Below are 57671 nucleotides of genomic sequence, written 5' to 3' on the forward strand. Positions count from 1 at the left end.
GTCATTGATTTTCCAGAATCGAACGCCAAAGCGCTTAAGGAATATGGATTCGCCATGACCGATATCCACAATGTGTTCATTACGCATCTACATGAAGATCATATTAATGGTGTACAGATGCTCGGATACTACTCACAGATTGTCGGCGATCGCAAACCCCGTCTGTTCATCCACGAACAATTGGTAGATCCGCTCTGGAACATTCTATCCCCCGGCATGCGCTACACAACGGATGGTGAACGTACCATGAGCGATTACTACGATGTCGTTCCTCTGCCAGATGGAGGCACATTTGAACTGGGCGGCGTGACGTTTGAGACGTTTCGGACACAGCATGTTCCCGGTATGGTCAGCAATGGATTGCTCGCCAAGCCTTACTTCTATTACAGTGCAGACAGTACACTCGACCAGGAACGGGTGGAGCAGATCGCCGCTGATGTGCAGCTGATTTTCCATGAATGTCATATGCATGATCTGGTGATCAAGTCCCACACCTCTTTGAAGGATCTGGAGCAGTTACCCGCTGAAGTGAGACAGAAAACCGTACTGATGCATTATCATGATGAGTACGCGGATGCAGACAGACGGAAACAGTTCAACCGCGAGCATGATCTGCGGATGGTTGGCACGCTGGAATCATTTGAACTGGAGTGAGTTCAATCGAATGTGGGATACGATGCATCAGTATTTTGAAAGGTAATAACCTTATCATTTCAATAGATGAACCGGCAGCGTCTACTGAAATTCCTCATACGGAACAGGTATGCGCTGCTTTTTCCTATTTTTCTATCTCCCATGACTTCATATACTCATTCGTCCTTGGAGACGGCTCGGCCTGAATATAAAAATAATCTTCCGTTCGCTGATCATTGGGGCCATATGAAATTTTGATATACATATCTGTATAACGCTGGAGGATATTGCTGTCGATCTCCGCCTTGGGCTTTAAGACGTAACTTCTGCTCAAACTCAATCCAAGCGGTTCCTTGTCTGGCCCTAAACTAATCTCGTGTGTATTGCTCACATTGGAATGAAATAACTCTCCGGCATCTATTCGATTTATCATGTTGGGATCGAGGGTAAAAGACTGAAGGACATTATCCATGGGCACCCGAGCCTCATTTACCAAAATCTCATAAGAAATTCGGTCAACTCCGGATTCATGACTCACATCCACCGTTGCAGTCAAAATATAATCATCAGGCGTATCCTTCTGGAAGGACTCAGGTCTCTTTGTAACCCACTCATTTAAATCTCTTCGCTCCGAATTTAACGTATACTCATCGGTCCGCTTTGGTTCCCCCGCTGGCCCCTGGTTTGGTCCCAAACTGCAAGCCCCCAGACACACGGCTATTACAAATAGATACATGACCAACGGGAAGAAACGATTCATCTTTCTTTTGGGACTCATACCATCCCTCCTTTTCTCCAATCCTCTGCAAAAAATATCGATTATTACATTGTCTCATTTGATTTTCGAACGCTCCATATTTGGATTATTGTACCATACAGTAAGATATGCAACCCAACGGTTTCTTTTTCACTTCATGTTTTTACTTCACGTTCATATTTGCAACAGTGATTCGTTTGCCTATGGTGAGCGTTAATCCAAATCAAGCTAACGAATCTGAGAGGCCTTATTCGGCTGAAATCCGAGTTTTTAATATTCTAACGAATCTCAGACGCGCTAATCTGCTGATGTTGCTCCAATTGGCGCTATTTCAATCGTTTTTGGGAGTCATAAGGTTACTGAGATTCGTTAGAATTCCCATAACGCCAATTCAGTGGAAATAAGGTGTGCTAGGTTCGTTAGGATTGAGTTTAGTTTTACATAGAAATGCAAAAAACCACCTGAACACAGGCCTGCTAGCTCTCCTGTTCAGGTGGTTTAACGATCTATCTGTATATTTTCGATCGGTATATCTTTTCTTATACCGCTAGCACTATGCCATTACTCAGCGTCAGCGCAGTCCTCATCCTGCTCCGGAAGAGCCCATACGGAGACGCCTCCACCGCATACATGGAAGGTAGCCCAGCCGTCTTCCTCAATGGTAATCTGGTCCTCACAGCTGTGCGTCAGATCTACCCAGACTTCACCAGCACGATGCTCGCCGATGAACATTCTCTTCTCACCGTCATCCCCGTTGGAGATAACCACCGCACAACCGGAACCTTCGATTTCCTCTACGCCGCGACGCACCCAGCCAATGGTATTCGCGTGATCGAAGTAATCTTCCTGCTCTCCATAGGCCTTGTTGCAACGGGCAGACAGCAGAATGTCCAGAATTTCTTTTTTGCCATCCACAGGTTCAGGTCCACCAATGCCATAATAATCGCCGTAAAATACAACCGGATAGCCATCGCGACGTAATAGCGTCAACGCATAGGCGCTGGGTTTAAACCAGTCTCCAACCCATGATTCTAATGCTTCATGGGGTTGTGAGTCATGGTTATCTACAAAGGTTACCGCATGGGTAGGATGAGTCTGAACCAAGGTGTCATCAAAAATTTTGGAGAGATCAAAATCTCTGCCGGCAAGAGAAGCCTCATGCAACTTGTAGTGAAGAGACACATCGAACAGATCGATCTGGTAGTCTACCGTATCAAGGAACTCACGACATGCATCCAGGTTCGAGTTCCAGAACTCACCTACGATGTAGAAATCCTGACCGCGTTTGCGGATCATCTCTGCTGCGAATTCTTTAATGAATTCATGGTTGATATGCTTGATCGCATCCAGCCGGAAACCACCGCATTGGAGTGTGTCGATCAGCCATTTCCCCCACTCGACCATCTCGTGCCGAACATCCGGGTGGTTATAATCTATATTAGCGAACATCAGATAATCGTAGTTACCAAACTCATCATCGACATTCTGATTCCAGTTCTTGTTCTCACCTGCGATGCGGAATACACCACTCCGTTCTCCCTTGGCATCAAAATCCGTGCCATTGAAATGTTCGGAGTTCCACTTAAAGGAGGAGTATTGATCCCCACGCCCTGGGAATGTAAATTTGGTCCAACCCTCAATTTCGAACGGTTCGGAGATTTCCTTCGTTCGATCATTGGGATCAACCTCAATCACTTTGAACACTTCCGTCTCATCTGCTCCAGCCTTGTGATTCATGACCAGATCCACATAGACCGCGATTCCGTTCTTCTGACACTCGGCAATGGCCTCCACCAGTTCTTGCTTGGTGCCATATTTGGTGCGCACGGTACCCTTTTGATCAAATTCGCCCAGATCGTACAGATCATATACACCATAACCTGTATCTTCTGCGGACACTGCCTTGGTTACGGGAGGTACCCATACCGAGTCAATGCCTTTGGCTTTCAGTTCCGGGGCCATTTCAGCCAGTCGCTTCCAATGATCTCCGTCTGCAGCCAGGTGCCATTCAAAAAACTGCATCATGGTATGATTTCTCTTCATTATAACCGACCTCCTTGATTGCTTTCGAAGCGGACCGCGGAACGGATAGGGTATTCGCCGTTGTTCGTTCGTTGCTAACCAAGTTATAACCCTTTCACCCTACCCTTCAATCATGTAACCGAAAGAAAATCGAAAAATAAATGCTACATGCATCATTTCATCCGTAGTTCATTCATTAAATTCGCTTATAATCATGCCACTCCTCGGGCAGTAGCGAACGATACGGTTCCTGTGTAAAACGATCATCGACCAGCACCAGTACACCCTTGTCTTCTTCCGTCCGAATCAGCCGTCCACCCGCCTGCAGCACCTTGTTCATACCCGGGAAAATATAGGCATAATTGAATCCGTTACGCCCTGTCCGATCATAATACTCACGAAGCACGTTGTTCTCCAGACCAATCTGCGGCAACCCCGCACCTACTACAACGACGCCATTCAAGCGATCTCCCGGCAGATCGACACCCTCCGAGAATACGCCACCCATGACGGCAAACACCAATCGTGTTCGTTCAGGATTTGGTTGGAATCCATCCAAAAACTGCTCTCGTTCCAGCTCGTTCATGCCCTGCTTCTGTATGACCGTATCCGCTTCATTCGGAAGCTGTGCATAGGTTTCATAGATTTCTCGCATATAAGGATAAGAAGGGAAGAACACCATCAGATTGCTGCGCGGCCATTCACTTACCAGCTGTTGCAGCATCTCCGCAATGGGGCGCCGGGACTGCTCCCTGTCCTTATAACGCACAGATAAGGGCAGGAGCCTTACATCCAGTTGTTCACGCTGAAATGGCGATGGAATCTGCAACGTATAATCCTCTTCCTCTGCACCCAGCATATCCCGATAATAGCGAAGGGGTGACAATGTGGCCGAGAAATGAATGAGGGAGCGGAATCCTTTGGCCGTCTGACGAAGCAGCACGGAAGGATCAAGGCAGAACAACTTCACTCTTACTTCGCTTCGTACGCACTCTGCATACGTAATAAAACGCTCATCATACAGCTTGGCAATACGCAGAAAATTCTGTGCCGTGAAGTAGGCATCCAGCAGTAGCTGATCCGTCTCAGCATTCCCCGACCCACCTTCCACAAGACATTGCTCCGCAACCATGACAAAAGGCTCCAGCCGTTCAATCAGTTCCTCCGGTGCCTCCTGCTGTATGATCTTTCCTTCCTCCCCACCATTTTTGCGAAGGGCAATCAGATACTTATCAATGGCTCCCGTGTAGTCAACAATGGCTTTCGCAGCTGGCACACTGCTGCCAAGCGTCTGGAACTCCCTTTTCACATCCAGAAACACCGCCTTCTCCAACTCAGCGGAAAACATCGTTCGGCCACGATCGACTAGATTATGTGCCTCGTCCACCAGTAACACCGTCTTGCGTTTCTGCTCCTCCAACATTCTTTTCAAAGAGATCCTCGGATCGAAAATATAGTTATAATCGCAGATCACCGCATCTGCTGCATACGCCGCATCCAGTGAAAACTCAAACGGACACACCCGATGTTTGCGCGCATACTGCTCGATGACCGGACGTGTCATTAATGTCTCATGTTCCAGCATATCCAGCACAGCCCCGTTAATACGGTCATAATATCCTTCACACATGCCGCACTGCCCCGTATCACAAGCCTCCTCTTCCTTAAAACAAATCTTGTCCTTCGCGGTCAGACTGATCACATGCATCTTCAATCCTTCCGATTGCATCCGGGCAAAAGCTTCTTCTGCCGCCACCCGTGTCGTCGTCCTCGCAGTCAGATAGAACAATCGGTTGGCTTCGCCTTCACCAATCGCTTTGACCGTGGGGAACAGCACGGACATCGTTTTACCAATGCCTGTTGGTGCTTTGGCCATCAATCCCTGACCCTCACGAATCGTCTTGTATACGGCACCTGCCAGCTTCCGCTGTCCCTCCCGATATTTGCGAAAAGGAAACGGTAGTTCTTTCACACTGATATCACGCTTTTCTTCATATGCAGCAATCATCTCTGCATACGGCGCATAACCGGCAATCACTTCTGCCGCAAACTGCTCCAGTTCCTCTCGTTCTGCCATTCGGCGGAACCGTCTTTCTTCATGGGTTACCGAATGCACATACGTCAACTGAACTTGCATACGTGGTTCGTCTTGCTGAACGGCGTACATGTAGGCATACATCATGGCCTGCGCCCAGTGTACGGGAAGCCCCTCTCCCAGATCATCCAGATTGCCCGCAGTTGATTTGATCTCATCTACCGTTAACTGACCCTCCAACCGGATCAAACCGTCACATCGCCCTTCCACCACATAAGTCAGATCCCCATGTTGAATCTCAGCTTCGAGCACAATCTCTTTCAGATCCTCTTCGGTGTACTCCTTCTGTACGCGTTGATGGATTCGAGTCCCCTCCTGCATCGAGGCATTGGTCCGGAACCCTGGACGTATGCTGCCACTGCGGTACACATACTCCACCAAAGGTCTTACCGATATCCGAATTGTTGTTGTCATACGATCACCCGTTCTGTTTGTAGTGACTATACTTTATCATGAAAAGACGTAATCAAACCAGTTGATGCACCGATTGGACTCGCTGATTTCCATATGCTATGTTGAGGTAGAATGTATTTATATAAGGAGGCAGCTTCTATGTATATCTATTTGGTTCCTTCACCGATTCCGGATGCACTTGCTGCATACCCGCATCTAACTTTGCGAAGCGAAGAACAGGTGCGCCTGGCTATTGAATCCGCAGAACGTCTGATGAATATTGAGTCTGATGATAAAGTAGCCGCATATGAAGCTTTCGATGCCGCAGGCTCCTGGACTGGCGGAGGTTTTGCTGTTTTGAACAATATCCCTGTCACAGCGGATGGTCGTAACGACTTCGAAGAACGGTTCAAGAACCGCGCCCGCAAGGTAGAAGACGAGCCTGGCTTTGTCGGTATTCGTGTGCTTCGTCCCCTCAAGGACGACACGTATGTTGTACTTACACTCTGGCAGTCCGAGGAACATTTCAAAGGCTGGCAGGAATCCCAAGCATATAGTCACGCTCACCGTAACCGCAGTACAAGCGAAGGCCTGACCGCACAGAAGCCATCCATGTTCCCCAGACCTTCTTACGTCACAACGTACACTATAGAATAACGAATCGGGTACGAACTAGCTTTCCTTGTAGAAACCGCACCCGCCACACCTCTTCCAGCATGGGAGAGGTGTTTTGTTGTCGATTTATGGCGGCTTTCATTTTTTGACACGGACATGCTCAGATAGGATAATACTTGTTAAATGAAACTTCGGAAGGGAAGGCGGTACCTTGGCACGCAGTTCACTCACCCGGTTTCTAAGCGGACCGTTTATATTCTTCACCATTATCATGATAGTCAAAAGCTCACTGGCCTGGATTGTTATCTTCGATGACATTCCTGTTTGGAAGCCATTGCTGACCGAATTGCCGCTCATCTGGATCGGCTTCTGTCTAATTGAGTGGTTTGCTGCCAAACGGCGGATGTGGATATACCTTGCCGTGAATCTGCTGCTTTCGGGTATTTTCTTTGCAGCCATCATGTACTACAAATACTACGGCGTAATCGTTAACTATCACGCGCTGGCACAGGTCAATCAAGTGACCTCGGTCAAGAGCAGCATGTTCTCTTTGCTTGACCCCTATTATTTGTTTATTTTTGCAGACGTTCTGATCATTGGAGGGGTACTCGTTCGTCGTCGGATCAAGCTCGGGAGTACAGAACGCCCGAACCGCATTCCGCTTGAACGACGTGCCAGAAGACGGGTTGCCTCGGTCATTCTGATCTTGTCCATGATCCTGTGCATGCTTAACATCTATCCCAATCGGGCGAGCATGAGTGAGCTTACACAAGCAGAACAGATGGGTATCCTCGGTTACGAGGCATATACCATCCTGGATCGACCTGATAAACCTGTGCCCATCGCTCACATTGATCAGACTGACATCGACCAACTGAAACAAACGACCGAACTTCCTGCGATTGTGGAGCAGGGTGCCGCGAGCGGACGCAATGTGATTATGCTCCAGTTGGAGTCGTTTCAGAACTTCCTCATTGGATTAACGGTAGATGGACAGGAGATCACGCCTAATCTGAATCAATTGGCTAGAGAAAGCCTGTATTTTCCGAACTTCTATCAGCAAGTGGGACAAGGGAATACATCGGATGCAGAATTTGTTGTGAATACATCGTTCTACACCCCGCCGAACGGGGCAGCAACGACTGTATATGCAGATAAAGCTCTGCCAAGTCTACCTAAGCTGATGTCAGCAAACGGGTATCAAACAGCCACATTCCATACGAATGATGTTCATTTCTGGAATCGGGATCAGTTATACAAGGCACTTGGGTTCGACCAGTATTATGATATCAATTATTTCGGCACACAGGACTCTATCGCCTTTTCGGCCTCGGATGAGGTTCTGTATTCCAAAACACTGGATAAGCTGGAATCCATGCAGTCTTCGGGTGATCCCTTCTATGCCCATATCATCTCCATGTCAGCCCACCACCCGTACACGCTGCCTGAAAACAAGGTGAAGCTGACGCTGCCTGAGCGTTACAAGGATACGTTGCCCGGTGATTATCTGATATCCCAGCATTATGCCGATCAGGCTGTTGGACAGTTAATTACGGGATTGAAAGAACGGGGATTATGGGAAAATAGCCTGCTCGTCTTTTACGGGGATCACCTGGGACTTCCCATCTATTCACTGGATCGGGATGACAAGGTCCTCATGAAAGAGTTATATGGTCGGGAATATACATCAGCAGATATGATTAATATTCCACTCATTATCTCGGCCCCGGGCGTTACTCCGGGTGTACAGCTGGAGCAGATCGGAGGCCAAGTAGACATACTGCCAACGATTGCGGGATTAACTGGAATATCACTGGAGGATCAATTGCACTTTGGTCAAGATTTGCTGCATGAAGGCGGAAATCTGCTACCCGAACGCTACTACCTCCCTTCCGGGTCGGTGCTTAACGATGCTTCTCTCTTCATTCCGGCGAAAGGATACGGGGATGGAACGCATTATTCTCTAGCTGATGCGGGCAGGAAGAATGCCGGCCAACAGAAGACAGGTGCTCCTTCAGAAGAGACCCCGAAAATTTCGGGAGAAAAGGGATCTCCAACAGTAACCACACCCAATAACAGTGGGCCATCTTCTTCACGGTTTATAACGAAGGAACAATATGATCGGGCATTGGATCTTGCACACTTGTCCAACAGTTATTTGAGCCAGCTACCAGATCGAAATGACGCGAACTGATTTAATTTTTTTATATATTCTAAAAGAGCTTCATAGCGAATCACCAAGTACTGATATTTCTTCAAAATTACACACCTATAACGCACATGATCTATCTTCTTAGGATGAACATGTGCGTTATTTGAATTACACGCAATCGGCATTCAACCCTTTTCCGCCTCAGAAGGCTACAAGAGCTGATCGATCAATATTCTTTAAAATATTTCAGTAGTTCCGATTGGAAACTTTCAGCCGTAAAGCTACGCTCTCGATTTTTATGAACAATCAGACCATGCGTAAAGCTTATTTTAGAAGTAAAAGGAAGAATTTTTAATCTGCCCATCTTTAGTTCGTTTTTGATCGCTATTTTAGGGACCAAGGCAAAACCTTTTCCACAGCATACAAGTTCCTTGATCATCTCAAGACTTGAAAGCTCTAACGCATCCTTAACCACAATCCCTTCATTCTTTAGAACATCTACAGCAGTCGTATGATACAAACAAGATGTGCCGTTACTGATAAACACCTCGTCATTTAGGATCTGCGCCCCTACACTTTCCACTTTCCAAACCAAATCCTCAGATGCAACAAAAACAATAGTCTCTTCCATAATCGGATAAAAAAGAATGTCATGTCGCTCAGGGTTCTGAGGAACAATGCCAAAATCCAGGGCATAATCCAGCACACCTTTCAAAATATCTTGATGCGCCCCTTGTTCAACACGTAAATTTACGCTTGGAAAGTTTCTCGTATACTCCTGTACAAATGGAAGCATGCGTGTAAGAAAAAAAGATTCCTGTAATCTAATATTTATTGTTCCGCACGGCTGATCCATATCATTCATACTTTCTTTAAGGGATTCACTTAATTGGACATACTGATAAGCATATTTGGAAAATACTTTTCCTGCTTCCGTAGGTTCCACCCCTCGTGGAAATCGATGAAACAACTTCTGTCCGCAGATCTTCTCCAGCTGTTGAATATGAGTTGTTACTGTGGACTGGACATAACCTAAGCGCTCCCCAGCTCGGCTGAAACTCTTCTCTTCAAGCAAAGCAATAAATGCCTGAAAAAAACGACCCTCTAAGGAATTGATCACATCTTTCACCCTTTTGTATTTTGATTTGAAATAGCTAGCATTCAATCTATTCGTTATTCAAATGAATAGTTTAATTATACAATAAAAACATGTCATCACCAGTTGTACAAGTAAGAGAAATAATAGTGGACTTCTTAATGAATCCAAAGGAGATGTAAAAAATGAAGATTAGTTATCAGCAACAGAAGGTTGGAGATGTCGACGTTTTTTACCGTGAAGCCGGGCCTAAGGATGGCCAAGTTATTTTACTATTACACGGGTTTCCATCCTCTAGTCATATGTTTCGCGATCTTATTCCCAAACTGGCAGAACAATACCGTGTCATTGCCCCTGATCTTGCTGGGTTCGGTCGCACAACAACTCCACCGCGTAGTCAGTTTGACTTCACATTTGACAGCCTGTTTCGAGTTATTGAAGGTTTCACTGAAGCATTAGCTCTTAAGAAATATGTAATGTATGTGTTCGATTATGGGGCACCTGTTGGTTATCGCTTGGCAGTAGCTCACCCGGAACAAGTTCAAGCCATCATTAGTCAGAATGGTAACGCATATATCGAAGGGTTTAGTGACGCATGGGGACCTTGGGAGATGTATTGGCACTCTCCAACACCTGAAAATCGTGAAGCATGTCGTGATTCCTTAACCCCCGAAACTATCCGTAACTTTCAGTATCTTCATGGAACTGATGCTAGCCTTGTTTCACCAGACGGATATTCACTGGATATTGCCTACATGTCACGCCCGGAAGCTGAGGAAATCCAACTGGATTTAATCCTCGATTATAGAACAAACGTGGATCTTTATCCTGAATTTCAGGCTTATTTCCGCAATTATCAACCTCATCTTCTAGCTGTATGGGGTAAAAATGATCCTGCCTTTCTTCCAGCTGGAGCTTTAGCTTATAAGCGTGATATCCCATCTGCAGAAGTACATTTACTTGATACTGGGCATTTTGCTCTCGAAACACATGTGACAGAGATCCATGAGCTCATTCACCACTTCTTAAAGAAAATATTTTAAAACCAAATTACATTGGCTCAATCTCAACCTCGAACTAAATAGAAAAGCCCGTAGAACGCAGGTCCAATAATGGCCTGTTCTACGGGCTTGTTGCATAACTGTGATCATTCTTCAAGGTACTTGCAACGCCGCTATGATCTAATGTTCCATCCCGCTCCCGTTTACAACGGCAGTAGCGCAACCGACTTGCGAGTAGTCAATTGCTCTACCATGGCAAGCCATTCCTGCGGTTTATTAGGAAGCACTGCATAATATCGATTCAGGAAATCAGCCACTAGGCTGGCTGGCAGTTCACCAAGCGACTCATCGCCTGGCATGAAGCACAGATCCAAGCCGCCAACCGCTTCGCCGTCACCTTGCCAGGATGGATGAACATACGGGAAGTCCAGACGCTGATATCCCAGATGGGACAATACTTCGCGACGTACATACGGATCCATCGGCTTGATGCCTCCAAACTCATGATCCTGACTCAGATAAGGGTTATAGATTTCGGCAAACATGCCGAACAATTCTTTCCCGTTTGCTGTAGCCAGCTTTTGCAGATCACGCTTGCGGTGATTCGCCAGGAAACTGCCGATCCCCAGTCCTTCGCGCCCAATAATCGTAAAGTCCGTCATGGCCACGTTCCAGTCCTCGTAATAACGGTACTCTGTCGCTCCAACGACCTGTCCCTCATGCACAGCCACGAACACCCGAATACCCGGATCTTCCAGTGGTTCTTCCCACAGGGGGAAGTCCAGCACTTCTTCCCGCGGGAAAATCTCCTGCATCAACTTGTGCATTTGGGCGAACAATGGATCTTTAATGGATGTAATACGCGTGAATTCCATGAATAAATACCCCCTCGATTGATGATGTATTTCGTTTAACATTTCTTTATCTGAACGGATTCTGCCACTCCATCAGGGCTGCATAGTTGCAGGATTCCTCATCGTCCAGATAGTCCGCTGTCACACCAACTGGCATGCGCCCACAACGAAGCAGAAACGATATCACCGGATCACGTCTTTCTCCCGCTGCCACCTGGTTCAGATATTCCTGCGCAGACAGTTGGTCTGCAACCAGATGATAACCTGGCATTCTACCAGCACCTAGTAACCGATCTATATCCTGTGCAATCACAAGGTGGTACATCGCCTGCATCATAAGCTGAGCCAATCCCCACTTGCGGTACTTTGGACGAACACAGAGATCGACAATATACAGCGTGTTGCCATCCGGCTGGTGGTTACGAATATAGCCGTCATCCGTTACTTCCGCCCACGTATGATTCGCCGGATGTGCAGGATCCCACTGCATACGCAGCGAAGTCATCGATCCGGCCAATTCTCCATCTACTTCAATACAGATGGCGCCCTCTGGATAATGCTGTACATGGCTGGTGAGCTGCTCGTGACTCCAGAGCAGCTCTTCCGGATATGGAGGAGGGAAACTCTCCGCCTGAATGCGAATGAGTTCCTCAAAGTCGGATGCAACATAATTGCGAACGACTGCCTTTACCCTTTTGCCACTTCGCTCCGGGTCGGTGATCAGCATTTCTTTTGTATACATCGTGCCGGATCGCCCCTTTCCACTGACAAATGAATTCCTGCTCTGTTCCGTTCGACTATAAAAGTTGCTGTTTACTTCCAATCGGTATACAGATCGGTACGACGGTCACGCCAGGTCGTTACCGATCCACGTTCACGCACCTCATACAACAAGTCCAGATCCAGATCGGCGGTCACGATCATATCGTTGTTAATCTCACCCTCGGCCAGAATGCCACGTGGCGGGAATGGGATATCATTTGGCGTAATAATTGCAGCCTGTCCGTAGTTGGCACGCATGAAGTCAACAGTCGGCAAGTTACCCACTGTTCCGGTTAACACAACATACACCTGGTTCTCTACTGCGCGGGCATGACTCGTATAACGCACACGGTAGAATCCGTGACGATCGTCCGTGCAGGAAGGACAGAAGATTACATCAGCGCCTTTGGCTTTGGCCATCCGCACAATTTCAGGGAACTCAATATCGTAACAGGTCAGCATCGCAATACGGCCTTTATCCGTGTCGAACACCTCAAGTCCATCCCCAGGAGCCATGTTCCATTCCTGTACTTCGGTTGGTGTAATGTGAATCTTGTCCTGACGCGCGATGCGACCATCCGGGTAGAACATGTGGGCTGTATTATACAACTTTCCCTCACGTCGAATGACGTGGGTTCCCCCGATAACATGCATACCGTACTTGGCAGCAAGTGACGTGAACAGTTTTTCATATTGCTCCGTAAAGTTCGGCAGATCTTCAATTGTCAGTGCATTGCCTTGTTCGTCCCCAATGGACATTAATTGCGTTGTGAAAAATTCCGGGAACAGCACAAATTCGGTTCCGTATTCGCTCGCTGTCCGTATGTAATGCTCAGCCTGAGCGGCAAACTGCTCAAACGAGCTGATTGTGTGCAATTGGTATTGTATAGCGGATACCCGCAGTTTCATGTTCGTACACCTCCACCATTATTATGCTTCCATTGTAACAACGATCCGGGGTCAACAAAAGAGTATTTACACTAGGCAATACAATGAAAGAACAATCTTCGAATGGCTTTCTTACTCACCCAGCATCGACTGTGTGAAGCTAATCCACTCTCTCGTGGCAAATGAAAGATAGCGGTCCTTCCGCCAGATCATACCGAGCTGCCATGGAATCACCGGTTCCACTACGGGTATAATGCGCACCCTCATATGGTCCACCTCACGACAGATTGTCTCCGGCAGTAAGGCTACCCCCAGATTGGCGGCAACCATGGCGCTGAGCAGATCCCACTGGGAGCTCTCATATACCACCCGGGGTTGGAACCCCGCATGCTGGCAGGCCACAATAATCCGGTCATGTAACGCAAAATCTTCCCTGAACAGCACGAATGAGTCATTTTCCAGTTCATGCAGCGCAACCGACTCTTTTTCCGCAAGCGGGTGCGAAGGGTGTACGAGCAGGTTGAGCTTCTCTTTGACAAACACAAAATGGTCCAACAGCTCATCCACGGTTGGCAGTACGGCAACGCCAATATCCAGTGCACCGCTGATCACATCGGCCTCCACTTTTTTGGCGCCATCCTCAAACAGCTGAATGGTCACCTGCGGGTAGGCTTTGTGAAATTCGCCAATGATCATGGGGAAAAAGCTGGACCCTACCATCGGCGGAAGGCCAATCCGCAGATGGCCTTTCTTCAAGTTCATCAGATCGTCCAATTCAGACGACAGATTGCGGAACGATTTTTCAATCTCCAGTGCCTGTCGAAAAAACACATGGCCCGCGTCGGTTAGTTCAACTTTCTTCCCATAACGGTCCAATAACGTGATACCCAATTCCTCTTCAAGACTCTTGACCGTCTTGCTGATGGTGGGCTGGGTGATATATAGAACTTCAGCGGCTTTTGTGAAGCTCTGCTGCCTGGCGACTTCCAGAAAATATTGCAAATGGCGGATATCCATCGCTTGGTCCTCATCTCTCATAGATAAATGGAATAGTAAACATTCTTAATATGCATTTTACTCATGAAAGAATGCCATGTAAAATTTGTGATATCAAATGAATCATTTTCATTTTCATAATAACTTAAACGATTACGTTGATTATACAAGGAGGGATTGAAGTGAAAAAATGGGGCCTTGGTATTGCACAGGTTGCACTCTTAATGGTTTTTTCACTGCTCATGGACCTGCTGGCCCATACTCTCCATCTTCCTGTACCCGGTTCGATACTCGGTATGGTTGTGCTATTCATTCTGCTTCAGACTCGTGTCGTGAAGCTGCGCTGGATTGAAGTTGGAGCTGCCTGGCTGCTTGGTGAACTATTGTTATTTTTTATCCCGTCAGCCGTTGGCATCATGAACTATATGCCCATGTTGGAGCATGACGGATTGCAAATTTTATTCATCGTCCTGCTTAGTACATTCCTGGTCATGTCCTGCACAGGACTGGTTGCTACACGAATTGCCAAACGAAAGGAGCGTCACACCGGATGATTGGATTCCTCTGCCTGTTGTTAACCGTGGGTATCTATTGGGTCACCAAACGAATGTATCGCAATCTGCCAAAAGTATATCTGTCTCCGCTGCTCATTACGCCACTGCTTGTCGTTGGCATATTGCTCGCAACCGGAACGGATTATACCACGTATAGCAGTGGTGGCAAATGGCTGAGTCTGTTGCTTCAACCGGCCACGGTGGCTTTTGCCGTACCGCTCTACACTTTTTTCCATGTACTCAAAAAACATATTTCCGAGATTGTCTTCAGTGTCATGACCGGTTCGGTCGTTGCAGTACTCTCTTCTGCCCTGCTCGCCAAATGGTTACGCCTGGATTCAGGGCTGATCCACAGCTTGATCCCGCGATCCATTACAACACCCATTGCCATGAACGTTTCGGCTACAATCGGTGGCATTCCCGCAGTCACAGCTGTTTTTGTTATTATGACAGGCCTGCTCGGGGTGATTATGGGACCTTCGATCGTCAAAATGCTGCGCATTGATGGTGAGATTGCACGAGGTACACTGTTTGGAACCGGTGCCCATGGTACAGGGACATCCAAGGCGTTTGAACTGAGTTCCTTGACAGGTACCATCTCCAGTATCTCCATGGTGCTCGCCGCATTGTTCACTTTAGCCGTTGCACCCATCCTTTCCAAACTTATTTTCCCATAATAGATGGAATTATCCCACTTTTTTGAAATATTATTGTTGTATTAAAGCCCTTTCTTCCTTACAATAAGGACAGGTTTTAATTGTGAATATTGCGGGGGAGATGCGATGAAAAGAACCGGAATGAAGAGATCTCTGGACCGTCTTGGACGAATTGTCCTTCCCAAAGAAATGCGGGATACGATGGAAATCCATATCGGCGATCCGCTTGAGTTTTTCATTGAAGGAAAAGAGTTGATTTTAAGAAAGTACAAATCAACATTATGTATTTTTTGCGGTGATGTAGATACGGAAATGTATTTCAAAGAGCAATTCATCTGCCGGACTTGTGCAACTCAATTAAAACACCCGGATGACTCTCCCAACTGGTCCATACCTCAGAACAAACAGGCTCCTGCACCCGTGGAGCGTCCTGCTACCAAATCCGCCTCAGTCTCATCTCCCGCTAGGGAAGAAGGGACCACAGCTGACAACCCAGAATACCCGGACCTGCGACCGAAGACGGCACGCATGCTGCAACAGATGAAAGAAATTGTTGAACAGAATCCCGGTTTGGCTCAACAGCAAATTGCGGAAAAGCTTGGCATTAGCCAAGGACGCGTCTCTCAATTAAAAAAGTTACTATAATAAGAATGGTATTCGATCATTTATAGTCAGAAGACCTTCCAATTCAGGAAGTCCCGCTGCAAGAGAACCCGTTGTGTTTCGTGGGTTCTTCTTTTTTTTATATTCAGTACATTCAATCCTAAAAAAAGATGACCTCTGCTCATCTGCAGCGATCATCTCATAATATAGGTCCAGATCTTCTAATTTATCTTTCACTTACGCCTGAATCGCGTCCAACTGTCCTTCTTCTTCTTCTTCCTCTTCCAATCTGCGCATGCCCACAACCAGGACAATAATGTTAGCTACCAGCAATACAGCCGGGAACGGAACAGCAGCATATTGTGCATAGATCAGATGACTTCCTACGGCCCCAATCAGAATGAATGTCAGTATGCCAGAAGCCAGGATGCGAGTCCGTGGAATCAGCAGTCCTACTGCACTAAGCAACTCCGCAGCGCCTAGCAGATACATGGTCCATGTCGGATAAGAGAAACTTTCGAATGTCTGAATCATCATATCTGCTCCACTAATCTTGTTAAACCCTGTCATGACGAATACCCCTGCAAGCACAACCAGAAAAACATAACCCAAAATTTTGTTCATATGTATATCCTCCTATAACGAATTGTATGTTCCTACTATGGGATGATTAAGTTTGCGATAAATAGTAAAAAAGAATCTATGTAAAAGCTCCCCAAAGGTCACTCTATTTTCATATAGTCAGTCTCATTCACTTTCAAAATAGTACGCGTTCATATTATAGGTATTATTTATCACCAACTTACTTTTATGAAGTAAGTTGGTGATAAATAATATAATTTCTTCAAGTAATTTCTCACTGTATGATGTATAATACATACAAAAGGTATGTTACAGTATATTTTGTAGTAACCCTCATTTACTTGGATGTCCTATATTCTTAAAGCGGCAGAAATCATGTCCTTTCATATACAACTTTGAAGAAAATGATCATGAATCGAGGTGAATACGTTGAAGCTGAAAAAAGTAAAAGCACCGAGTCCCTGTATGATCACTCAGGCCATAGACATTATAGGCAAGAAGTGGGTACTGTTAATCATGTACCAACTGTTATCTGGACCCAAGCGGTTTACGGAGCTTGAAGCAGAGATGGCGATCAGTGGACGACTTTTATCAGAGCGATTGAAGGAAATGGAGGCGGAAGGTATCGTAACCCGGCACATGTTTCCCGAGATTCCTCCTCGTGTAGAGTATGAATTAACACCTAAAGGTAGAGCCATTGAACCTGTCATTGATCAGATCTACAGCTGGTCTTCCGACTGGTTGAAACAGCAGAAATCCGAGTAATACGGATTCCTGATCCATGACATTCCACTCAACACAAATACGCCTGAATCAGGCTGATCTGCAGATCAGTTCCCGATTCAGGCGTATTTATATTACATTCAACTTTTGTTAATGAGAAAGATGCTTTGAAGGCTGAAGCTGTACCGGCAGGCCGGAATCTGCCGATGCCAGTGCCGCCGTCGTAATCTCCTGTGTACGACAGGCATCCGCATAATCGGACAGAATCCGTGAACGGTCTCCCGTACGCAGGGCGTGAATGAACGCTTCATTCTCACGCTCGTATGGATTATGTCCTGCCGGAATTTCCAGACCTGCCATCGCATGCGATGCGGCACTTGGCAGAAGCAAACGTTCCGGCGTCCAATCCCACACGCCTGCATCCGTGTAGAACTGTAGCCCTGCGCCGCCCTCTCCGTCTGGCAACAGGCATGTATTGGCGATACTGGCAATCGCTCCACTTTCCAGCTTGAGCGTCACATTCGCCACATCGGCAACAGTGACATGCTCATGCTTCTCATGCATGCTTCGCTGAGCTGCTACGGCATATACCTCCGTAACTTCTCCTGCACAATACCGAAGCAAGTCTACAATATGTGTAGTCTGCTCCACGAATTGTCCTCCTGAACCATCCTGACGCCGCCACCAGGCAACCCCTGGCATTCCGCCCATCCAGCGGCCAAGAGCCATGCCGACCGTCTGTTCTTTCATGGCCTGCTGTAATACCTGAGCAGCCTCCTGATAACGGAAATGGTATCCGACAGAGGTTAACAATCCGCTCTTCTGTACCTGAGCGAGCACCTGACGTGGAACGTCCATTCCAGTACTCAGCGGTTTCTCCACCAGGAATGGAATTCCACGTCGATTCAATTCGGACTCGATCGATCCGTGAGACATCGGAGGCACACAGATATACACCGCATCCAGCTTCTCACCATCCAGCATATGTTCAAGTTCACCGTAACCAACAGCATCATAGACGGAGGCCATAGCCTCTGCCTTTTCGAGCGATGTTCCACAGACACTCGCAACACGAACACCTTCCATTCGTGCCAGAATATCCGCATGTACCTTACTGAACCAGCCTGTTCCAATGATTCCGATCTGTAATGTCATGGATGTAATCCCCTCTCTGTGTTACACGCTTACATGTTCCATTCGACTCTCAGCCTTGAAATCCTGCCTCAGATTTTGCCGGATGCTTCCAACAACAGCTGATCCAGTTCCTGTGCATGCAAGACCGCTTGCTCTTCAGACCAGTTCAAACGCCCGGCCATATAGGAGATCACAGCTGCCTTATAACGGCGGACTTCATCTATACGGAAAAATAAATCTCCTGTTCTTCGTACCAAAAAATCTGATGGGGTTACTGCCATCTCTTCTTCGATCGCGTAGCAGAGCATCAGCAGCAGTTCCTGTGGCATGCCATGAAGCTCGGCCTTGGTTCGTGGATCAGGCATTCGCTCATACAGTGCCTTCACATTGGAACCATACGTGCGAGTCAGCCGCTCTGCAGCAGGTCGAGCAAGCCCCAAAGCGACGCCATCCTTGATCTTGCGCTCCGCATACGATACGAATCCAGCCGATCCCCCTACGTCACCGCCGGAGATGGGCATCTTCTTCGTTACACAAGGGCCTATAGAATGTCCATGCTCCTGCTCCATCTGACGCGCGACCAGATCAACGACCATCTCGGCCATTTTACGGTACCCGGTTAATTTGCCCCCGGCAATCGTAATCAGATTGGATTCGGATACCCAGACTTCATCTTTGCGTGAAATTTCAGAAGGATTCTTGCCTTCCTCATGGATTAGTGGACGTACCCCCGCCCATCCGGACTCTACATCTTCTGTACCAATCTGAATATCTGGAAACATGCCATTGACTGCATGAATGACATAATCACGGTCCGAGTCGGAAATTCGGGGGTGTGCAGGGTCTTCCTGATATACGGTGTCGGTCGTTCCCACATAGGTTTTGCCATCACGCGGGACAGCAAACACCATTCGACCATCAGGTGTATCAAAATAAACCGCCTGCCTCAATGGGAATCGTTCACCGTCAAAGACCAAGTGAATACCTTTGGTCATCTGTAGCGTTTTCCCCTGGCGCGAACCATCCAATTCCCGCAGCCCATCCACCCATGGACCAGAAGCATTGATCACCTTGCTTGCTTTGAGCGTATAGGTTTGACCACTGATCTGATCCATGGCTTCAATACCTGTAATTTTGCCATTCTCCTTCAGGAAACCTGTCGCCTTCACATAGTTGACTGCCTGTGCCCCACGTTTGACGGCTTCTTTCATGACTTCAATGGTAAGCCTGGCATCGTCTGTCCGGTACTCCACATAGAGCCCACCACCCAACAACCCCTGTTTACGTAGTAAAGGTTCGCTATCGGACACCGCTCCAGCATTCAACATTTGGCGCCGTTCACTGCGCTTCACCCCGGCGAGCCGATCATACACCATCAGTCCAATGGATGTGCTGAAGCGGCCAAACGTCCCTGCCGTATAGATCGGTAGCAACATCGGTTCTGGTGTGGTCACATGTGGCCCATTCTCGTACACTACAGCCCGCTCCCGTCCTACCTCCGCAACCATCTTCACTTCATATTGCTTCAAATAACGCAATCCGCCATGGACAAGCTTGGTCGAACGACTGGATGTACCTGCTGCAAAATCCTGCATTTCGACAAGCGCTGTCTTCAATCCACGGGAAGCCGCATCCAATGCAATCCCTGCGCCTGTAATTCCACCACCAATAATCAATACGTCAAAATGTGCATTCGCCATACTTTGCAAATATTCGGTTCGGTGTGCTGACGAGAACGTTTCTGCCATCCTTGAACCTCCCATTGATTCCCTTTATGTTTCCGCAAAAAAAACAAAAAAAGGACCACGTCATTCGCTCAGCAATTGCTGAGCGGCACGTGGTCCCTCCCGATCTCCAGACATCATTTTTTAACTTGTGCCTTTATCCTATCACAGATTTTTGACGGCGTGAAGTCCTGAAATGACACATTATTCAAAAAAAATTCAAAAAGCTGTTCTGCCAAAGGATGGAATTTCAAATGAATCCACTAACCTCAACATTTTCCTTATAATGGGTATATGGTTTTGCTTCCCCAGGAAGAATAACCCTGTAAATTGTGCAGTATTTCCCACCAGTAAATATCATTTATAACATAAGTTTAGTTAAAAAGTACATATACCCACATCGTGAGGATCGCAGTCCATTTCATTTCTTTTATTTAAAAGCCATTGCTGCGTTCACTGCACGCTTCCAACCTGCATACAGTTCTGTCCGTTGTTCCTCAGCCATAACAGGCTGGAAGACACGTTCGGTATTTTCATGATCGGTCAATTCATCCGCACTCGTCCAATACCCAACCGCCAGCCCTGCCAGATAAGCCGCACCCAATGCCGTCGTTTCATTCACTGTCGGTCGTTCCACAGGAATACCTAGAATATCACTCTGGAATTGCATGAGGAAATCATTGGCCGCCGCGCCGCCATCGACACGTAACGCATGCACGGGAATACCCGAATCGGATTCCATCGCCTCCAGCACATCTTTGGTCTGATACGCCAACGCCTCCAGCGTAGCACGAATAAAGTGCTCCTTCGTCGTGCCTCGGGTCATGCCAAACACCGCACCCTTAACCTCACTATCCCAATACGGGCTGCCTAGTCCGACAAATGCAGGTACCATATAAACGCCGTCTGTCGAAGGCACGCGTGAGGCGTACTCCTCACTATCTTTTGATGAACGAAGCATCCTTAATCCGTCACGCAGCCACTGAACCGCAGACCCTGCAACAAAAATGCTGCCTTCGAGCGCATATTCAACCTTGCCATTCATCCCCCAGGCAATCGTCGTAATCAGTCCGTGATCGGATTGTACCGGGTTCTCTCCCGTATTCATAAGCATAAAACAACCGGTTCCATATGTATTTTTCATACTGCCCTTGGTGTAACAGCCCTGACCAAACATCGCTGCCTGCTGATCTCCTGCTGCTCCCGCAATCGGAATTCGATGACCGAAGAAATGATAATCTGTCGTATGTGCATACACCTCGGATGAACCTCGTACCTCTGGCAGCATGGCCTTGGGAATGTCGAGGATAGCCAACAATTCGTCATCCCATTGCAGATCATAGATGTTATAGATCAGGGTACGTGAGGCATTGGATATATCTGTGACATGTGTACCCCCACTCAGTTTCCAGATCAGCCAGCTATCAATCGTGCCAAACAGCAATTCACCCTTCTCTGCCCGCTCCCGGGCACCAGGGACATGATCCAGAATCCACTTCACCTTTGTTCCCGAGAAGTAGGGATCGATTAATAATCCTGTTTTACGGCGGAAAAGGTCCCCAAGTCCCTGTGTCTTCAATTCTTCACAGATGTCTGCGGTCTGTCTGGATTGCCATACGACCGCATTATAGATGGGTCTGCCTGTTTCTTTGTCCCACACCACAACGGTCTCCCGTTGATTCGTAATTCCAATTCCGGCAATCTGGACCGGTTTGATCCCGCTCTCTGCCAGACACGAGGCCATCACGGCTAGAATGGAACTCCAGATTTCGTTGGCATTCTGCTCTACCCAGCCCGGTTTGGGGAAATATTGAGGGAATTCCTGCTGTGCAATGTGCACAATCTCCCCGCCGCGATTAAACAGAATAGCTCGGGAGCTTGTCGTTCCCTGATCGAGAGCCAATATATATTTTTCCATACAGACAACCTCCTGTTGTGGGTTCTTTTTTACGGTGTAAGCGATTTCTCAAAGTGTCGGATCAGATCTGCGTTGGATGTGGTCACTGCCGTAGCCCCTACGCCAAGTGCAAGTTCAACCTCTTCCGGTGAACGGATCAATCCCCCCGCAATAATGGGGATACCGGTGCGCACAGATACTTCCGCAATGATATGCGGAATGACGCCAGGTAGTACCTCAATATAATCAGGTTGGGTTTTGGCCAGCAACAGATAACTTTTCTCCAGTGCATGCGTATCCAGCAGAAAAATACGTTGAATCGCTGTAATGCCCTTCTGCTTCGCCTTCTGAATGACACTTGCTCGTGTCGAGATCAGTCCTGCCGGGCGAATGTGCTGACACAGATACTCTGCCGCATACTCATCGTTTTTCAATCCCTGTACCAGATCTGCATGCAAAAGTATCTTTTTGTCATACCGCCGCGCCTCGTCCATTACACTCTGAAGCTGTGCAATATGAGTTTCCAGCATCACCCCGTAGGTATAAGGGCCTTCAATCATCGCTTCAAACTGCTTCATGCTCTTCGCAGCCGGCAACATACGTTGTCCCTCAAATGGCACCTTGGTTCCTCCCGCATTCATCAGATGACTATATTGTATATTCCGTACTGTGCGAACGGCAAGCCATTCCGTGAATCAGGAAAGTCTGAGCGCTACGCTATTATCCATGCAAAAAAACCGCTGTATACTTCTCCATAGCGGAGAGTACAACAACGGCTAATCGGCTAATCGTATATGTTCAAGGAGTAATGATTAAGCCTGCGCATGCGGAAGCAGCGTCTCTGCCCCAGCCCAGCCATCACTTTCCGCCAAGTGACCAGAACGGTTCACTTTCGTTTGCAGATATTTCTCGTTGAAAGCAGAGCGATCTCCCCACAGTGGGACACGTCCGCCCACATTCAATCCCGCTTCCTGCAAAGCAGCCAGCTTCCGTGGGTTGTTCGTGATCAATGTAACCGGTGCGGAGCGAAGCGCACGCAACACAGCAATCGCATCGTCATAATTACGAGCATCGTCCGTGAATCCGAGCTGCAAGTTCGCATCTACCGTATCCAGACCTTCTTCTTGCAAAATGTACGCCATGGCTTTGCTGAACAGACCGATGCCACGGCCTTCATGGTTCGCAAGATAGAATAGTGCGCCTGCCCCGTGTGCGGCAATCATCTTCATGGATTGCTCGAGTTGGAAGCCGCAGTCACAGCGTTTGCTGCCAAAGATGTCGCCTGTATGACAGATACTGTGCATGCGAATAAGCGCATCCTGTGCTTCGGCAAAGTCGCCATACACCAGGACACTGGATTGCTGGCGTTCTGCCAGTTCAGCAGCAGCAAGAGATTCGATTAACTCGCCGCTCTCCATCGCTTTGTCTGACTTCATCCAGCTATACCACTGAAATGTCTTGGTCTCCCCATCAAGGTTAACCGGGAGTTTAATCGGTCCCACGAGGTATATGAATTCTTTTCCACTCGGAAAAGTCTGAATTTTGGGGGCAAGCAGTTGAATAATATGTGAATTGATCATTGTCGTTCCTCCTGTTTAGGCCAACTTGTCTGTTGATTGATTCGCATCCAAAGCGAAAATGGATCACTTGGACGTTATATAGTACGTATCTATATTATTCTCATCATCATTAGTTACTTTATGTAAGTTAGTTTAGAATAAAAATTATAATGTGTCAAGTAACTTTTATTTTTAAAGTAACTACCCAATTTATGTTACGCAACCGACACAAATATGTGTTTCATTTCAGGAATACTGGGTATGAGTTTATAAACTGCTCATACACTAATGTTGTAGTCCAAAGCACTTCATGCCTCGAACTTAACGATGAGGGGGTAATGCACATGATCCGCCGGAAAAGAACTTGCTGGACAGCCATACTGATGGTCTGCGTCCTGCTCATAAGCGGATGCTCCATCTGGCCCGGACAGGACGATTCAGCGAACAACAAAAAGGTAACGCTTACATTATGGTACTGGAACCGTTCCATCGATGATAAGTTGATTGCCAGGGCTAAGGAAAAGTTCCCCAACATTGAACTGACAGCTCAGAAAATCGGCGGTGATTTCAAGGCAAAGCTCAAAACAACACTCGCTGCACGCTCAGGTGAACCAGACATTGTGGCATTGAACGACTGGATCATGGAGCTATTCCCCAGTGAGGACCGTTTCTATAATCTGTATGACCTCGGTGCAGGAGATATTGAAGAGCAGTATCTGCCGTGGAAATGGAAGCAAGGCGTTACGCCAAGCGGACAGATGATTGGGTTCCCGATGGATACGGGACCGACAGCTCTCTTCTATCGTGAAGATCTCTTCAATGAGGCCGGATTGCCATCTGATCCCGATGACGTTACACGTCAGATTAACAGCTGGGATGCATATGCCGCTGCCGGAGAACAGATCAAGGAGAAATTCGGAGGCAAGGTATTTCTGACCGATAACATTGGAAGCGTTTACAATCAAGTACTGTCCCAAGGAGCTGAACGTTATTTCCGTCCAGATGGCTCATTCATCGGCATGGATTCCGCTCTGGTGCGAACAAGCTGGGATACATCCATTGCCTTCAAAGAGAAGGGACTACTTGCCAATGCAGACGGCTGGACTCCAGGCTGGAACGCAGCGATGAATAATGGTGAGATTGCCTCGTTCGTGGGCGCTGTTTGGATGAAGCAAGTGCTCCAGGAAGCCGCTCCGGATACATCGGGAAAATGGCGAGTTGCTCGGGCACCAGGGGGAGATGGCAATAACGGAGGATCATTCTTGTCCATCCTGAAGTCGAGTGAGCATCCTCAGGAAGCCTTTGAACTGGTTCGCTGGCTGCAAAGTCCCGAGAATCAGTTGGAGCAATATCAGACATTGAACCTATTCCCTTCTGCACCAGGTGTGTTTGATGACCCTGCCATGAAAGAGGAAGAACCTTTCTTCGGCGGACAGGCGACAGGCCCTGTATTTGCCGAATCGGCACAGCAAGTGCCGGATGCTTTTTTTGGCGAAAGATACCCATCCGTACACAACATTATCACCCGGCGGCTGAATGATGTGGCGAAGCAAAATGCCGATCCACAGCAGGTCTGGACAGATACGGTACACCGCGTCGAGCGTGAATTGCAGCGTTAACCTGAACAACGTGTGGTTTCGTTATCCGCAAAGGAGGAATTCATATGGCTGTAACTGAACCTCGTCTTACTCCCGACCCCGGAAATGCAAGACCTGATCTGGATCGGCAGAAGTCACTGTGGGCCAGAATGTGGGAGCACCGTGCACTCTATGTTGCGATATCGCCGTTTTATATTCTGTTTGCGGTGTTTGGCCTGTTCCCGATCGGGTTCTCACTTTATCTGGCTTTTCATAAGTGGGATGGCATTGGTGTCATGACGTACAACGGACTTAATAATTTTAAATACATGCTGACCGATGCCGAATTCTGGCAAGCTGTGGGCAACACATTCATGATCTGGATCTATTCGACGATTCCGATGCTCTTCTTCGCACTGATTATTGCCTTTCTGTTGCATGCACCATTTGTGAAGTTCCGTACCCTATTCCGGGTCGGTTATTTCCTGCCGAACGTCACATCCATTGTGGCGGTAGCCATTATCTTCGGTGCTTTATTTGCCAACAATTATGGCTTTCTCAACTATCTGTTGCAGTCGGTTGGGCTACCTGTTGTGGAGTGGCTTAATGCACCATGGGGCATCAAAGTCGCAATCTCCTCCATGGTGGTCTGGCGGTGGACCGGATATAACGCCGTCATCTATCTGGCCGGACTTCAGAGTATCCCGCAGACGTTATACGAAGCAGCCAAGATTGACGGCGCATCAGCGATACAGTCCTTTTTCCGAATTACGATTCCGATGCTGCGTCCTGTGATCCTGTTTACGGTCATTACATCAACGATCGGCGGTATGCAGCTGTTCACCGAGCCACAAGTATTGGTAGGTAATGATGGTGGCGCTGGTGCAGCTGGCATGACGATTGTATTGTACCTCTACCGTGAATCCTTCATTAACAATTACTTCGGATATGGCGCTGCCGTTGGTTGGGGCATGTTCCTCATTATCGCCCTATTCTCGATTGTGAACTGGAAGCTTGTTCAAGGCAAATCATCCTGATGTGATAAGGGGGAGCGCACATGGCGACCAAACACCTCAAATCGCTGGTGTTGTATACCGGTCTTATCGGGGGCATGCTCATATCCATGTTCCCGTTCTATTGGCTGATTGTAATGTCCACCCGGACAACGTCCGATATCTACAAGTTCCCACCCCAGCTCTGGTTCGGCGGTGAACTATGGAATAATATCACGCGGGTGTTGCAGCAGATTGATTTCTGGGGCGCTTTTCTGAATACGTTGTTTGTGTCGGGCTTAGTCACGATCCTGGTGCTGTTTTTTGACTCATTGGCAGGGTTTGCGTTTGCGAAGTTTGAATTTCCCGGCAAAAAGTGGCTCTTCATCCTGCTACTCGCGACCATGATGGTGCCTTCCCAGCTCTCGCTGGTGCCTTCCTTCGTACTCATGGCAACGTTCGGCTGGGTCGGTTCCTTCAAAGCCCTCATCATACCGGGCATGGTAAACGCCTTCGGCATTTTCTGGATTCGCCAGTATGCAACAGAGTCGATTCCGAACGATCTACTGGATGCGGGCCGAATCGACGGCTGTAATTTCTTCCGACTTTATTGGAACGTCGCGTTGCCGATTTTGCGACCTGCATTTGCTTTCCTCGGCGCGTTCACCTTTATTGGTGTATGGAATGATTATCTGTGGCCTTTGATCGTCCTGACGGATGAACGTAAATATACGTTGCAGATTGCGTTGTCTCAATTAAACGGACTGTACAACACAGACTATGCAATGGTCATCGCAGGCACGTTGCTTGCCGTCATTCCACTCATCGTCATGTTCCTGTTCATCAGCCGTCAGTTCATCTCGGATATTGCCGCAGGGGCAGTGAAGGATTAAGATTGCGGCATTTTGATCCATCCCTCAAGTCTGATATTCTTATCTATAGATGAAATAACAGATGCCATATAAGTTGGATGAATAGCGCCACGTGCACAAAGGGGACAGAAAGGGCCTGAAGAAATGGAATGTTCGCATTTATAACCAAATTTCTCCCTTTGAAGAGGGGATCAAAGAAATTTGGGAATAACGGCGATCGGAAGGCTTTCTGCACCCGAAGTGTTAACGTTTAACAGCATTCATTCACTTATATATTCAAGAAAGAGGGATGACAAAATGGCTTCTTCACCCTATATGATCGGCGTAGATATCGGCACAACCTCCACCAAGGCCGTCTTGTTCGAACAGAACGGAACCATTGTGGCACAAGGCAGTGCCGATTATCCGCTGCACACCCCCACACCTGCGATTGCGGAGCAGGATGCGGAAGATATTTTCAAAGCAGTCATCGAATCCGTTAAACAGGCCACTTCCAAAGCGGGAGTAAAGCCAGAGGATATCCTGTTTGCATCCTTCAGTTCGGCCATGCACAGCATTCTGCCAGTCAATCAACACGGCAAACCGCTGATGCGGGCCATGACTTGGGCAGATAATCGCAGTGCCGAGTGGACCGAAGTACTCAAATCCGAGATGAATGGTCACGAAATCTATCTGAGAACAGGTACGCCGATTCATCCGATGTCCCCACTCACCAAGATCATGTGGCTCACCCGGGATCAACCAGAACTGTTCCAACAGACGCACAAATTCATATCCATGAAAGAATATGTTTTCTATAAATTATTCTCTGAATACGTCATCGACCACTCGATGGCCTCTGCCACCGGACTCATGAATCTGGAAAAACTCGACTGGGATGCAGAAGCGCTCCATGTGGCGGGCATAACCCCGGATCATCTGTCCCGATTAGTACCGACCACACATGTGCTGAAACAGGGATTGCACCCGGAGTACGCCAAGGAGATGGGCATTGCGGTCACCACACCCTTTGTCATCGGTGCAAGTGATGGCGTGCTCTCCAATCTGGGCGTGAACGCCATTGATCCAGGCGTCGTGGCCGTGACCATTGGTACCAGTGGAGCGATTCGTACGGTGGTGGACAAACCGGTGACCGATCCAAAAGGACGTTTCTTCTGTTATGCACTCACGGAGGATGCCTGGGTTATTGGCGGGCCGGTGAACAATGGCGGTGTTATTTTCCGCTGGATTCGGGACGAGTTTGCGGCTTCCGAGGTGGAAACGGCGAAACGACTTGGCATCGATCCATATGAAGTGCTCACTCGTGTCGCCGAAAATGTACCTCCGGGTTCGGAAGGTCTCTTGTTCCATCCGTACATGACAGGTGAGCGGGCTCCGCTCTGGAATCCGAACGCACGCGGCTCATTCTTCGGCCTGACGCTGCATCATAAGAAAGAACATATGATTCGCGCTGCGCTCGAAGGTGTATTGTTCAATCTGTACACCGTCATGCTGGCGATTGAAGAAAAGATCGGCCGTCCGAAAAAAATCCAGGCCACAGGTGGCTTCGCCCGCTCGGAGTTGTGGCGGCAGATGATGGCCGATATTTTCGATCAGGATGTCATCATCCCCGAAAGTATCGAAAGCTCCTGTCTCGGCGCAGCCGTACTGGGCTTGTATGCTCTGGGCCGCATCGACTCTCTGAGTGCCGTCTCTGGCATGATCGGATCGACACATCGTCACCAGCCTGATCCAGAGAGTGTCCGCGTCTACCGGGAGCTGCTGCCGATCTTCATCCGCATCTCACGCAAATTCGAAGAGGAGTATGCGGATATTGCGGCTTTTCAGAATAAGACGATGCAAGGGTAGGGAAGGCGGAGGATGTTACACGTCGGAGATTCAAAAAATCGAACCGAAATGAGCTAACGAATCATAGACACCTTATTTGCAGCTTTTAACATGTTTTCAAAATCTAACGAACCTGAGACACCTTATATCCGATTCTAGCCGCGGAAAACTGCCCCAGAGTGAGAATTCCCGGAAAATAACGTCTCTACGATTCGTTAGAATTTGACTTATGCCGATTTCCGTCCAATAGAGTGTCTCAGGTTCGTTAGAATTTACAGAGCGTGGTTACCATGAGCGAATCACCATCTCCTAAGCTACGTCCAGCTCAGAATAATTTAAGGATCTAGCGACTACGTCTTATGCACGTTCATGAGGACCGTCCGCCATGTTTAAAACATGTGGGAGGGTCTTTTTCATGAACAGATTTTTATGTACAAATCTTCATGTACAGTTTTTGTGTACCAATTCTCCTGTAGAAACTCTGTTATCAGAGTGATGAAGCCCTTGTCCTCATAAGCATCTTTCAAATCAGCTAAACAAGCCACCGAAAAAAAGCCCCACAGCTTGAAAGACTGAGGAGCTACATTTTCTAACCAACTGAATTTCTAAATTACACTGCGCTATTACTGATTATACTTGCTGAACGCATTCTGGTCGGCCTGTACATTCTCCAGATACACAATCTGCCCCGCATCATTTACACGTGCGATATCAATGCCTGCTTTGGCATATACCGTTCCGTCTGCCGCTTGTCCGCATACCGCCCAGTTAGTTTGGTAGCTGCCGTCAGGCTGTTGCACCCACGCGTCCCACATGTGTTTTACATCCTTATTGTACTCGTAGAAAGCCTTCATAAAACCATCGAACCCTGTTCGACTGGTGCCGTTAAGCACAATCTCTGCGTCCGGTGTAAACAGGGACAATAAATCCTGCATGGCGCGCTCATCTGTACGTGAAGCATCAAATAAACGGAAATAGTTGTTCAACAGTGTAGTGGTATTTGTAGTACTCATTTATATTCCTCCTAGAATAAAAAGCCATTTTCCAATCTTTCAGTTCTAATATTTTCGAACTAACTGAAAAGAAATGTAACATACATCCCCTACTACCTGCAAGGTATAGTTCGAAATTTTTCAAACATTGAAAGAGGAAGCTGAATATGCTAACGTCATACATATGAGAACTCCAACGATACCTATGGCTTCGGAATTGAAGCTGACCACGGTCTGCAATGCATTGGGTGATCCGATTCGCATGAAAATTGCACACTGTCTGGCCAGCTCTGGCGAGAAAAACTGTTCCGCCTTCGAAGTAGACCATATTTCCAAATCCACGTTGTCCCATCACATCAAAATTTTACGTGAAGCTGGCGTGATCCAGCCGCGCATTGAAGGTAAACAGCACTTTTATTCCATACGAAAGGAAGAACTAAACGCTCGTTTCCCAGGTCTCGTCGAGATGATTCTGAATACAACCGAGGAATACGCACACTAAAGTAAGCAGGTTTGAGATCCAAGAACCACATCATCATAATCGCAATTCCCATATAAGGAGGCTAACCATATGGACAAAAAAGCGGCAAAGATACTGCTAAGCACCTTCTGGGGAGGTGGGGGCTGGAAAACAACCTCTCTACCCTTCTCCGGGGAGGAATTTGAATATGCCAAAAGCAACGGCGTCATGTTCGACCCACTCACGATCACACATGACGAGATTGTCCAGCGTCTGTACGACATGCATCAGGATGACTCGTTTAAAGAACGGGTGATTTCGGCCTTTTTACATAGTCTGTCCACCAAAAAAGTCTATCTGCGTAGCGCATTATCCAGCTGGGCTTTAACATCGGACATGCCTTTGCATACCTATGCGGAACGCCCTGCCCTTCACCCTAATACGAGTGCCTGTGGGGATTGTAATTTCCTGCGCTTACAGTCAGACAAGGATTATTCCAATGTCGACTTGAACGTCTTGAATTTTGAACGGATCAAATGGGGCGGGGTGCGCCATGGTTGGTTGCTCTACTGCCTGATGGATCTGGAATTACTGCTTCAGGACAACGATGCAAACTATGAAGTAACGCCTGAAGACCAAGCCATCCTGGTCAACCTTCTTGAAGCAGCTCAGACTGAGGACCCCAAAGACAGTGCTCGTTCACTGGAGAAGAAGTGGAAGGATCTCTTCCCTTCTAGCAAACAGGAGCGGGATGCCCTGCTGGAAATCTGGGCGGCAGCCGGCGTACTGGTTCCTGGGGATAACCCGAGAAAACGCAAAGGTGGTTCCAGCGATTTCATCTTTGCGGCAAATTGGCAAGGTGATGATGGATATCATGCAGAAGCCGTAAAACATTATTTCGGCTCCTATCTTCCTCAAATGTGATCAAACCTGAACTTTTGCTCACCTTTGCGTACGTCTGGTTACAATAATGACATCGACAGATTTCCTGTTTAACTCGTATAATAAGGGGAAATTGGTAGATGGGAGTGAAACAAGCGAGTTTATGGTATACATACTGGCTTTTATAGTGTCTTTTGCTGTCGTGGTTCTGCTTATTCCGCCGCTTGGTCGATTGGCTCACCGGCTCGATTTTGTGGACAAGCCTCGGGAAGATGTGGAGCGTAAGCTGCACAGGCAACCGATCCCGCTCACGGCGAGTTACGCGATATTTACTGGATTTTTCCTGACATACATTGCTCTGACCAAAGAAATCACATGGGAAACGGCGGCCCTGGTCGCTGGTGGTATGCTTCTGCTAACGATTGGTACCGTCGACGACTGGTACAAAACGAAAGGCAAAGATTTTCCTGCCCTACCCAAAATGCTCGTACAGGTTTCTGCGGCAGTGCTCGTATTTGCTTCTGGCATTGCGTTCACCGGATTCGTGAATCCCTTTAACGCAGAATATGTCATGCTTCCGATCTGGCTGCAATTCATTCTCACGATCCTCTGGATCTTCGGGGTGACAACAGTCATCAATTTCTCGGACGGCATGGACGGACTGGCTGGCGGATTATCGGCCATCTCGGCGATCACCTTGTTCATCGTGGCTCTTGCCAAAGGTCAAACGGATTCCGCACTCATGTCGATCATTCTGGTCGGTGTGACGATTGGTTATCTGAAGTACAACAAAGCTCCTGCCAAAGTGTTCATGGGTGATGCAGGTGCTACGTTCCTTGGCTTCATTTTGGCGGTTATCGCTCTGGATGGTGCATTCAAACAAGCAACCATGTTGTCCATCTTCATTCCTATTTTGGCGCTGGGTGTACCGATCTTCGATAACATCTTTGTCGTTATCAAACGTTTCATTCAAGGTAAAGCGATCTATCAGGCCGATGCAAGTCAAGCGCACTATCGACTGCTGCGTGCCGGATTGAATCACAAACAGGTTGTTGCTGTCCTCTATCTGGTTAGTACCTGCCTGTGTCTGTCTTCCATTATATTGATGCTGGTAGAGATGTAAGTATCCGCAACAAAAGCGGTCATATCGGAATGTAAAAAAGACGAGTCCAAGGTTTCTTGGCTCGTCTTTTTTATGTTTATATGGTTCGGCGCTCACTCGCTACTCATTCGGTGGCATTTGCTAAGATGCACCTTCATGTGTATAACAGCTCGGTTCAACCATCTGGACTGGTATGCAGTATCGACATGTCTTCAACCTCAGACGCTCACAGTCTCCCACTTATCTCGAAGCTACGGGTGGCAACGGTTGTGCCTGTTGCTGTCGACCTGTCCACCCCGGCCGATCGAGTTCAATGAGACGGCGGTATCGCTCTTCCCCAGCCAGCAATTGTTCGTGAGAACCCTGCATGGCAATCTTTCCATTTTCCATAAAAATAAGTTCGTCCATCTGTTCCGCACCAATCAGGTGATGGGTCACCCAGATCATCGTTTTGCCTTGCAAGCTATCCAGAATGGTCCGCATCAGTTCTCGTTCCGTAACCGGATCAAGTCCTACCGTCGGTTCATCGAATATCACAACAGGTGTCTCCCGGAGCAGTACCCGGGCCAGAGCGATCCGCTGCCTTTCCCCACCGGAGAAACGAAGGCCCGTCTCCAGCATTGGCGTATCATATCCTTGCGGTAAAGATTCGATCAGACCTGATAAACCTACTTGCACGGCCACCTGACGAATCTCCTCATCCGTTGCTTGCGGACGTCCAATCCGTAAATTATTCGCTACCGTGGTATCGAACAGGTGTGGACTCTGATTCAGCACCGCGATGACATCAGGTACACTTTCACCCAGGGTCTGCACAGGCATATTATTGACTAGAACTTTCCCCGCAGACGGGAGCAATGCCCCCTGAATTAGTTTCAACAAAGTCGATTTGCCCCCGCCGCTTCGTCCAAGGATGGCCAGACGTTTGCCTTGAGGCAGTTGAAGGGATACGTCCTGTACGGCGTAAGAATCATCCGCTGCATAACGGTAACTTACGCGATTGATCTCGATGTCTGCTCTTAGTTTGGGCGGAATGCGAAGACGAATTCGTCTGTCCGGGATATCATTCGCAGATGGCACGGACTCAGATGGTTGCCCCGCCATTGTTTTTCCGCTTTTTACTACAGAGATTGATTCGCCCGTTCCGTCAACATCATCCGCTCCATGCTGCACCGGAAGATGCTCTTTCCCTTCCAGCTGTTTCAAGCGGTCCAGCGATTCCCGATACTGTGGAAGATGCTCCACAGCATCTCCTACTGGCAGGAGCGTTTCCGTGAGGGGAAATAACACCAGCACAAAAGCAGCAATCATCACAGCAGGCAATTGTCCGATAGAAGCGGCATTTCCGGCCCATAACGTAACCGATACCACCAACAGGCCAATGACACACTGAGCCATCAGATCACGCCAGCGTGTCCAGCGCCGCAACTTGCGACGAACCGCGTCGACCTGTTCTTCTGCCTCTTCCTGCTGCTGAACAAATTCCGCCGCTCGTCCACTTGCAAGCCAATCTGCCAGCCCAAGCACACCGTCGGTCAGTCGGGTGTACAACGTGCTGTTTTCCTTTTTCAGCCGTACACGCCATTTCCACGTCACTTTCAGGGAGATCGCAGGTAGCACGGCAACGAGAAATAACATATACAAGCCCATCCACAGCGCAAATCCCAGATCAACACTACCAAAGGCAATCACAGCCGCACCGTACATCACGAGCGCAGTAACGGCGGGAAAAACGGTACGCAGATAAATATCCTGCAACCGCTCCACATCATCGGCGAGTGCGCCAAGCACATCTCCGGTCTGCATGCGAGAGCGCAGGAACAGGGCCTGCGGCTCCAGAATGCGATATAGCTTCACCCGTTGATCAGCCAATACCCGCAGTACAGCATCATGTCCTGCCAAACGCTCGATATATCGAAAGACAGCGCGGAATATCCCAAATGCACGTACACCTACAATAGGTACATACACCATCAAAATATTTTCAGGACGCAGCGCAGACTTGGAGATCAGAAATCCGGAGGTGAACAGCAGCAGTACCGCACACAAGGCAGCGCATGTACCCAGCGCAATGACTGCAATGAATCTCCAGCGGTACTGTGCCACATACGGAGCAATCCAGCTATTTTTTTCTTTTCCGTTACGGACGGTCTCCATATGCTCATATCCGGACTTCATTTTATATCGCCTCCATCTGGGCCTGAATCATCTGATAATATACGCCTTGTCGTGCCAGTAATTCCTGATGTGTTCCCGTCTCTGCCACTGTGCCGCCATCCATGACAATAATTCGATCCATATGCGGCATCCAGTGCAGACGATGGGTAGCCAAAAATACAAGTTTTCCTTCAAACAGCGGCAGCATTGTCTGTTTCAGTTCATACTCTGTCTCTACATCCAGATGAGCTGTCGGTTCATCGAGCAGAAGGATGTTCCGTTGACTAAGCAAGGCCCTTGCCAGCGCCACCCGTTGCTCCTGCCCACCACTGAGCTGTCTGCCGCCAGCCCCAATTGGCTCATGAAGCCCACCGGATAACGAGGTCAGAAGCTTGGTTAATCCAGCTGCGCTAATAGCCTTCGCCACTTCCGCATCCGATGCCTCCGGCATGTAGAAACGAACGTTATCGGCCAGGCTTCCACTGAAGATATACGGATGCTGCGGGATAGCTGCCGTCTGTCTTCGCCAGGATTCGAGCATATCCGGTGTAATCGGCTGTCCATTAGCCAGTACTTGACCCGATGTAGGCAACTGGAAACCAGCCAATACATCTATTAACGTGGACTTGCCTGCTCCGCTGGCGCCAATAATACCGATTTTGCCGAGACCTGTAATCTGAAATGTAACATCCTTTAGCGAAGAAGGACCTTCATCATCATGCCGTACCTGTACATCCGTTAGTGCCAATCTACTATTCTCATTCCATGAGGTCACCGAGGAAGAGGAAGAAGCAAGCTCAGGAGTAGTAGAAACAGAAACAGAAGCAGGATCAGGAGCAAGATGCCCCAAAGCCGTTTTATCGTTCAATACGACACGTATAGACGAAGTAGCAGCTTTCCTTTTACCCGAAGATAATGATGATGTAGATCCAGCTTCACCCTCTGCCGTAACCGGATGTGCAACAACATTTGCATAGGCTTCTTTTTGTTTCTGTTCAGCGGCTTTCCCCCGTTCAATCACCTGATTAATGGCTACTCCCGCTTCCTTACCATCCAATGTGGCATGATAATCAGCGCCGAGCATACGTACAGGCAGGAAATATTCGGGTGCCAGAATCAGTACCGTCAGCGCAGGTCCGAGCAGCATATGTCCCTCCGTCAGACGTAATCCCAGACCAACCGCCACGGAAGCAACGGACAGCATCGTGAAGAAATCGAGTGCAAACGAAGAAAGAAAGGCCATGCGCAGAGTAGACATCGTCGCCTTCCGATACCGCTGACTGACCCGCAGAATGGACCCTTCGTGTGTTTTGCTCTGTCCCAATGTTTTCAGCGTCTCCAACCCACGCAAGGTATCGACAAAATGGTTAGCGAGTGCTTTGTAGGATCGGAATTGTCCGTCTATCTTCCGCTGCGCAGCAAGACCAATCAGAATCATGAACACGATCAGGATCGGGAGTGTCAGCATCAGAATAACCCCGGACATCAGATCCAGCTTGAACACATACAGCAAAATGACGATGGGGGTGAACCCCATGCCCAGCATGCGAGGAATGAATAGTTCCAGATACGTCTTGTATTGAGCTGTTCCCTCACGTGCCAGTGTGACCAGATGGCCTGTGCCCTCTGTCTTGGCATAACGCGGCCCAAGCCTGAACCACTGCTCCACCATCTGTCTGCGCAGATCGGTTCCTGTCTTCTCCGCATATCGTGAAGTCACGAGTTGTAACCAGAAGGATAGGGCGTAGCGGGCGGCAAAAGCGGCCAGGAACAGCAGCAGTACAGGATACTGCTCCGTTACGGATGAACCTTCAAACAATGCCGTGATGGCCTGTGCCAGCCATTTGGCTTGCATAATGATCGTCATCGCCTGCAGCATCACCAGCGCTGAGGCCAGCGCAAGTACCGGCCGGATGCCCGGCAGCTTCATCAGCCCCCGTCCCATATCAGTACTCCAGGTGGTGCTGCTCGTTCAGACGTTTGCGGAAGATATAATAACTCCAGATCTGATAACCGAGAACAAACGGTAACAGTGTGCAAGCTACAATGGTCATTACTTTCAATGAATAAGCGCCGGATGCGGCGTTGTATACGGTCAGGTCATATGCCGCTCCAAAGGAGCTCACCATCACTCTTGGGAATAGTCCGATAAATACCGAGGCAAAGGCAATCGCAATCACTGCTCCTGTCATACCAAAAGCCCAGCCTTCACGCTTCTGACGAACAAAGTATGCCGCAAGTGCAAGCGAGACTGCTCCAAGTACGACCATAATCCAGAGGGCCCAGCCGCGTACGGCGAACACATCGGTCATCATATACGTCATTAACGCGTAAACAGCGAGCAGTGCAGTCAGCGGCAACATCAATTTTTGCGCTGTATTCAAGGCACGCTCTCGGAGTTCGCCAACTGTTCGTAGTGATGCAAACAGCAAGCCATGAACCAGACACAGCAACGTTACGCTTAAGCCACCAATGACGGTGTACGGATTAACGATATCGAAGAATCCTGCGCGCAACTGCATCTCCCCATCAATGGGCAGACCCTTCATCAACGTGGCAAAGACCACCCCGAACAGGAAAGGTAACAGCGCACTGGAAACAACAATGATGATGTCCCAGGTTTTGCGCCAACGTTGTTGTTTCATTTTACTGCGGAATTCGAAAGCAACTCCGCGACCAATTAAGGCGAGTAACACGACCACAAGTGGCAGGTAAAAACCACTGAACAACGTGGCATACCAGTGCGGGAAGGCAGCAAACATCGCGCCCCCTGCTGTAATCAGCCATACTTCGTTCCCATCCCAGAACGGACCGATCGAGTTGATCAGGGTCCGACGTTCACGATCTGTTTTGGCGATAATGCCTGTAGACATCCCTACACCAAAATCAAAACCTTCCAAAAAGAAGAAACCGACAAACAATACGGCAATCAGCAAAAACCACAACTCACTTAGTGACAACGGAATAACCTCCATCCACGCCGAACGGGTCGGCCGATTCATCGTGATCTTCCGGCTTCTCGACCGCAAACGGTCCGGCTTTGATCTCACGTACGAACAGGTATACCATCACGATTCCGAGAACCGTATACGCAGCGGTAAAAGCAATGGTCGAGAACAAGATCATTCCTGCGGATACATTCGGTGAGACCCCGGCTTCAGTTGTCATATAGCCAAATACTGTCCATGGCTGCCTTCCGACCTCGGTCATAATCCAACCTGATGTATTGGCGATAAACGGCAGGGAGATGGCAAACACCATCAGACGCATAAACCACTTCCCAGCGACCTCCAGCTTCTTGCGCATGGCCAGAAACGTACCGTATAGCGCCAGTGCAATCATCAAACCACCCGCTGCAATCATGATGCGGAAACTCCAGAACGTTGTACGTACTGGAGGGATATAGTCCCCTGGTCCGTACGTCTGTTCATACTCAGCTTGAAGCTCCTTCATGCCTTTGACACTACCGGAGAACTTACTGTAGGACAGATAACTGAGCAATCCGGGGATTTTGATCTCGCCCGTATTCTCCTGTTTATCCGGATCAATAAAAGCGACCACCGTCCATGGTGCCGGATCTTCTGTCGTCGTCCATGTGCCCTCACTGGCTGCCATCTTCATCGGCTGTGTCTCCACCAGATATTGCGCCTGGAAGTGACCGGAGAAAGCAACGCCGAATGAAGAAACCAGAGCGATAATGATCGCAATATTAAACGATTTGCGGAAGATCTCCACATCCTGCTTTTTCATCAATTTGTAGGCACTAATACCCGTTACGACGAATGCCCCTGTCATCAATGCCCCAAAGATTGTATGTGGGAACTCAACGAGAAGCTGACCATTCGTGATGAGTGCAAAGAAATCATTCATCTCGGCTCGGCCGTTGTTAATCTCAAACCCGACAGGATGCTGCATAAATGAATTGGCCGCCAGAATCCACAGCGCGGACAGGAATGTGCCAACGAACACCAGCCAGATACAGGCCAGATGCACTTTTTTGGACAAACGATCCCACCCAAATATCCACAATCCAATAAATGTAGACTCCATAAAAAACGCCAATAGGGCTTCAATAGCCAGTGGCGCACCGAACACATCCCCGACAAATCGGGAGTACTCTGACCAGTTCATACCGAACTGAAACTCTTGCAGAATACCTGTGACTACCCCGACGGCAAAGTTAATCAGGAACAGTTTGCCCCAGAACTTGGCCATCGTTTTGTAGATCTCCTTACCCTTAACAACGTACAACGTCTCCATAATCGCAACCAACAGCACAAGACCGATGGATAGCGGCACAAAAAAGAAATGGAAAATCGTTGTAAGTGCATATTGGATACGCGATAACATAATCGGATCCATACCGTTACCCCTTCTTTCTGTTCACTTCGCAGTATGCGTATCTGGCATTGAAGCTGCACCTTCGCTGTCTGTCCACCAAATACGTTGATGAACGTATTGTGCCAGATTACCTATTTTATACATGTGAGAATTATCACAATCTACGTGTTTAGAGCAAAAAAAAGTGATCCTGGTCACACAAAAGATAAAAATCAGCCTATTACCACAGCTTGCCAACTTCATGTATTCATGGAAGATACTCATGTTTGGGACGGAATGCCCATATGTTAGTCTCAGGCATAACATGCGAAGTGCCGTGAGGGCTTTACATATGAAGTGAAAGCATGAAGCACATGCAGAGAGAATGACGCACCATAATTCAGTCAAGGTGAGGTGAACAATTTATGGAAAATTCTGCGCCGTTACCTGATTCAGCCCTCGAAGTCGGCCCGGATGAGGTTACTACGGCACAGCCCCCTGTCCGGTATGTTCTCTTCCCCCGCAAAGGAGGCTGGTCATCCTTTCCCTATCCCGATATTGCTGCGCTGCTGTCGATCGAGGGAGATGTCTACTATGTCAGCAGCCTGACGCAAACAGCGGATGTACCTTCGGTCATCACCGTGATCTCCCTTCCTGAAGCCGAGCAGCTATTACTGGAACCACGAACCGTTGCGGTCGTTACCCATCCGTACTGGCTTATGGCTACAGCTTCGCTGGAGCCTGAGCTATGTATTGTTCTGCTCCCTGAGCCTGCTGGGGATGAAGCAACTTCTCCGCTATGGGAAAGCAGTATTTCCAAACTGGTTGGCATCGCCGATCTGGTGGGTACCTCCTCCGAAACACGATATATGAAGCTGCTTTTCCAAGGTGTACGCGCTGTCTGGCTAGGCGGCGAAGATCCTACACCTGCGGGTACGATGCAAAAGGATGACCTAGAAGTCCCTCTCCGTGACTACGAACTGTTCTTCCTGCATGCGCTGCGGCAGATCCTGTCAGGAACGCTGGATAGCGTCACCCTGCTTCAATGCAGTGTACGTGCTGACTTCTACCGCCAGCTCCGAGCCAAAGCAGGCGCCCATGAGACGATATCCTTTTTGCTGGCAGCCTATGAGTACTTGCTTGAAGATCCTAGGGCTATCCATTCACTGCAAGAAGCCTTCACTCATGCGGTCATGAATGGTCGCAGCGATTGCGTAGTCTCCCACTATCGCTTCCTGTCTGCCATCCATGCCCGGGCCGGGAAATTGGAGGACGCCCTGCTGGTGTACGGTATCAGTGCGCGCGACGAACAAGAACGACATCATTATGAACAGCTCTGCCGCTGGCTTGAAGCGGGAGAAGATCAACTTGTACGAGCGGAATTGCTACGTATTAACGATGATTACGGAAACGCCTTGCGTATCCTGGACGAACTTGGCGGAGAAACGGCGAGACATTGGAAATTCCGCATCTATCAGGAGACTGGACGTGTGGAAGAGGCACTTGCTCTGGTGCATGCAGTCGATATTCAGGATGATGCCAGTCGCCGGGATTATCAGCAATTATCCGGAAGTGCGCTGGCTCTAAGAGGAGAGCGACACGGGGCAGTCCGACATTTTCTCGAAACGGCACTGGAGGATGAAGATGCGCTCGCCCGGATTGTCGAACTGGAGCTGTTGGATCATGCTGTACAGCAATTGCTTGGGGAGGTGCCATGATGCTGGACCCGAAGAAGCGTAGACAACAGGTGAATGGGCCGATGGTGCACAGGGATATCCGAACCGAAACCACTTATACGCCAACGGAAACAGTCGATCGGACACATACAGACGCATTGGGAAATGGCGATCAAACGTCGGATCATGCACAACCAACGCCGAGCACTCGAAGCCAAATTCATCACTGGGGCGACGTACAAGGTCAGGGAGAACAGGATGCTGCTGTATCACAAGAGGAAACAAATGTTTTCGAAGAGCCATTCTCCATTCGTCGGGTTCGCAAAAGCAAAGGCAACAAACTGACCGCCATGCTCCAGGTTCGCAATGAACGTGGCCGATACCTTGAAGAGGTACTGCATGATCTGAGTGAGTTCGTGGATGAGATCGTGATTGTGGACGATGCAAGCACAGACGGAACCCCGGACATATGCAAAGCCTATCCGAAGGTGGTCCGGCTGGAAGTGTTGGAGAAACCGCTGTTCGCCGAGGAATGGCGGCTTCGCAATACCTTATGGCAAGCGGCTGCGGGAACACGTCCCGACTGGTTGCTCTCGGTTGATGCGGATGAGCTATACAGCACAGAGGCCAAGAAAGCCATACGCACTCTGATTAATCAGGAGTATGCGGACTGGTTTGCATTTCGTTTCTACGATATGTGGGGTGGCCGGACCCACTACCGGGAAGATGATCTCTGGTGTCTGCATAAACGGCACACCGCTTCACTTGTACGGTATATGCCTGGATATCCTTATTTTTATCCACAGCAGAATCATCATGTTCCCCGCCTTCCCTTGTCCTGCACTGTATTGCCTGGGATCAGCACGGAGCTGAAGGTTCAGCACCTCGGTTGGGCCGGCAGCCTGGAAGATCGGGTTCGTAAATACTTGCGCTACAAACGTATTGATCCGAGCGGTGAGTGGGGAAATCTTGCACACTACGAGTCGATCCTCGATCCGGAACCTCGGCTGCTTCCCTGGAAGGAGGGACAGTGAAATGGGCGTGGTGAGTATTCTGACACATAGCTTCACCGATGGGTACAATCGGGAATTTGGCCGGGTATTTGGCGGTGGACTGGAGCGCTACATTTTGGATCTGTGCAGTGTCATCCGTGGGCTCGGGCACATTCCCGAGGTTCATCAGCTCTCTTATTTTGAGGCGTTTCAGACGCGTACGGAGCAGATTGATGTATTTGGCTATGCATATGACATGAATGATGTGCCCGAAGCCTTTGACCGGATGGCCGCCGCGGCACGCGGACCTGTGATCTATGCGAGCTGTCTGTGGCAACCCATCACCTACAAACCAGGCAGTCTTGGCATCTGTCACGGCATTAACTGGGATCGTCCCGGTCTGCCATTGGATACCAAACAACAAGTAGCAGAACACATTCAGCTGGCTCTGGATGGACTTGTGCGCATCGTGTCTGTGGATTCCCATTTCCAGACCTTTTGCCGAGCCGCTTGTACCTATACCGATCCAAGGCAGGTTGTCCTCATTCCCAATGCAGTGGATACGTCCTATTTCACACCAGCCCCGCCAACGCGGACCTTAGAGCAGGAACAGGAAGACGAATGGCTTGCTGCATGGAAGACCGATCTGGCGAGTCATGAGGAGAAGGCTGATGCAGTTATATCAGGGGTGCAAGCTGTAGAGAGCAAGGGTGGAGCGGGTGGTGATGGAACGAACAGAGGTAGGGCTAACGATATTCTAATAGAAGCAGATGCTGACTACCAGGTTAATGGTCCAATTCGGGGACAGGTTGAAAAGAAAGCTGTGGATGTAAGTTTGACCCCTCCCCGCCCAATTCGCATTATATATCCGCGCCGCATCAGCATGGAACGCGGCATTATTCCGATGATGCTGGCAGCAGATAAGCTATTGGGTGCTTTTCCAGATCTGGAGATTGAATTTGCCGGGGAACTGGTCGAAGGCAGTACGGTCGGGAGAGCCTTCCGTTATTGGCATCGTACTCACCCACATGCAGCGAGAATTAACCAGCGCACGTATGATTTCCGGGATATTCGGGTGGCCTACCATCAGGCAGATATCGCCGTAATTCCAACCGTTTTCTCAGAGGGCACCTCCTATGCCTGTCTGGAAGCGATGAGCTGTGGACTTCCAGTAATCGCCTCCAATGTTGGCGGATTGAATGATCTGATTCAGGACGGGTTTAATGGGCTGCTGGTACCTCCTGGTGAGCAGGAACTCACCGCCGCACTGGTTCGTCTCGTACAGGATCGGGCAGAGCGAGAACGACTGGGAATCTATGCGCGCGAGACTGCACTGTCCTATGATCTAACCAGGTGGCGGAGCCGGTGGAGCACGGTGTTGGAATCTTTTTTGGCAGAGACAGGATTGAAGGAGGGAATTCGCGGATGATGGATACGCCCAAGGCAACGGAATTCATGGAATCAAGATACATTCGGCAAAGTGACCCTAAAACGGACACACTGGTCTTCCCCTTGCATCCGGCATGGTGGAGCCGTCCCTATGAATATGAATGGGCCCGGCGGTTTGCACGTCCGGACGATGTGGTCCTTGATGCAGCCTGCGGCATCTCCCATCCGTTCAAATTCTGGCTTGCCGAACACTGCCGCGAGGTTCACGCCTGCGATTGGGATGAACGTATTTTGTCTGAAGAGGCAATCCGGCTGGATATTGCTGCTGATTTTGGCGAGCAAGCCGCTCAGGATCTGCCGGAATCAACTCTCGTCCGATTGCACCGTTCAAAGGCTAATCTGGCCCAGCTTCCGTATGAATCGGGTAAGTTTGATCGGGTGTTCTGTATTTCTGTACTGGAGCATCTGGATACAGGCACAATGCTGCGTGCATTTCGTGAATTCGCCCGGGTGCTGAAGCCAAACGGACAGTTGATCGCTACCTTCGATGTGCCCGAGATGCGGCCTGATCTACTGGAGACGATCATGGCGGTCACCGGACTAACCATTGAAGATAAGCTGAATGTGGAGGAGCCGGACGATGCTATCTGGTCAGACATGTACGGCACGCCAATCCGCTGTTTTCGCGCAGTGATATGCAAAGGTTGAGACTGGTGGAGTTGCGTTGGGTTAAATGCAGAATGGATAATTGAGGACTTGAGGGATCGACCCATGGGCAACGGAACCATGCACGGTTCGGGAAATAATCCGATTACCGGCAGCTCCGTTGCTTTTGTACTTTCAATGGAGGTCCTATTACGGGAATATGTGGGGGATATATAGGGATTGGGGAACTAAAGATGAAAGACAGATTACAGGTGTACCAGTAGCATGTTGCACTGGTTGGTGTACTCTTTGGCAGAGGCTGCGCCGGGTGTTGTCAGGCGCAGCAAGGTTTGCAAGCCCGGCGGGATCACTGTCGCCGGGCGACCTGTGGCGGCAGGTTGCCGGGCAGTGAGTTGGGCCGATCCAGCCCATTCACGCGCCAGGTTCTGCCGCCCGGCGAGCAGCGCGAGCGTGCCCGCGAGGAGCGCGTGAGCGGTGCGCTCGGGGGCGGTGCGCTCGGGGGCGGGCACTTCGTCCGCGTGGGGCTGCTGCGCGCCGTCAGGCGTGCCGCATAGCGCCAGCAGCCCTTCGCGGACGCTCGCGGGTGCGCGCAGCAGCCCGCAGCGTGCCGCAGGCGGAAGCGCTGCAAGCAACGCCAGCGCACCGCGAGGCAGCAGGGCCTGCAGCAGGCGCAGCCATGCGGCCCAGGCGCCAACGCTGGCGAGCGCTTGCGCAGCGGCGAGCACGCCGCCAGGAGCAGGCGGGCCGCAGGCAGGCGAGCCGCCGGACGGGCTGCCGCAGCCGCGCGCCGAAGCGTTGCTGCCGGGCGTTGCGCCGCGCTGCAGCAACGCCTCAGCGGCGTGGGCCGCTGCGGGCAGCGCAGCCGCCGGGCGAGCCGCCGCTCGGGCGTTGCGCCCGCCGGGCTGCTTGCGGCCCAGCGCCCACAGCGCAAGCGCCGCCTCAGGCCCGTGCTGCGCATGCGCCGCCCAGGGCTGCAATGCCGCCCATGCCGCGGCGTCCTCGCCCAGCTGGGCCAGTGCAAGCCCGGCGGCCAGCGGCTGTGCCCGCAGCGGGGTAGCAAGTGCTGCCGCATGGCGCAGCAGCCACTCCGGCCGATGCGCAGCCAGCGCGGCCGCGATCAGCACTTGCCATGCCGCAGGCGGCAAGCTTCCCCGGGCGGCTGCGCTGGCGATGGCATGCGGCCTCCCTGTGGCTGCGGCCAGCAACAACAGCCGCTGCCATGCAGCCACGCTGCCGGGTTGCATGCCCAGCGCCGCCGTGTATGCGGCTTCTGCCTCTGCCCAGCGGCCAGCTCGGTCATATGCCATGCCTTCCAGTGTTAGGCTGCGATAGGTTCCAGCACCAGAGACTGACGTATATCGGTTGGCCGTGGAAGCAGCGGATCTAGCCTGTTTTAACCAGTCCAAGGCTACATCCTCTCTCCCTTGATCCAGTTCAAGTACAGCACCAAGCTCCAACAAATCCGGAAAATCCTCATACACGGGCGCCCATGCTTCCACCACAGCAAGCGCCCTCTCCGGGCTACCACTCTCTCGCCAAGCGTAAGCCGTTTTCAGCACCAGATCCGAGTGATATCCGCACTCAGGTGTAAGCTGTGCCAATAATGGGTGCAACAATCGGAGTGCTTCATCATACTTCGCTTGCTGAAACCATTCGGCAGCCAGAGCATATAACAACTCCGGTTGGTCGCCCTCCTGATTTAACGCGGAACGAATCAACTGCATATTTCGTGCACCTTTATTTTTGGTAGTAATCACCTGCTCCAGGTATCCGTAATGAATGACCTCGAGGCCAGAATGAAGCACACCTTGCGGAGCCAGTGCCACGATGGAAGAAGCTATTTCTTCATGAATTCTGCCCTGAAAGGCAATTCGGGGATCATTTCGGAACAAACGACACACCGCATCTGTCACACGCTCTTCACCGGATACACCCAACAGACTCGTGACCTGTATCCAGTACCCCCATACATCATCTCTGCTCGCGGCTAACAACTGCATGAGTTCTGCCTTCATCTGCGAGGTCTGTATCCATACTTCATCTGCATCAAGCACCAGAATCCACGGTTTCGTAGCAGCAGCCAGCGACAGATTACGGGCTTCACTGAAGTCTCCGTTCCATTCTGTGCGAATTACAATGGCACCATGGCGGCGGGCAATTTCAATTGTATCGTCTACCGATCCAGTATCCACGACGATGATCTCATCTACAACATCCCTGACTGCGTTCAGACACCGCTGGAGTGGTCCGGCTTCATCCTTTACGATCATGCACAAGCTAATCCCTGTGTCCACATTCATCACCACCTCACCAACGGAATTCAGCCCCATCCAATGCCCACCTGCATTAACTTTACCCCCGCAACTACTTAATATCGCTCAACTCTCGAACCCATCCGCCCCTGGCAATTCAAGCCGAATATGCTGAACAATTGGCCAACAACGGTGTCGCTGTCCATTCGTACGTTGGGCGAATATCTCCAGATGATGATCCGCAGCACTAACCAATCCCTTCACCAGCCAACTGGTTCCCGCGAGGGTATCCGAAGTCCCAGGGAACGACTCCATTCCATTCTCATTCAAGTTCTCTTCCTCTTCCACTCGAACGTTCTCCCCAACAGATAAATCATCTCCCGCCAATTGCTGCCGACACATCTGAATCAGATTATGCAGCTCTTTCCATCTCCCCGACTGTACACATCCTTCCATCATCAGTCCGAGCGCCTGCCAGCCGTCATACTCTGTTCCCGCAACCGTTACGTCCATGCTGGAGTTCATATCCTTCTTCTTTGCCACTCTCAGACCAACCGTTCTCCCCGTCTGCACAGTAGATTCCTCATCATTAGTTACTGCTGCACCTTCCTGAGAACTACGCTTCAACCACAACGTCAATGGATCATCTCCGCTGACTTCCTTCCCCTCGATCCATTCCAAACGCTCAAGCCATCGGGTAGATATCAGTGCGAGCAGCCCTTTTTTCCGCTTCACGGGTTCCAGCTTCAGACGCGCCTTGTTCCATCTTCCCTGCTGGATGTGGAGCATCGCTTCAGCCACGGACAAACGCTCCCTCATCTCTCCGGAAGGTTGTGAAGATACACCCGATAACAATTCCAGAGCCGCTTCATAACAACGACTTTGCTCCAGAATGCCCAATACTTTGTGTGTAGCCTCTTCCGATCCGAGCGCAAAACGCTCCGTCACCAGCTCTGGAATCTGATGTTCCTGTCCGGAGACTCGCATAATTCGGAATATCCGATAGAGCGGCGGTAACAGACTGGATTTGGCGCGCACCGCTTCTACATAAGCATCCACCGCGCCTTCAAGATCAGCCTTTCCTTCCAGTAATCGGCCTAACGTATACCACGTCTGATAGGTGCCGATGCCTTCTTCCGTATGGTATATGGGTGGAGGTGGCCCCATGCGAACCGCTTCACGCAGCGATAATTCTGCCCGATCAGCATCCCCCAATGCGTCTGCACAGACTCCACGATGATGCATCAGATCCGTGTACTCTGGAAAGAGTTCAAGCGCAGCATCAATGCGATCTAATGCCTCCTGCCAGCGATTCAGGTGCTGTAGACAACGAACTTCATATTTGAACAGCAAATGTGCGTAACTGGTCACCGCTGGATCAATCCCCATCCGAGCCACACCAAACGTCTCCAATGCCCGCTCCGCTTCCCCCACACGCAGATATTCTACGCCCAGATTATAGTGATGGAACGGCTGATCCGGCTCTTCCTCCACTGCCTGTTGCAGCAGGCGGACATTGCGGTTCACTTTATCTTTGCGCTCCACAATCGCCGTCTGATATCCGTAATGATGGATCATCATGTCCGTCACATGAAAAGCAGCCTCTGGGTTCCTACGGCAAATCGCCGCCGCAATCTGCTCATGAATTCGACCTTCGAACCGATGCTCCGGGGCATTGCGAAAGAGACGTAAAACCGGATTCACGGTAACCCCCTGCTGACCCGTACCTGTATAGTTATGAATGTTTAAAAACAATCCGTCACATCCGCTGACCGTCGTCCAGCTTCTGATCTGCTCCCGCGCAGCCCTATCGAGCGCCTCGTCCGCATCAAGAAAGAGAATCCAGTCGCCGGAAGCCCGCTCCAGGCCAGCATTACGTGCTGCGGCAAAATCATCGCACCACTCAAATGCCACAACCACCGCTCCATATTGCTGTGCAATCTCCGCGCTGCGGTCCGATGAACCGGTGTCCACGACAATTACCTCGTCCACCGCTCCCTGGACACTAGCAAGACAGTGAGGCAGTAACTCTTCTTCATCCTTCACGATCATGCATAGGGAAATGCGTTCCGCTCGCAAGTTGATTCCTCCTTTCCTTCGCATGGAAAATCGTGCGCCATGAGATACCTTCGGCCGTCCGCAGCCTTTGTTCCAGTGCAGCATGTTGTGCCGCGAGTGCCCCTGCCGACGGGGAGCGAACCAATTCCTGTCGAAGTACCTCCATTGCTATCCGCAAGTAACATACTGCTGCACCAGCTCTGGCCTGTTGCAGATCAGGCTCGCGCTCCAGAGCCTGCTCGAACAGAGACAATGCCTGATCATAATACCCTTTGGCATACAGTGTTTCACCCAGCCAGAATAACCCTTCGGCATCCAGCTCACTCTCGGTCATGCACTGAATCAGGATATTCGCGGCTACCAAGGTATATCCGTGGCGATACAGCAGACTTGCAAACTCCCGCCGGACCGTTACTGCCTTTCCCCGATGCTCACGTATCATGATTTCTCGCAGCTCATGCAGTTGCTCAGCAAGCGTAAGCTGTCCAGTCTTTATCGCCTGCTGTACAACCTGCTCCGCCACCATCTGTGCCTGCGGACCCCACTCCATAAACTTCTGTTCTTCTGACGCAGGTTCCATGCTTCGCGGCTCTTTGGTCAACTGATCCAGCAGACGATCCATGACCTTCCAAACCGTCTTTTCCTGTGAATGCGTAGTTGCAAGGAATGTATCCGTTAATCGTAATCCGTTGGCCCAGCAAGCCAGCGCCCAATCCATTCTGTGTTCAGACCCCAAGTTGACTTCATCCATACGCTCTGCGCCCCAGTATTCTTCCGCCAGTTGCAATGCTTCCGAAACCCTATTCGCACATAACATCCAATGTATTCGATCAGCTACTTGAATACGAGCACTACACGCATCTGTATCCAGCATTTTCAACGCCTGCTCATACGCCCCGCAGCCTGCAAGAATACGAATCACATGCACTAGGTGAGCCTCATTATTCACGGAGGATGGATGTGACATTCCACCCCGAATCGAATTACCGTGATTTGACTTTTCAATCCCTCTGCATCTGGCGAGCAATGTTTCTGCTATGTTCTCATCTGTTTCTCCCGATTGTTGCAGTACATCTGCCAACCCCACCCATGCCGGAGCATATGCAAACATGCTGTCCAATGCCAGACCGTACAGATGTGCGGACTCATTCAGGAATCCACGTTTCTGGGCAAGTCTTGCCATCGCGGTATAGGCTCTGTAACTATCAGAACCGGCTTCCGTTACATATGGCGAATCTAACGTGCTACCACCATCACTTTGTCCATCACTATCCGGCACCTCCAGGCACTCAGTCGCTCGGGCAAAGGATTGATATGCACGCTCCTCCAAACCTTGCTGCTCCAACGTCTCACCGTACAACAGATGCAGATCCGCGTAAGATGGATAACGCTGTCGTTCCACAGACAGAAGTGCATGCGCCTCGTCGTAGCGCTCCGATCCCACAAGGGTCTTCGCATAATCCCTAACCAGTGTAGGGCGATATGGCGCGAGCAGCTCTGTCCGTCGTAACGATTCATGGAATGCTTCAATTGCCTGTTCGATCTGACCAAGTTGGCAATACGTTACTGCCAGATTGTACAGGTGAAAAGGCTGTGCAGGATCATCCTGAAGTTCACGCTCAATCAGCTTCAAATTACGTCTTGGTTTATGTTCCTTCACAATCGTGGAGGCCAGATACCCATCATGAATGAGACATAGTGGAGCCAGCGGTTCAGTCTCGATCAATACGTTTTCTTCATCTGTATATTTCTCGTTCTTATCCCCATCAGCAGCCTCATTCAGGACCAGCCTGCTCGGGCCGCTACGAACCAACTGCTCATGGATGCGTCCCACATATCGATATCCTTGATTAGCACGGAACAGTCTTACCGGTTGGGAGATCATCTTCTCCTCTGCCCCTTCACCGTATCGATTCTCTATAGTAATGCGTAATCTTGAAATGCTTTTATGGACTTTGGGCAAATAGCTCAGTAGTTCTTCTAACCCCTGTATGACGTACTCATCCGCATCCAGACATAGGACCCATTCGGTGCCAGCCAGAGGCAAACTGATATTCCGCGCATGGGCAAAATCATCCTCCCAGCGGGCATGCAACACCGTCGCTCCGTATGTTCTGGCGATCTCGGTCGTACGGTCGGATGAGCCCGTATCGGTGATAAAGCATTCCGTGTCGATATGCTTCAAGCTGTCGAGACAGCGGGCTAGATGATGTTCTTCATTTTGCACAATCATATGAATTCCAAGTAAACGGTTCTGCAAACGTAGCCACCTCCAATACAAAAAAAGTACATGAAGTCCACCAAAGGAACTCCATGTACCTATATGACAAATGAATGGGTTATGTGCCTTGTCCATTGAAGAACACATCAATCGTACTTGGTGCACCAACTAGGCTGGAGCGGTAAGATAGGCGTGTATATTTGAGAAAACGCTGTGGAACCAATACATCCACTGACCCGGACAAAATGCCCGTTACTGTCGTCACATCTGTGTACCAGTTCGAACCATTTGCACTGATCTCAACACGAGCATCTACCCGGTTTACACCCGGTCCCCTATTGTATACAAAGAAAGAATACGTACCAAATACACTGGTTGTCACTGCTGGAAGCGGTGTAAAGGTGTTAGCCGTCGGGGTGCTAATGAGTTGGTTTTCCTGAAAACTCTTCTGTGATATGGACGTCACGCTGCTAAGCGTTCCCGCCGTAATTGTAGCGCCGAGCACACTGGTGATCGTTCCGTTTAACAGGTTCGTCAGGGTTCCGGCTGTAATCGTTGCTCCAAGTACACTCGTGATCGTACCATTCAGCAGGTTTGTCAGCGTCCCCGCTGTCACCGTTGCGCCGAGCACGCTGGTGATCGTTCCGTTTAATAAGTTCGTTAGGGTTCCGGCTGTAATCGTTGCTCCAAGTACACTCGTAATCGTACCATTCAGCAAATTCGTCAACGTACCCGCTGTTACCGTTGCGCCGAGCACGCTGGTAATCGTTCCGTTTAATAAGTTCGTCAGCGTTCCTGCGGTGATGGTGGCTCCAAGTACACTGGTGATCGTACCTGCGGTAATTGTTGCTCCGAGTATACCTGTGATTGTACCCGCTGTGATGGTCGCTCCAAGCACGCTGGTAATGGTTCCAGCAGTGATCGTTGCTCCCAATACACTGGTTATTGTACCATTCAGCAAGTTCGTCAGTGTCCCCGCCGTTACTGTAGCTCCGAGCACACTCGTGATGGTTCCGGCTGTGATCGTTGCTCCAAGTACACTTGTGATCGTACCATTCAGTAAGTTCGTCAATGTTCCTGCAGTCACCGTGGCTCCAAGCACACTCGTGATGGTACCATTAAGCAGGTTCGTCAATGTACCTGCGGTCACGGTTGCACCCAGCACACTCGTAATGGTTCCCGCCGTGATTGTTGCTCCCAATACACTGGTTATTGTACCATTCAGCAAGTTCGTCAATGTACCCGCGGTAACCGTGGCTCCGAGCACACTGTTAATCGTACCTGCTGTAATCGTTGCTCCAAGTACACTCGTGATCGTTCCGTTCAGAATGTTCGTAATGGTTCCGGCGTTAATCGTAACGGTAGTCAGACCTGAGATGTTACTGATGGTTCCGTCCAAAATGATACCAACCACATTCCCACTCGTATCGGTTCTGACGGGCTGGGCTGTGCCTGTACTATCCTGACCGAAGATCAACGTTCTCAGATTATCCGGATTCGTGTTAAATGTTGTAAAGTTAGGCATGTGTCTCGTCCTCCTCCCTGGTCAAATCTGTATGATCATACTCCCTTACGGCATACGCTGTGCCTGAAAGTAAACATCGAGCCGGGTCGGTTGATCCGGTTCAACGGATCGAATTGCAAGCCGGGTGTAATGCAAAAATCGCAATGGTACCAGCGCTTTGGTCTGTCCTCCCGCGACCACCTCCTGGCTGTCCACAGCATAGTCTACGGCATTGGGACTGATCTGGATCTGTACAAGAGCCGGATGTTTGCCGCGATTCACAATGCCATAGGTGTACATGCTGAGTGATGAGGTGTCTTGCGCCGGGAGTGAATCCATACTGCTACTGGTCTCGGCTCCGACATACGTATGCTCTGTAAAACAATGAATAGCACCAGGGAGTTTCGTACGTGAGGAAGCACCCTGCTTGAACCGGGGACGAGTGATCCGGGAACAAGGGGGTTTCAGCAATTTAGCGCGGCAGGAATGACGGGAGCGACGACGGCTAACATATTTAGTTGGTTGCTTCGTTCTCTTCTTGCTTCGCTTCGCTGTTCGACTCATCTCGATTTCCCCTTAAAAAATGTGCTTACGCATCGTATGCCCGGATTGGAAATACGGGCACGGCAACCGCCTTTATTTCCAGATATACGGCTCAGTCCCCAATCCATTTTTCTTCTTTTCACATACACTGCAAGTACAATGACATGTGAACTAACCGGAGTGTTGCTCTAAAAGAACTGGTCTATGGGAGGTGGATGAGATGACCAACTACAATATATTCAACCAATCGAATGGTCCCCTGTTTACTCAACTGACCAACACTTTCTCGGCACCTGGAATAGAAGCTTCACCAGACAGCGGTGCAGCTGCCGCCGGCAGTTTTTTTGCCCTAACAACCAACAATTCATCGATTCCTTCCAACCAGAACCTTCTTCTACAGATCTTGAATGCGGCCGGTAGTGGCAGAACGTTACGCATCTCCAGTCTGACCGGAGGTACAACAGCGGCAGCCACGCTTGTCATCTATTCGGGAGGAACGGTGACCGCTGGCAGTACACCTGTGCCCGTCAATACATTACTGGGAAATACCAATGCTAGTGTAGTAACCACAAGGCAAAATACAGGTACTCTGGGTGGAACCTTCACAAGCATTGCAAGTATTCCGCTTACCGCAGGTATGTACTCACTGGATCTCAACGGCTCGATTATTGTTCCACCGGGACAAACTTTATCCATTAGCGTAGGTACGGGGAATCAAACCGCAGCCATTAATCTGTTCTGGTGGGAATTCTGAGTTTGATCATAGTAGAAGGTGGTGTATACAGTGCCAAACAATAATGTATTCAACCCGTTAAGCCAGCCCGTCTATACGTCGAATACCAACACATATACCTCTCCCGGCATTGTTGCCCCACCGGAGAACGATGCCGGCAACACAGGCAATCTGTACAATGCAGGTTCCACCAACTCCACAACACTGGGATTGCTGGGAGGAACGGTAATCGCCACCGTACAATTGGCCAATCCAGCGGGGAGTGGAAAAACCCTATACGTATCACGGATCTCTGGCGGAATTACAGTCTCACTCAACCTGTTATCTTCCTTCAGCGGTTCCATGAGTCTGACCGCAAATGGAACGCTGTCCTCTCCCAGTACACTTACGCCGGTGAACAGCAATCTTTCCAGCAGCAATACCAGTGTAGCCGTAGTACGATTCTCTGCTGCCGTGCCTTCAGGTGCGACTTCGTTGATGGCTATGCCCCTTCAAGCAGGGCCCTTTCTATCCAATGAATTCGGCCGTTATGTGGTTCCTCCGGGTCAGGCCATTAACCTGTCTGTCGGCGGATCACTCTCGGTTGGTGGACTGATGGCCTCTACTGCCTATTTCGCCTGGTGGGAAGTGTGATGTTTCAATACATCGCAACGTGCAAACAGCCGCTTTCGGATGAATACCGGAAGCGGCTGTTCATTTTATTGTAGATGTAATGATGATTAAAAATGTTGTCCGGGCAAATACTGTCAGGCCGATTCCTGTGGAATGATCTCTTTTGCTTCAGTCACGTGAGGCTGCTTTCCCTCCCACAAGATACGCTGTAGCAGAATGCCGGCAAGACCAATCACCAGCGTAGCGAGACCGATATATTGAAAGGTGGGACTCGGCCCTGCGGCTCGAATGAGCGCCCCACCTGCAAGTGGAGCTACGACCAGTACAACACTGGATAGTGAATTTTGGATACCGAAGACGCGTCCTACATAGACAAGAGGGGTTTCTTTTTGCAACAAATAATTCAGTGTTACCATAAAGAGCCCATTGCCTATCCCGATGCAAAGGCCCCAGATAATGACCCAAATTTCCGGTGTTTGTGGGCCGATCCACCCCAATGCAGCGATTCCGGCACCCACGAACAGATATCCTCCACCTAGTCCCCATCCATACCCAATCCTAGGAAGCCGATTTAACAACAAAATGATAATTACTGCCCCCGCTCCTGCCGATGAACCCAACCAGCCTAGCAGTGATTCGTTACCTGGCTTGATCTCCCGAAACAGGGTCGTAAACTGATAATCAATCATGAGAATGGCCATGAGTCCAAAACAGCCAAACAGAATCGTACTCAGCACAGTGCGGCTGCGACGTATAAAACGCCAGCCTTGCTGCCACTGAGTGAATAAAGATTCCGAGCCATCCTTTGCATCAGCCTCACTTCCTTCTGATCCAACCGGCTCCGACTTCTCCACCAAACGCCGTAAGGGCCATAACACCGCGCCCGACAACAGGCGTGTACAGGCATTAATGGCAATACAGATTTGTGGTGAGAAAAAGGCCAAAATGACTGCACCCAGCAGCGGTCCCGCCACTTTCGAACACTGGCTCACGAAACCGTTTAGAGACGATGCCTGAAACAGATGCTCCTCTGCCACCACTTGACGAGTTAAAGCCTGCTGGGCTGGAACATGGAATACCCCCATCATGGCACGCAGAGCTAGCAGTGGAAGCAACCATGCCGGGCTTGGTGCGAATAAAATAGCAACGGTTAATCCCACGGTGATCACATCGCACAGGATCATGATTTTCACTTTGTGTAGTCGATCAGCCAGTGCACCTGCAACGGAGCCCAGCAGTATGCCCGGGACAGCCATACATACAGGAATCAGTGCAATGATCAGTGGATCGGCACCCCATCGGTAGGCCACCATCACCTGGATAGCGAGTGCATCGAACCAGTCTCCAAACGTAGCCAGCGAGTATGCGATAAACATGCGGACAAACTGGAGGTTGGTCCATAAGCTTTTGGAAGATCCCGCAGATGAAGCGGTTGATTCGGTGAATTCGTCGGATTCATTGGATGTGGATTCATTTGAAATGACGGTCATACGCGTACTTCCTCCCTTGATTACAGCCGTTTGCGGCCTGTATGTTCCTTGGCTGTAATCATAAGGGCGTTATATCAGAGGAAGATCAGAGGATGGAGCGATAGGGGATAGAAAGTTACGTACTTCATCCACAATTTGCTGTCCATATATGGGAACACCGTAACTTTTGCCGATCTCTGCGTACACTTGACGATATTTACTGCGAAGTCTACCTTCAATTCGATGTTGACCCATGAATTGGAGGATCTGATATGCCGCATTCAGATATAACGGTGCGTTCAGCGACATCTTCAATACGTCCAGACCATCATCCATTCTAAGTTCAGCTTCACGAACTCGTCCTTGCCGAAGCAACCATAACCCCTCCATCATCTGAAAACGCCCAATCTCTCGCAGATACGGAGCATCCTTTAATCCTGCTCGCAGGACTGTCATCTGAGCCTCAACCGCTTCACCGCTGCCACCCCACAGTTCCACATACAACGCTGCAAGCGCTACTGGCAGTTTGAAATTAACTAGCTCGTCAGTCTCTATCACACGATATGTCTCCTCCAGCTGCATCCGGGCACGTTGGTATTGACCCACCTCTGCATAGACTTCAATTATGTTCATAATACGGAGTTCCCGAAGCTGATCCGCAGACAATGCAGATGAACTCAATGCCTGCTCATACAGAGGCAAGCTTTCTGATGGTTCAATTAGCGAGTGAACAAAAATTAACAACCAGTATATGCGTTCTTCAAAATCGACTTCTTTCGTTGTAATCAGCCATTCCAGATCTCCCTGTATAAAGCGGATATACAACTGATAATACGGGACAATCTGAATGCCGAGCGCTTCCTGCTGTTGAACCAGGGTCTGTATGGCTTTTCCCTGCCCAAACAAGTGATATTTACGAAGTAATCCGTGAATGACTTCCTGCATTTCTGGGTCTTGAGCAGAAGGGCTAGCGGGTAGAACGGATTTGTTCTCATGCACAGCAAGCCGATAGCCGTAGCCCCGTACCGTATCCAGACTGATCTCATCCCAGCGTTTCAGCTTCTTGCGCAAACGATAGATATGATCATCCACGGTGCGTTCAACCGGATATTCCAGGGGCCATACCCGGTCCAGCAGTTGACTACGGGTGAAGGCTTTTTCCTTGTTTTCATACAGGAAGTGCAGCAGCGCAAATTCCTTCGCCAGCAGACGGATGGATTCCGTACGCCGTGTTACCGTATATGTCCCTTCATCCAATTGCAAAGACATGCCTGGTTCCTCCTACTATGTATAATTCACTAATCCGAAATCGTATAGATTCATTCCATTTTCTCTTCATCGTGTTCAACATACCATAAAAACCCTTTGCGAGAACGCAAAAGGTTTTTATGGTATATCTTAGAGCTGGATTAGATTGTAAATCGCGCTACGTATACCTTTTCTTCCAACAAGTATTCACTTGTCTTAACCCAGAACGACGCGATCGTCCGCCATTTTTTTGCCACTGATACGCTCGAATTCACCAAGCAACTCAGGTACAGTCAACGTACGCTTGCGCTCTTCGCTCACATCCAGAATAATTCGGCCTTTGTCCATCATGATCAAACGGTTACCCAGACGAATCGCCTGTTCCATATTGTGCGTCACCATCAGTGTAGTAAGTCTCATCTCACGTACAAGCGTCTCCGTCAGTTCCGTGATCAGTTCGGCACGTGAAGGGTCTAGTGCTGCCGTATGCTCATCCAGCAGCAGAATCTGCGGTTGGGTAAAGGTCGCCATTAGCAGACTAAGTGCCTGTCGCTCCCCGCCTGACAAGAGACCGACTTTCGCGTTAGGCCGCTTCTCCAATCCAATTCCCAGCTTCTCCAGTTGCGTATTGAAAATCTCACGTCTGGCACGGGTTACTCCGAAGCCTAGTCCACGTCCTTTGCCACGTTTGTATGCCATCGCCATATTTTCTTCAATGGACATATGTGGTGCTGTTCCTGCCATCGGGTCCTGAAACACCCGGCCAATCCAGCTACTGCGTTTATGCTCCGGCAGGTTTTTAATCGAACGGTCATTGATCAGAACATCGCCCATATCCGGCTTCATCACCCCCGAGATGATGTTCATCAGCGTGGATTTCCCGGCTCCGTTACTGCCAATCACCGTCACAAAATCTCCCGGATTCATCGTCAGATTCACACCAACCAGCGCGGTCTTCTCATCCGTTGTGCCTGGGTTGAACAGCTTGGTTACTTGCGTAATCTCCAGCATGATCACATACCTCCCTTCGTCTGCTGACCCCCGGATCGCATCAACTCTTCCGTTCGTTTGCGAGCCAAACTACGCTGCTTCATGGAGCGCTGCATCGTTGGGAATACAAGGGCGATAATGACGATCACTGCGGTAATCAGCTTGAGATCCGACGTGTCGAACCACTCCACCTGAAGGGCAAGTGCGACTACAATCCGGTATATGATCGAACCAACAATCGCTGCGAGTGTAGCCCAGAATACCGTTCTTGCACCGAGAATAGCTTCACCGATAATTACCGAAGCCAAACCAATGACGATCATTCCAATGCCCATCGTGATATCTGCAAAGCCTGATTGCTGGGCAATAAATGCACCAGATAGTGCAACCAGTCCATTGGATAAGCTGACACCTACAATGGTAGTCACATCCGTATTCGCA

The 57671-nt window shown here is 49.6% G+C and carries 50 protein-coding genes (2 of these 50 only partly in view); 21 read left to right on the forward strand and 29 right to left on the reverse strand.

Features of this window, described 5'->3' with window-relative positions:
• Positions 1 to 654, forward strand: partial view of an MBL fold metallo-hydrolase gene (locus tag MKX75_RS27415; RefSeq protein WP_339167589.1) — the 3' portion only. 90 nt of this gene lie to the left of the window's left edge; the window shows 654 of its 744 coding nt (coding positions 91-744); its start codon lies off the left edge, out of view; its stop codon occupies positions 652 to 654.
• A gap of 124 nt (positions 655 to 778) precedes the next feature.
• Here the strand turns inward: MKX75_RS27415 and MKX75_RS27420 are convergent, their stop codons facing one another.
• From MKX75_RS27420 to MKX75_RS27430, 3 genes are all read right to left on the reverse strand, one after another.
• Positions 779 to 1411, reverse strand: a complete 633-nt coding sequence (locus MKX75_RS27420; protein ID WP_339167590.1) for a hypothetical protein — start codon at positions 1409 to 1411, stop codon at positions 779 to 781.
• Positions 1412 to 1951: 540 nt separating this feature from the next.
• Positions 1952 to 3433 carry an alpha-amylase gene (locus tag MKX75_RS27425; protein WP_339167592.1) on the reverse strand — a complete coding sequence of 494 codons (1482 nt, stop codon included), beginning with the start codon at positions 3431 to 3433 and terminating at the stop codon, positions 1952 to 1954.
• A 175-nt stretch (positions 3434 to 3608) separates the two neighbouring features.
• Positions 3609 to 5921 carry an ATP-dependent DNA helicase gene (locus MKX75_RS27430; protein ID WP_339167594.1) on the reverse strand — a complete coding sequence of 771 codons (2313 nt, stop codon included), beginning with the start codon at positions 5919 to 5921 and terminating at the stop codon, positions 3609 to 3611.
• Positions 5922 to 6059: 138 nt separating this feature from the next.
• On the opposite strand from MKX75_RS27430, the gene MKX75_RS27435 reads away from it, so the two are divergent.
• Both MKX75_RS27435 and MKX75_RS27440 read left to right on the forward strand, forming a co-directional pair.
• The gene (locus MKX75_RS27435) at positions 6060 to 6557 is read left to right on the forward strand and encodes an antibiotic biosynthesis monooxygenase (RefSeq protein ID WP_339167595.1); all 498 of its coding nucleotides are present in this window, start codon (positions 6060 to 6062) and stop codon (positions 6555 to 6557) included.
• A gap of 169 nt (positions 6558 to 6726) precedes the next feature.
• Positions 6727 to 8709 carry an LTA synthase family protein gene (locus MKX75_RS27440; protein WP_339167597.1) on the forward strand — a complete coding sequence of 661 codons (1983 nt, stop codon included), beginning with the start codon at positions 6727 to 6729 and terminating at the stop codon, positions 8707 to 8709.
• A gap of 184 nt (positions 8710 to 8893) precedes the next feature.
• On the opposite strand, the gene MKX75_RS27445 is transcribed toward MKX75_RS27440, so the two are convergent.
• Positions 8894 to 9796, reverse strand: a complete 903-nt coding sequence (locus MKX75_RS27445; protein ID WP_339167598.1) for a LysR family transcriptional regulator — start codon at positions 9794 to 9796, stop codon at positions 8894 to 8896.
• Between the two features lie 152 nt (positions 9797 to 9948).
• On the opposite strand from MKX75_RS27445, the gene MKX75_RS27450 reads away from it, so the two are divergent.
• The gene (locus MKX75_RS27450) at positions 9949 to 10806 is read left to right on the forward strand and encodes an alpha/beta hydrolase (RefSeq protein WP_339167599.1); all 858 of its coding nucleotides are present in this window, start codon (positions 9949 to 9951) and stop codon (positions 10804 to 10806) included.
• Positions 10807 to 10967: 161 nt separating this feature from the next.
• Here MKX75_RS27450 and MKX75_RS27455 read toward each other — a convergent pair whose 3' ends face one another.
• The 4 genes from MKX75_RS27455 to MKX75_RS27470 all read right to left on the reverse strand — a co-directional run bounded on the left by MKX75_RS27455 (position 10968) and on the right by MKX75_RS27470 (position 14285).
• Positions 10968 to 11639 carry a GNAT family N-acetyltransferase gene (locus MKX75_RS27455; RefSeq protein WP_339167600.1) on the reverse strand — a complete coding sequence of 224 codons (672 nt, stop codon included), beginning with the start codon at positions 11637 to 11639 and terminating at the stop codon, positions 10968 to 10970.
• A 46-nt stretch (positions 11640 to 11685) separates the two neighbouring features.
• Positions 11686 to 12360 (reverse strand): GNAT family N-acetyltransferase, encoded by a 675-nt coding sequence (locus MKX75_RS27460; protein ID WP_076333758.1) that lies wholly within the window; start codon positions 12358 to 12360, stop codon positions 11686 to 11688.
• 71 nt (positions 12361 to 12431) lie between these two features.
• Positions 12432 to 13289 (reverse strand): carbon-nitrogen hydrolase family protein, encoded by an 858-nt coding sequence (locus MKX75_RS27465; RefSeq protein ID WP_339167603.1) that lies wholly within the window; start codon positions 13287 to 13289, stop codon positions 12432 to 12434.
• Positions 13290 to 13400: 111 nt separating this feature from the next.
• Positions 13401 to 14285 (reverse strand): LysR family transcriptional regulator, encoded by an 885-nt coding sequence (locus MKX75_RS27470; protein WP_062836799.1) that lies wholly within the window; start codon positions 14283 to 14285, stop codon positions 13401 to 13403.
• Between the two features lie 161 nt (positions 14286 to 14446).
• On the opposite strand from MKX75_RS27470, the gene MKX75_RS27475 reads away from it, so the two are divergent.
• From MKX75_RS27475 to MKX75_RS27485, 3 genes are all read left to right on the forward strand, one after another.
• On the forward strand, positions 14447 to 14818 hold the full coding sequence (locus tag MKX75_RS27475) for a CidA/LrgA family holin-like protein (RefSeq protein WP_339167605.1): 372 nt from the start codon (positions 14447 to 14449) through the stop codon (positions 14816 to 14818).
• Positions 14815 to 15495 (forward strand): CidB/LrgB family autolysis modulator, encoded by a 681-nt coding sequence (locus MKX75_RS27480; RefSeq protein WP_062836798.1) that lies wholly within the window; start codon positions 14815 to 14817, stop codon positions 15493 to 15495. The genes MKX75_RS27475 and MKX75_RS27480 overlap by 4 nt, the downstream gene beginning before the upstream one ends.
• Positions 15496 to 15600: 105 nt before the next feature.
• Complete coding sequence (locus MKX75_RS27485; protein ID WP_169479912.1) at positions 15601 to 16119, forward strand: AbrB/MazE/SpoVT family DNA-binding domain-containing protein; 519 nt, start codon at positions 15601 to 15603, stop codon at positions 16117 to 16119.
• Here the strand turns inward: MKX75_RS27485 and MKX75_RS27490 are convergent.
• Both MKX75_RS27490 and MKX75_RS27495 read right to left on the reverse strand, forming a co-directional pair.
• Positions 16114 to 16314, reverse strand: a complete 201-nt coding sequence (locus tag MKX75_RS27490; protein WP_339167606.1) for a hypothetical protein — start codon at positions 16312 to 16314, stop codon at positions 16114 to 16116. The genes MKX75_RS27485 and MKX75_RS27490 overlap by 6 nt on opposite strands.
• Positions 16315 to 16701 (reverse strand): DoxX family protein, encoded by a 387-nt coding sequence (locus tag MKX75_RS27495; protein WP_339167607.1) that lies wholly within the window; start codon positions 16699 to 16701, stop codon positions 16315 to 16317.
• A gap of 423 nt (positions 16702 to 17124) precedes the next feature.
• On the opposite strand from MKX75_RS27495, the gene MKX75_RS27500 reads away from it, so the two are divergent.
• Positions 17125 to 17424 carry a helix-turn-helix domain-containing protein gene (locus tag MKX75_RS27500; protein ID WP_169480049.1) on the forward strand — a complete coding sequence of 100 codons (300 nt, stop codon included), beginning with the start codon at positions 17125 to 17127 and terminating at the stop codon, positions 17422 to 17424.
• A 108-nt stretch (positions 17425 to 17532) separates the two neighbouring features.
• On the opposite strand, the gene MKX75_RS27505 is transcribed toward MKX75_RS27500, so the two are convergent.
• The 5 genes from MKX75_RS27505 to MKX75_RS27525 all read right to left on the reverse strand — a co-directional run bounded on the left by MKX75_RS27505 (position 17533) and on the right by MKX75_RS27525 (position 23717).
• A complete protein-coding gene (locus MKX75_RS27505) occupies positions 17533 to 18537 on the reverse strand; it encodes a Gfo/Idh/MocA family oxidoreductase (protein ID WP_339167608.1) in 1005 nt (334 codons plus the stop codon).
• Between the two features lie 68 nt (positions 18538 to 18605).
• Positions 18606 to 20264, reverse strand: coding sequence for an FAD-dependent oxidoreductase (locus tag MKX75_RS27510; protein ID WP_339167609.1), 1659 nt, complete (start codon positions 20262 to 20264; stop codon positions 18606 to 18608).
• A gap of 406 nt (positions 20265 to 20670) precedes the next feature.
• Positions 20671 to 22158, reverse strand: a complete 1488-nt coding sequence (gene glpK / locus MKX75_RS27515) for a glycerol kinase GlpK (protein ID WP_339167610.1) — start codon at positions 22156 to 22158, stop codon at positions 20671 to 20673.
• A 29-nt stretch (positions 22159 to 22187) separates the two neighbouring features.
• Positions 22188 to 22757, reverse strand: coding sequence for a glycerol-3-phosphate responsive antiterminator (locus MKX75_RS27520; RefSeq protein ID WP_338589057.1), 570 nt, complete (start codon positions 22755 to 22757; stop codon positions 22188 to 22190).
• A gap of 192 nt (positions 22758 to 22949) precedes the next feature.
• Positions 22950 to 23717 (reverse strand): GTP cyclohydrolase II, encoded by a 768-nt coding sequence (locus MKX75_RS27525; protein ID WP_169479918.1) that lies wholly within the window; start codon positions 23715 to 23717, stop codon positions 22950 to 22952.
• 362 nt (positions 23718 to 24079) lie between these two features.
• Between MKX75_RS27525 and MKX75_RS27530 the strand changes: the two genes are divergently transcribed.
• The 4 genes from MKX75_RS27530 (at position 24080) to gntK (ending at position 28985) form a co-directional block, all read left to right on the forward strand.
• Positions 24080 to 25315, forward strand: a complete 1236-nt coding sequence (locus tag MKX75_RS27530) for an extracellular solute-binding protein (protein ID WP_339170621.1) — start codon at positions 24080 to 24082, stop codon at positions 25313 to 25315.
• Between the two features lie 116 nt (positions 25316 to 25431).
• Complete coding sequence (locus MKX75_RS27535) at positions 25432 to 26310, forward strand: sugar ABC transporter permease (RefSeq protein ID WP_139331977.1); 879 nt, start codon at positions 25432 to 25434, stop codon at positions 26308 to 26310.
• 20 nt (positions 26311 to 26330) lie between these two features.
• Positions 26331 to 27158, forward strand: coding sequence for a carbohydrate ABC transporter permease (locus MKX75_RS27540; protein WP_036612996.1), 828 nt, complete (start codon positions 26331 to 26333; stop codon positions 27156 to 27158).
• 276 nt (positions 27159 to 27434) lie between these two features.
• Positions 27435 to 28985 (forward strand): gluconokinase, encoded by a 1551-nt coding sequence (gene gntK, locus MKX75_RS27545; RefSeq protein ID WP_339167612.1) that lies wholly within the window; start codon positions 27435 to 27437, stop codon positions 28983 to 28985.
• A 602-nt stretch (positions 28986 to 29587) separates the two neighbouring features.
• On the opposite strand, the gene MKX75_RS27550 is transcribed toward gntK, so the two are convergent.
• Positions 29588 to 29977: a nuclear transport factor 2 family protein gene (locus tag MKX75_RS27550; RefSeq protein ID WP_091035905.1), complete on the reverse strand. Its 390-nt coding sequence runs from the start codon at positions 29975 to 29977 to the stop codon at positions 29588 to 29590.
• A gap of 163 nt (positions 29978 to 30140) precedes the next feature.
• Between MKX75_RS27550 and MKX75_RS27555 the strand changes: the two genes are divergently transcribed.
• The 3 genes from MKX75_RS27555 (at position 30141) to MKX75_RS27565 (ending at position 32421) form a co-directional block, all read left to right on the forward strand.
• On the forward strand, positions 30141 to 30458 hold the full coding sequence (locus tag MKX75_RS27555) for a metalloregulator ArsR/SmtB family transcription factor (RefSeq protein WP_339167614.1): 318 nt from the start codon (positions 30141 to 30143) through the stop codon (positions 30456 to 30458).
• 69 nt (positions 30459 to 30527) lie between these two features.
• Positions 30528 to 31340 carry a hypothetical protein gene (locus tag MKX75_RS27560; protein ID WP_339167615.1) on the forward strand — a complete coding sequence of 271 codons (813 nt, stop codon included), beginning with the start codon at positions 30528 to 30530 and terminating at the stop codon, positions 31338 to 31340.
• Positions 31341 to 31461: 121 nt separating this feature from the next.
• Positions 31462 to 32421, forward strand: coding sequence for an MraY family glycosyltransferase (locus MKX75_RS27565; protein WP_062836785.1), 960 nt, complete (start codon positions 31462 to 31464; stop codon positions 32419 to 32421).
• Between the two features lie 219 nt (positions 32422 to 32640).
• Here the strand turns inward: MKX75_RS27565 and cydC are convergent, their stop codons facing one another.
• From cydC to MKX75_RS27585, 4 genes are read right to left on the reverse strand one after another with little or no spacing between them, the layout of a single operon-like run.
• Positions 32641 to 34578 (reverse strand): thiol reductant ABC exporter subunit CydC, encoded by a 1938-nt coding sequence (gene cydC, locus MKX75_RS27570; RefSeq protein ID WP_339167617.1) that lies wholly within the window; start codon positions 34576 to 34578, stop codon positions 32641 to 32643.
• A 1-nt stretch (position 34579) separates the two neighbouring features.
• Positions 34580 to 36502: a thiol reductant ABC exporter subunit CydD gene (gene cydD / locus MKX75_RS27575; RefSeq protein ID WP_339167619.1), complete on the reverse strand. Its 1923-nt coding sequence runs from the start codon at positions 36500 to 36502 to the stop codon at positions 34580 to 34582.
• Between the two features lies 1 nt (position 36503).
• Positions 36504 to 37559, reverse strand: a complete 1056-nt coding sequence (cydB, locus tag MKX75_RS27580; RefSeq protein WP_339167620.1) for a cytochrome d ubiquinol oxidase subunit II — start codon at positions 37557 to 37559, stop codon at positions 36504 to 36506.
• Positions 37504 to 38919, reverse strand: a complete 1416-nt coding sequence (locus MKX75_RS27585) for a cytochrome ubiquinol oxidase subunit I (protein WP_062836782.1) — start codon at positions 38917 to 38919, stop codon at positions 37504 to 37506. The genes cydB and MKX75_RS27585 overlap by 56 nt, the downstream gene beginning before the upstream one ends.
• A gap of 383 nt (positions 38920 to 39302) precedes the next feature.
• Here MKX75_RS27585 and MKX75_RS27590 point away from each other — a divergent pair, with 383 nt between their 5' ends.
• From MKX75_RS27590 to MKX75_RS27605, 4 genes are read left to right on the forward strand one after another with little or no spacing between them, the layout of a single operon-like run.
• A complete protein-coding gene (locus tag MKX75_RS27590; RefSeq protein ID WP_339167621.1) occupies positions 39303 to 40595 on the forward strand; it encodes a hypothetical protein in 1293 nt (430 codons plus the stop codon).
• The gene (locus MKX75_RS27595; RefSeq protein ID WP_339167622.1) at positions 40592 to 41587 is read left to right on the forward strand and encodes a glycosyltransferase; all 996 of its coding nucleotides are present in this window, start codon (positions 40592 to 40594) and stop codon (positions 41585 to 41587) included. Before MKX75_RS27590 ends, MKX75_RS27595 begins: the two co-directional genes overlap by 4 nt.
• A 1-nt stretch (position 41588) precedes the next feature.
• Positions 41589 to 42974: a glycosyltransferase family 4 protein gene (locus tag MKX75_RS27600; RefSeq protein ID WP_339167623.1), complete on the forward strand. Its 1386-nt coding sequence runs from the start codon at positions 41589 to 41591 to the stop codon at positions 42972 to 42974.
• On the forward strand, positions 42971 to 43642 hold the full coding sequence (locus tag MKX75_RS27605) for a class I SAM-dependent methyltransferase (RefSeq protein WP_339167624.1): 672 nt from the start codon (positions 42971 to 42973) through the stop codon (positions 43640 to 43642). The genes MKX75_RS27600 and MKX75_RS27605 overlap by 4 nt, the downstream gene beginning before the upstream one ends.
• 203 nt (positions 43643 to 43845) lie before the next feature.
• On the opposite strand, the gene MKX75_RS27610 is transcribed toward MKX75_RS27605, so the two are convergent.
• From MKX75_RS27610 to MKX75_RS27630, 5 genes are all read right to left on the reverse strand, one after another.
• A complete protein-coding gene (locus tag MKX75_RS27610) occupies positions 43846 to 45930 on the reverse strand; it encodes a glycosyltransferase family 2 protein (protein WP_339167625.1) in 2085 nt (694 codons plus the stop codon).
• Positions 45931 to 45978: 48 nt separating this feature from the next.
• Entirely contained in the window at positions 45979 to 47931 is a 1953-nt protein-coding gene (locus tag MKX75_RS27615) for a glycosyltransferase (RefSeq protein WP_339167626.1), read from the reverse strand.
• Positions 47888 to 50170: a glycosyltransferase gene (locus MKX75_RS27620; RefSeq protein WP_339167627.1), complete on the reverse strand. Its 2283-nt coding sequence runs from the start codon at positions 50168 to 50170 to the stop codon at positions 47888 to 47890. Before MKX75_RS27620 ends, MKX75_RS27615 begins: the two co-directional genes overlap by 44 nt.
• 79 nt (positions 50171 to 50249) lie before the next feature.
• Positions 50250 to 51656 carry a DUF6385 domain-containing protein gene (locus MKX75_RS27625; RefSeq protein WP_339167628.1) on the reverse strand — a complete coding sequence of 469 codons (1407 nt, stop codon included), beginning with the start codon at positions 51654 to 51656 and terminating at the stop codon, positions 50250 to 50252.
• A 45-nt stretch (positions 51657 to 51701) separates the two neighbouring features.
• Positions 51702 to 52199, reverse strand: a complete 498-nt coding sequence (locus MKX75_RS27630) for a DUF6385 domain-containing protein (protein WP_076333779.1) — start codon at positions 52197 to 52199, stop codon at positions 51702 to 51704.
• A gap of 199 nt (positions 52200 to 52398) precedes the next feature.
• Between MKX75_RS27630 and MKX75_RS27635 the strand changes: the two genes are divergently transcribed.
• Together MKX75_RS27635 and MKX75_RS27640 are read left to right on the forward strand one after the other, a co-directional pair.
• The gene (locus tag MKX75_RS27635; protein WP_076333780.1) at positions 52399 to 52932 is read left to right on the forward strand and encodes a hypothetical protein; all 534 of its coding nucleotides are present in this window, start codon (positions 52399 to 52401) and stop codon (positions 52930 to 52932) included.
• A gap of 30 nt (positions 52933 to 52962) precedes the next feature.
• Entirely contained in the window at positions 52963 to 53544 is a 582-nt protein-coding gene (locus tag MKX75_RS27640; RefSeq protein ID WP_076333781.1) for a hypothetical protein, read from the forward strand.
• Positions 53545 to 53657: 113 nt separating this feature from the next.
• Here the strand turns inward: MKX75_RS27640 and MKX75_RS27645 are convergent, their stop codons facing one another.
• From MKX75_RS27645 to MKX75_RS27660, 4 genes are all read right to left on the reverse strand, one after another.
• Entirely contained in the window at positions 53658 to 55013 is a 1356-nt protein-coding gene (locus MKX75_RS27645; RefSeq protein ID WP_339167630.1) for an MFS transporter, read from the reverse strand.
• Positions 55014 to 55082: 69 nt separating this feature from the next.
• Complete coding sequence (locus MKX75_RS27650) at positions 55083 to 56261, reverse strand: winged helix-turn-helix domain-containing protein (RefSeq protein WP_076333782.1); 1179 nt, start codon at positions 56259 to 56261, stop codon at positions 55083 to 55085.
• 195 nt (positions 56262 to 56456) lie between these two features.
• The gene (locus tag MKX75_RS27655; RefSeq protein ID WP_036606660.1) at positions 56457 to 57251 is read right to left on the reverse strand and encodes an ATP-binding cassette domain-containing protein; all 795 of its coding nucleotides are present in this window, start codon (positions 57249 to 57251) and stop codon (positions 56457 to 56459) included.
• Between the two features lie 2 nt (positions 57252 to 57253).
• Positions 57254 to 57671, reverse strand: the 3' portion of a protein-coding gene (locus MKX75_RS27660; protein WP_076333783.1) for an ABC transporter permease. It continues 503 nt past the right edge of the window; 418 of the gene's 921 nt are visible here — the last part of the coding sequence; its start codon lies beyond the right edge, outside the window; the stop codon is at positions 57254 to 57256.

The organism is Paenibacillus sp. FSL R5-0341 (genome assembly GCF_037975235.1).
GTDB lineage: Bacteria > Bacillota > Bacilli > Paenibacillales > Paenibacillaceae > Paenibacillus > Paenibacillus amylolyticus_A.

Coding starts and splice junctions, on each gene's coding strand:
- MKX75_RS27430 (WP_339167594.1), bottom strand. CDS start 5,921: ATGACAACAACAATTCGGATATCGGTAAGACCTTTGGTGGAGTATGTG.
- MKX75_RS27645 (WP_339167630.1), bottom strand. CDS start 55,013: ATGACCGTCATTTCAAATGAATCCACATCCAATGAATCCGACGAATTC.
- MKX75_RS27595 (WP_339167622.1), top strand. CDS start 40,592: ATGATGCTGGACCCGAAGAAGCGTAGACAACAGGTGAATGGGCCGATG.
- MKX75_RS27510 (WP_339167609.1), bottom strand. CDS start 20,264: ATGGCAGAAACGTTCTCGTCAGCACACCGAACCGAATATTTGCAAAGT.
- MKX75_RS27630 (WP_076333779.1), bottom strand. CDS start 52,199: ATGAGTCGAACAGCGAAGCGAAGCAAGAAGAGAACGAAGCAACCAACT.
- MKX75_RS27550 (WP_091035905.1), bottom strand. CDS start 29,977: ATGAGTACTACAAATACCACTACACTGTTGAACAACTATTTCCGTTTA.
- MKX75_RS27610 (WP_339167625.1), bottom strand. CDS start 45,930: ATGGGGCTGAATTCCGTTGGTGAGGTGGTGATGAATGTGGACACAGGG.
- MKX75_RS27485 (WP_169479912.1), top strand. CDS start 15,601: ATGAAAAGAACCGGAATGAAGAGATCTCTGGACCGTCTTGGACGAATT.
- MKX75_RS27530 (WP_339170621.1), top strand. CDS start 24,080: ATGGTCTGCGTCCTGCTCATAAGCGGATGCTCCATCTGGCCCGGACAG.
- MKX75_RS27525 (WP_169479918.1), bottom strand. CDS start 23,717: ATGATCAATTCACATATTATTCAACTGCTTGCCCCCAAAATTCAGACT.
- MKX75_RS27565 (WP_062836785.1), top strand. CDS start 31,462: ATGGTATACATACTGGCTTTTATAGTGTCTTTTGCTGTCGTGGTTCTG.
- MKX75_RS27625 (WP_339167628.1), bottom strand. CDS start 51,656: ATGCCTAACTTTACAACATTTAACACGAATCCGGATAATCTGAGAACG.
- MKX75_RS27495 (WP_339167607.1), bottom strand. CDS start 16,701: ATGAACAAAATTTTGGGTTATGTTTTTCTGGTTGTGCTTGCAGGGGTA.
- MKX75_RS27560 (WP_339167615.1), top strand. CDS start 30,528: ATGGACAAAAAAGCGGCAAAGATACTGCTAAGCACCTTCTGGGGAGGT.
- MKX75_RS27505 (WP_339167608.1), bottom strand. CDS start 18,537: ATGACATTACAGATCGGAATCATTGGAACAGGCTGGTTCAGTAAGGTA.
- MKX75_RS27465 (WP_339167603.1), bottom strand. CDS start 13,289: ATGAAACTGCGGGTATCCGCTATACAATACCAATTGCACACAATCAGC.
- MKX75_RS27450 (WP_339167599.1), top strand. CDS start 9,949: ATGAAGATTAGTTATCAGCAACAGAAGGTTGGAGATGTCGACGTTTTT.
- MKX75_RS27655 (WP_036606660.1), bottom strand. CDS start 57,251: ATGCTGGAGATTACGCAAGTAACCAAGCTGTTCAACCCAGGCACAACG.
- cydD (WP_339167619.1), bottom strand. CDS start 36,502: ATGGGACGGGGGCTGATGAAGCTGCCGGGCATCCGGCCGGTACTTGCG.
- MKX75_RS27635 (WP_076333780.1), top strand. CDS start 52,399: ATGACCAACTACAATATATTCAACCAATCGAATGGTCCCCTGTTTACT.
- MKX75_RS27460 (WP_076333758.1), bottom strand. CDS start 12,360: ATGTATACAAAAGAAATGCTGATCACCGACCCGGAGCGAAGTGGCAAA.
- cydB (WP_339167620.1), bottom strand. CDS start 37,559: ATGAATCGGCCGACCCGTTCGGCGTGGATGGAGGTTATTCCGTTGTCA.
- gntK (WP_339167612.1), top strand. CDS start 27,435: ATGGCTTCTTCACCCTATATGATCGGCGTAGATATCGGCACAACCTCC.
- MKX75_RS27420 (WP_339167590.1), bottom strand. CDS start 1,411: ATGAGTCCCAAAAGAAAGATGAATCGTTTCTTCCCGTTGGTCATGTAT.
- MKX75_RS27605 (WP_339167624.1), top strand. CDS start 42,971: ATGATGGATACGCCCAAGGCAACGGAATTCATGGAATCAAGATACATT.
- cydC (WP_339167617.1), bottom strand. CDS start 34,578: ATGAAGTCCGGATATGAGCATATGGAGACCGTCCGTAACGGAAAAGAA.
- MKX75_RS27555 (WP_339167614.1), top strand. CDS start 30,141: ATGAGAACTCCAACGATACCTATGGCTTCGGAATTGAAGCTGACCACG.
- MKX75_RS27435 (WP_339167595.1), top strand. CDS start 6,060: ATGTATATCTATTTGGTTCCTTCACCGATTCCGGATGCACTTGCTGCA.
- MKX75_RS27480 (WP_062836798.1), top strand. CDS start 14,815: ATGATTGGATTCCTCTGCCTGTTGTTAACCGTGGGTATCTATTGGGTC.
- glpK (WP_339167610.1), bottom strand. CDS start 22,158: ATGGAAAAATATATATTGGCTCTCGATCAGGGAACGACAAGCTCCCGA.
- MKX75_RS27425 (WP_339167592.1), bottom strand. CDS start 3,433: ATGAAGAGAAATCATACCATGATGCAGTTTTTTGAATGGCACCTGGCT.
- MKX75_RS27590 (WP_339167621.1), top strand. CDS start 39,303: ATGGAAAATTCTGCGCCGTTACCTGATTCAGCCCTCGAAGTCGGCCCG.
- MKX75_RS27470 (WP_062836799.1), bottom strand. CDS start 14,285: ATGGATATCCGCCATTTGCAATATTTTCTGGAAGTCGCCAGGCAGCAG.
- MKX75_RS27455 (WP_339167600.1), bottom strand. CDS start 11,639: ATGGAATTCACGCGTATTACATCCATTAAAGATCCATTGTTCGCCCAA.
- MKX75_RS27650 (WP_076333782.1), bottom strand. CDS start 56,261: ATGTCTTTGCAATTGGATGAAGGGACATATACGGTAACACGGCGTACG.
- MKX75_RS27585 (WP_062836782.1), bottom strand. CDS start 38,919: ATGGATCCGATTATGTTATCGCGTATCCAATATGCACTTACAACGATT.
- MKX75_RS27500 (WP_169480049.1), top strand. CDS start 17,125: ATGATCACTCAGGCCATAGACATTATAGGCAAGAAGTGGGTACTGTTA.
- MKX75_RS27540 (WP_036612996.1), top strand. CDS start 26,331: ATGGCGACCAAACACCTCAAATCGCTGGTGTTGTATACCGGTCTTATC.
- MKX75_RS27600 (WP_339167623.1), top strand. CDS start 41,589: ATGGGCGTGGTGAGTATTCTGACACATAGCTTCACCGATGGGTACAAT.